Origin of the sequence: Metabacillus crassostreae, assembly GCF_016908395.1 — a bacterium.
Classification (GTDB): Bacteria; Bacillota; Bacilli; order Bacillales; family Bacillaceae; genus Metabacillus; species Metabacillus crassostreae.
In genome coordinates, this window is sequence record NZ_JAFBDU010000008.1 from 173,015 (window position 1) to 220,171 (window position 47,157).

A 47,157-nucleotide genomic window follows, 5' to 3' on the forward strand; every position below is an offset into this window, starting at 1 on the left:
ATAATTGAATCTAGTCTAAAATCTGTTAAAGGACCATTTGGAATAGTTGCTTTAATGGCAGGACCATGCCAAGCAGAACCTGTACCATAACCAGAAGCAACAAAACGAACGCCATCTGTCACCATTGTTCCTGCAACTATTCCACCATCTACAGCTGAAGCATTTGACCAACCTACTAAACTATTGCATTGATCCCACAGTAACATTTCTTCTTGGACAAATGGCACTTCATTTTCTAAATCTACTGACTCCCCAATTCGCATGTATGCCTCATCTGTGACAATATCCATAAAAGTAATTGGATTCTTTACAGTTGCTCGAAAAATAGGAAAAGTTTCCTTTGTCCCCTTCGCATTAACGGTAGCCACTTCCGACTCAAATACGCCTTTGTAGAGTGGACCGTATTTAAAAGGATCGGTACAGATAAAGCTAATAATACCAGTACCTATCGTCACAATTTCTTCTGCGTCAAATGAACCTGTTACTTCTGCATAATAAACCCGGTCGGGTTCATCATCGAATACCAAGGGCTTAGGATCATCAGTTATTAGCCATGCTGCAAGGTCCTCTTTGAGTTTTTGCAAATCTGAAATATCCGCACCTTTAATAACTACAGGGACATTGATTCTTCTTACTTTTATTCTCTTGCTTTTCTTATAAGCACCAGGGCGACCAGGTACTTCAATTAATTCATGTTCAATAGGAGCCCATGCAGGTCTTTCTCTCCCTTTAAGCACTTTGAGGTAAGATTGCCTTTGCCCATTAAAACTCATTCCAGACAAGTGAATTACCTCCCTCTACCTTTGTTTCTACTTTGTATCTCTGTTATATGTGGTTCGATGATCTTACCGATTGGTCTACCATCCATTTCAATAATATGACCTGATGAAATAGCTTGTAATTGTTCTATTTGAATACCAATTAGGTCTTTTACTAATAAGGTTAACTCTTCAACTTTGTTCCATATGAAATGATTATTATCTGGGGTACCACTAGGCAATTGATTCGGGCGTTTATTGCCTTGTATTTCTTTCCCAGCCAAGGCTAATAGTTTCATAGCATCCGATCGTTTGCTTGGATCTGTAGGAATAACATATTCAGACCATCCCCCCTCAGCTAATTCATACAATCCTTTAGTGTTTATGAGACCACCTGTAGCAAAACCTTCAAACATTTCTCCTGTAGGGATATCCCACTTCTTTAATAGGTTCAGACTATCCTTATTAGGAATAACCTTTGATCCTTTTGGCAAGTGGAGTAACTCAGGTCCTTCTTCTCCAACCCAAGAAAGACCACCAGGAGCATTCCTAGTTCCCTTTGCGAATCCTGGAATATTTATGTTTAATGCTGACTCAATAGCATTTATCGAACTCTTAAATCCTTTTGAGATAATTCCACTAATAGTAATCGTCTTACTTGCATTTTCTGAAGCTTTCTTATGAAGTGAGTTTGTTTTACCATGATCATCAACATTGATATATTTACGACCACTTTTTTCCACATTTTTTTGAAGCCTGTTCGCTCCGCCTTTATCATCAACATTCACATTCTTAGTTACATTTTTACTAAGTTCATTAGTTAGACCTTTAGCTTTTCCTGTTCCTTGGTCAATCCGTTGATTAACAGATTCTTGTTGAGATTTCATTTTTCCTATTTCATTTTTCGCTTGACCATATTTACTAATAGCTGAATCAAGCTTACCCAGTTCTTCTTGTTGTTTTTCATTTAGACCATTTTGAGCATCGCTTATTCTTAATAATTCTGCTTTACGATTAATGTTTTTTTGTATTGCTTGATCTAACTGAGCAATACCCTTATCTCCTTTTTCATTAATGCCAACTTGGGCTAATTGGAGATTAATCATTTCACTAAAAAGCTCTTGAGTTTTTGCGATTTCTTTTTCAGTTTCTGCTACGGCTTTTTGTTTTTCAGATACTTCTTTTGCTTTAGTAGAAACCTGTTGATTTTGGATATGCAATTCCATTTCTAGCCTTGTTATATCTTCAAGTGTTTTTTGGGCAAATAAATCTTTTCCTTCATTTAATTCTTTTTGGTACCTTAACCTTAATTCCGAAATTTCTTTTTCTTTTTCAGCACTCTTACTTTGTGCCTCATCACGTTCTTTAATTTTTTGGTTCCATTCATCAAGTGCATTTAAGTAATTCCGTATATTTTCATCAAGATTTGCATCGTTCTTGATCTGTTGATTTTCTAGTTCAAGCTTAATACTTTCTCTTAATTTATTATTGACCTCATTAAGAGCATCTTTATTGCCTATAATAGAATTTCCTCTATCAGAAAAAGACTGCTTTACTTCTGGAGTCTTTTTAATGATTTCATCATTAAGACCCATCATCTCAATGAATTCTTTATTTGTAAGTCCAGATTCTTTTTTGAGATTCTCGGCTTCATCTTTCAACTTCTTAATTTCTTCAACAGATTCAGCCGTTTTCAATTCACTTTGAATATCCTTAAAACGCAGTAATTCATCATTAGATAGTTTGTTTTTTTCTCGCAAGGACATATACCTTGTAGATAGATCGTCCATAGATTTCTGTTGCTCAATTAATGATTTCACATGATCTAAGTTTACCTCTTTAGCTTTTTCAGTAGCAGCACTTAATCCTTTGACAACAACTGTTCCAACTCCTAATGCAGTAAAGGCTACACCAACAGGACCAGGTATTCTCGACAAGATCCCTGTTAACCCTTTACCGCCACCAAGAGAACCTAATAATGGTCCTACTGCCTTTGTTAAAGCACCAACACCTTGAGAGATACCTCCAATTACCATTAAAGCAGGTCCAGCAGCTGTTGCGATTCCACCAACAGTTATTGCAGTTTTCTGAGCTTCTGGAGATAGGTCTCCGAAGGCTTCGGTTATATCACTGAGACCTTCAACCAAATCAGGTATGATATTCTCTGCAATATCAAGAAGAGTACTCCCTACAGGTTCCATATCCTCAACTAAGTCACGCCATATTTTTGTAGCTCTAGTCCCAAGGTTATCTCTTAATGCATCACTAGCTTTTTTTGTAGCACCTTCTACATCTTTTAAGCCGTTTGTTGCTTCCAACATTGCATCAAAAGCTTTCTCTCCAAGGTCTTCAAATTGGGTACCAAATAATCCAACAGACACTGTATTTCTAGCCGTTTCATCATCGGTTTTTTTTAGTGCCTTAACCACAGTATCAAAAGCCTTCTTTGCTGTGTCTCCACCTTTATTGAATTGTTTAGTCATATCAGTGGCATTTAAGCCTAGTGCTTTAAAAGCTTCTTCACTTGTTTTAGAACCATCTTTAGCTCTAAGAGAAAACTCTTTCATTGCATCTCCAACTTTATCTAATTGGAAAGCACCATTCTCAGCACCAGCTTTAAATTTGGAGAACATATCATCAGCCGTTAAGCCAAACTCAGAGAAATAAGTACTGTATTCAGAAACAGAGTCTAGAAATTCTCCACTAAAATTAAGGTTTTCCTGGAAACCTTTCGTTAACCAGTCCATTGCCTCAGATGCTGACATCCCGAATTGTTCCATTAATACTTTTATAGATCTTAAGCTTTCTTGTTGATCAGCCCAACCTCTATTTTCAAAAAGATCAAGTCCTTTAGTCACATATGAAAGATCAACTTTACTTAAGTCTCCAAGACTCCTTGTAACTCCTGCGACTTTAGCAGATACAGTTTCAATGCTGTCACCAAAACCTTCTTTCCATAAATCCTGTGCCGTTTGATTTAATTCTTTAGCTTTCTTTTCCGATATACCTAATTCAGCCTGAATCTGACCAGAGGATTTATCAAAGTCTAATGCAGTTTTAGTAGCTGCTATGCCAAATCCAATTAAAGGAGCCATTAAAAACATAGACATACCTTGACCAGCAGTCTGCATCTTAGATCCTATACCTGTTAAAGAGTCACCTGTCTTATCGATAGATTGTCTAAAATCACTGAATCCTGCTTCGGTTCTACCTTGTTGTTTCTTCAATTCCTCTAGTTCATCAGTTGTACGATTGATATTTCTCTGTAAGCTATTTAATGTTGAAGATTGATTGTTATAATCTCTTGCTGCCTTTTCGGCTTCTTTCGATCCCTCACCATGTTCTTTTACCATTTTTTGATAGGATACCAAAGCCTTATCAGTAATTGCTTTTTGCACTTCAAGCTTTTTATTAAGTCCATTCAAGGTAGTTTGATACTTATCAATTGATTTATCGCCACGGTCAAATGCAGAAAGGTTAGCTTTCATTTCACTATTTACTAACCGCATTTTAGATCGCAAATCAGTTAAACCACTATTGAGGTTAAGTGTATCTAAGTCTAGCCCTATGGACAGACCTTCGATTTTCTCTGTCATCATTCACCCTCCCTTCTTTATCCACCAAATGCAGCTATAAGTGATTTAGATTCTTTAGGTTTATTACGTTCTCTTAGTAGTTCAATGACAAAATGATAAGGCATCTTAAGTACTTCATTAATGTCCTTACCATCTTTCATTAAACTTAGAATAAGGCTATCTAAATACTCTTTCTGTTTCTCGGCTGTAAAATCGGCATCACTCAATTCTTGTTCGCCAAGTACTTTTTTGTTTCATCACTTTGATAACCTTGAGTAATGAATAAAATCTGTTCTCTCAAAATAACAACAGCCTCAGGACCATGTAATCCCATCTCTAACTCTTCTTTTGTGAACTGACCTTTGTAAATGTAGTTCGTTACAAAATCAATTAGTTTTTCGAGCATTTCTTTTTCACTTTTATTTGTCCCTTTTTCCATTTCGCTAACCAGGTCCAACGCCTGGTAAACTACTGATAAAGGAATGAATACTGGAGTTAAAAATTTCTTAGTTACTAACTCACCTTCTTTAACTTCAACAACAAGCTCTAACATGTTTCTTTTTAAATTAGCCATTTTCTCATTCCTCCTTTAACCAATCATGGTTAATCATTGCTTTAGCAGCTTCTAAAACTCCTAATGCTTCAAAAGTAGTAAACTCATTTTCTTTTATTTCTAATTCTTTAGTGATGGGATTATATATAATTAATAATTTCTGATTCATCAAATCACTCTCCAAGAAACAAAAAGAGTAGGTAATTTACCTACTCAGATAATGTTTTATACTGTTGGTGTAGCATCAGGATGCGCAACACCAAAGACTGCTTGGAATAATGCATCTCGTTGTGTTGTTGTTCCTTTAGGATCAAAACCAAAAACAACAGATTTTTCTTTTGTAAAACCTGCTACTTCTCTATCCATAAATTCAGCAGCAATTTGTTCTGACTGGAATTGAGTTTCACCTTGTTTTGATTGTCCATTAATAGCTTGACGTAAGAAAATACCTTTAGTGAGACCAACCCATTCTTTACTTCCATCTTCATGAGTCTTAGCAAATACACAAGCCACGTAAGGTGGATTATCTTCACTACCATAAGAATGAAGTCCTGCAGTTGTTGATTCTAGTCCAAGTACTGCTTTTTTATCTTCAATTGGTAATGTATGAAATCCACCATTAACTGTAATGTTCCCTGCAGCAACTGCAATCTCAGCTGTTTTATTATCTCCATATGCACGAACTGCAGATTGAGGCATTTCAACAGTGATATTCTGTAAAAATTTTACTCTTTCGATATCTCCAACAATGATTGCTGCTTGTGTTTCATCTAAAACACCGTAATAAAATTCATCTACACCTGTGGATGCTTTATAATTTTTTTCCAATGTTCTTCCCCCTCTTATTCAAAAATAAAAAGGACGCTTTAGGCATCCTCATAAACTTTCCCTCGGTATCTTCTAGCATCACGATATATACCAAAATCTTTATCGTACTCATCAATACCGCTACCTTGACTAAAATTCAAATTCCACATGATCTTCCTTATTTGTTTAGCGATCTCTAGTGTATCTGCTAAATTTAAGGACCACACTTCAATTTGAAATAAAAAATCTTCTGTTAGCCACTTGTTATCAGCATAATCAGAAGGAATTGGAACATCTAATGGATCTATAATTATATGTGTACTTGTCACATCGCCTGATGCAGGATATTCATAGAACTTTATTTTCGTACCGACCTTTTCTATAATAACTGGATCTTCTAAGAGAGCGTTGTATATTTTGTATATCATTACAACCCTCTCCTTATAGCTTCTTTAATTGTATTTCGATAGGCATTTTCTGCATTACGTAAAGCTCTAGCAATGGCACCTTTACCAGGTGGATTAGGATTTTTCACAGTCCCGAACTCATTCAAGTGGATAATACGATATCTTTCTTTTGGTCCTCTCCAATGTATCTTTACAGTTCGAGCTTCACCAATCCACATCGGATCAGAAATTGTTATCTCTTCAATAGATGCTCCAGTATCTTTAAAAGACTCAAACTGACTTTTTAGTTCTTTTACAAATACTTTCGCACCTTCTTTTAAGGCATAATCACTTATGGTTCTAACCTTCGATTTTCCAAAACGTTTTTCTAATTCCTTTTCTAACTTTTGCAAGCCACTGATTTTCACACTCATAACGAAAGACCAGCCACAATAGTTATGAAGCGTCTATCTTGCAAGTTAGGTTGAACATGTATAATGTTATACCGTTTGCTTATATATTCTGGAGAATCAATTGATAAGTAATGTCCATTTGTTGGTATGAATTCACCTTGTGGATCACGTAGAGTGATCGTAATATCGGACAAGGTACCATTCGATTTAGCAATTTCTAAATCTTTTAGCCATACCTCGTCAATTTTTGCCCAGGAACTAAATAAGACCTTCTTCTCTTTCTCTCCTGGTAGTGGTCCATCGTTAGGTTCATGTTCATAAAAACTAATCGGTGTACGTAGGTCACCTGTATGAACACGTGGAGATTTGTATTTAAATTCCCTCAAATCTATATACCTCCCATTAAGCTCCGCTTAAGTGGTCGTTGTTGTGGTAGTCGTTGTCGTTTCATCGTCTAGCACAATTTCTTCAAGTGCTTTATCAATGGCTAAGCTATTGATCTCACTCAAAAAATTATCGTTAAAAAACTCTAAAGCGTCATTATATGCATATCTTGATCGTTCAAATACAAGCTCTTTAAATGATTCATTTGTGTTCATATCATAATCGCCACAGGATCTTTTTAAATTAGCTACAGATGCAGATAGGATGCGTTTCAGGTTAGCATCTTCAGCATTACCTAAACGCATCTTTTCTTTGAATTCCTTTAAAATCACATCTGAAATGTCCACTTAATTTCCCCCTATTCTTTAGGAGTAGTTTGATTCTCTTGTAACTGGATGATCAGAGCAATGCGTTCATCCTCATTTTTCAATCCGTTAATGTCACCGTTTAGATCCGTTATTAACTTTTCTTGCTCAGTTTTATTCATCTTTTTAAGTTCAGCCTGAGTGATAACTAGCTCTAGATTATCTTCTTGATTTCCTGTTTGATCTTCTTCCGAACCTTCTATAAAGATACGTTTGTGTTTTGAATGAATCTCTGAAAGTTCTTTAATACGTTCCTCAGATGGCTCATAGCCATCTCTTGGATATTCATCATCTATCTTATATAGATGGTTATTATCTTCTGTATCTCTAAATCTATTTACAACTTTATACTTCATAATTAAACATCCTTTCTAATTCAATATTGTTATTAAACTGTTGGTGTTGTTTCAGCTGGTGTGAAATTAATATCTAGATCGTAAACTAAAGCTGCTTTGTTATCTTTTGGTTTACCGTTTGCGAATTGTTTAATCGTATATAGTGTTGCGTCTTCAATCGCTAATGTTTGATCAAATTTTCTTAATTTGTATCCACCAGCAATAGCAGCAAGGTATTTTCCTTTAACAAAGAAGATCGCTTTCCCTACAGGCACTTCCTCAGATTCTACTAAATTAATGTTATAAGGAATTGCAGTAATAAACTGTCCGTTAGGTGTTTGAATAGTATTGCGAGCTTGTACACCAATTGCATCAATTGGATTAACTACCATTGTGATTTTATTTAGTACTTTACGTGTCTTTCCTTTTGCATCAGTAGAAAGTTCTTTTACAACACCATATAATTCTCCAATCACAATTTCTCCTCTCTCTGAAGGAGCAAAAGTTAATGTTCCAGAAGAAGCTTTATCTGTTACTGCGCCTGTGCCAGGATCAACATCTTTCATCAATCCAATTGGTTCTGATGAAGTTGTTCCTCTTCCGTTTACAAATCCAAATTCTAAACCAACTGAATAACATTCAACTAGAATAGTACGTACATAACGTTCAATCCATACTGGACCTAGTTCTTGCATATCATTTGGAATAGCAGCAAATGCAGTTAGCTTTAATTGACCAATCTCTTCATCGCTGAACGCAGCATTAATTTGTCCAGCAATGCCATTAAATAAATTACCCCATACATAAGCTTTAGTTGGATCAGAGTCGATAAAACGAGTTACTGCTCCTAAATCTTGTAATCCTATTGCTTCAAGTAAAGGGTGCTCAGAAACTAAATCTTCAAATACACGCTCTTGAGTCGTAACAGGTAAAATTGAATCATCTTTAAATCCACCATCAAGTACTGCAGCATTGAAGAATCGTGTTTCTTCTGATGTTAAGACATTTTGTCCACGTTGTTGAAGGATTGAACGATCTAACATTTCATCATTTACTTGACTGCGAATAGCTGTAGCAACTGAATTTTGTAATGCACCCATATAATTCTGAAGTGCTTCTGCTTGTTCTTCTGTTGTACTATCTGCATTTAAAGCAACTTTTTTCCAAGCTTCTTGTGCATTTAAAAATTCATCTGATTTATTAAATTTAATTGTCATATTCTTTTTCCTCCAATTTTTATAAACTAAAAAAGAACTTACTTAGATTCTGTTTCTGCTTAACAGATTCTGGAGTAGGTTCTTTTTCTTGATTCTTATATTGATTCAATTCATTTTGCATTTTTTGCATTTGAGCCTTTAATTGAGCAAGGTCCTCAGAAGTGTTGTTTTCTTCAGTAATTGCAGTTGAAGTGGCAAACCCTATTTCGACTGCTTCATTTGCACTAAACCAAGTTTCTTCATTTACCATATTACGAATTTCTTCACGCTCAACAGTTGCACGAGTCATATAGATATCAATGATGCCATCTTCTAATTTTTCAAGCATATCCGCTTCTTTACGCATAAGCGTTTTACTGCCCCATACAATCGTTGAAGCTTCGTGGATCATCAACATTGAACCAGCACCCATTATTAACTCATCTGCTGCCATAGCAATAATTGAAGCAGCTGAGCAAGCCCATCCATCTACATGAATTGTTACTTTTCCCTTGTGAGCCTTTAAACGATTATAAATCGCAATTCCATCAAAGGCGCTTCCTCCAGGAGAGTTAAGGTGGATAATTAAATCATTACTTCCTGCAGATTTAAGAGCATTGTCAACATCTGTTGCAGAAGTTGTTTCCCACCACCACGATTCACCAATGTCACCATAGATGGTCAATTCACTAACACCATTTTCTTCATCGTGTACTACAGCAAAATTATGTGGAATGTTTGCTAATTGCTCATTATATTTTTGATTTTTAAATCCAAATTTACGTTTCATCTTCATCATTTTCACCTCCTTTTAGAGCCTCAGTACTTTCTACATAGTTTTTCGTAATAAAGTATTTGTCCATAAATGGATCATCTACCTCTTCAGCTCCAACTTCACTTCTTAGTTCATTACCGCTAAATAGCCCACTAGCTCTTAACTTATCAATAGAATTTGCAAGATCGAATATATTCTGGTAAGAAATACTTCTAATATCAATGCTATTTCCTTCTAAGTATTCATTCTTAGTAAAAAATTTCACATTACCTTCGTCCTTTATTTTTTTAAGTAAAGGACTTACCGTAAACATCATGTAATTTTTTGTTTGCTTCTCTACATCTGCCATATCACCATGAAGTAAACTTACTGGTATACCTATTGCCATTGCGACTTGATCTAAAAAGCCATTTGTCACTTTATTGATTTCATCTACACTTGGACCACTAGCAGATCCATTGTAATGCTCCTTATATTGAATTCCTTTTTGTTGAGGAACTATAGCAATATCCTTTTTACTTACAGACTTATACATATTGTCAATAAACTCTTGAAGTTTAGTTATTTGCTCAGCTGTTTTTGCACTGATCATATCCATGTCAACACTACCACGAATCTGATTCTTTCTTTTTTGTGCGTTTATTATTTTTCCGAATAATTCACCGTAATCTTGAAACAATCCATCAATTAAAGGGGATAAACTTTCATTTTTATATCTCAAATGAATAACTTCATTTTGTTTAAAACCACGCTTGAATTGGTAACCTTTGATTATTACATTAGTGAATGTATCTTCCATAACTGCATATTCATTATGAATATAATCATCTGCAATTAATAGATCACCATCATCTGCTTGTACTATCAGACATTCATTGTCATAAACTAACTTATGAATAAATGTTTCCCAAAAGGTGCTTGCTGTCATATTCTTATTGGGACGTACATTCAAATGATAATACAGATCGTCCTTCACAAAAGATTTACCGTTCTTTACTCTAAACTCTGATTGTCCAATAGTCCTACCTAAGAAAGATACACAAATATCAATAGCAAGTTTTTTCATGTGAATTCGAAGTGTCGTATCTTGGTACATTTCAACGTCAAACATAAAGCCTAATTCACTATTTCTCTTAAATATCAAATCTAAGAAACCCAAGTTTTTCACCCCCCTCTAAAAAGATATATCCATTAAGTAAAAATCAGCATCGTCTTCAATTAAATCATCACGATATAGAGCATGAATGAAAGCCTGGAAACCATCAGTTTTCCTTCTGACTTCATCTTTTTTTCCATATGTTCTATTTCCTTTTGCATCTGTTATTACTTTGACATTATGTGTGTACCAACGCATTAAAGGATTATCACCGTAAACGACTCTTCTTTCTGCAAATATTGTTTCTACTCTTGGTGCTAGAAGTGCTTCTATACCTTTTGTTCTCACATACATAATTTCAAAACCTTCAGCTTCAAGTGCGGTTTTAACCAAATCTAACCTAAATGTATCTGCAACAATTGTTGTTAAACCGTATATTTCACGCATCTTAACGAACCAATTCACAACATGTTTTATATTTATAACAGGCTCATCTACTATCGTTAATAAACCCTCTTTTTCCCAATCTTCAATTGGTGCTTTCATATCCACAGCATTTAAGAAACCTCTTCTTACGAACGAATGACTTAACCAGATATAGTCGTCACCATTTTTAAAAAGTAACCCTACTGCCACAAAGTCTCTAACAGAAGCGAAATCCAACCCACCTACACAACTTCGATGTGATAAGTCAATGATCTCTCTACTGGTTGCTTCTATTTCTTCCCATGTTGCAACAGATGTTTCTAAATCAGTAGCTGGGAAGTTCATACGTTTTGTCATGAAGCGAATTCTTGCAGAAGGCTTTGAGTTACCAAGTGTTATATATTGAGTTTTTACTTTTCTAAATAAACTCTTTGCGTAATCACTCATTGGTTCATGGAACATTGGATTCGCCTTCTGCCAATTTGAAGGATCATCCATTTCTGTATCTGCATCCAAAGTAGCCATGAATACAAATAATGGATCGTCCAATGATTCACCATTCAAAACACGAATAGCACGTTCTTTCAGATCATCTAAATAACCACCACGAACAAAACCATCTGTTGTGATAAAGAATTCTCTGGAATTTTTGACTTTACCTAAACCAGATGAAAAAACATCAACTATTGTAGAATCTTCAAACTCATGAACTTCATCATAAATTACACAACCATCACGTAAACTATCTTTCGTTTTAGCATTAGATGTATGAAACTTAATCCTACTTCCGTTTGTACGACTAACAATTTCCGAACGTTTAGCATGAAATAATGATTCCAGAACTTTCTTATTTTCAGATGTCTTGATGACGTTGTAAATTTCGTTAAAAGAGGTCATTGCTTGTTCTTCACTGTTTGCCACAATAGATACATTGTAGTTATCAATACCATGTAGATCACTAATAAAGAAATTAACTAAAGAAGAGATTAATCCGTTTTTTCCTGCCCCTCTAGCTTTGTATAAGAAAAACTGTTCGTAGAAGGGAAAACCATCGTCTTTGTAATATAAGAAAACAAATGCTGTTATAAATTTCTGAAACGGCATTAATGGGAAGTAGTTCTTTTCAGTAAACGCAATATATCTTTCGTGTTGCTCAACATCAAAATAAATATCTTCACGATTAAGAACATGTTTTTTTAAATATAAAAATAAAAAGACCAAATACTTACTGACTTTAATTAAGCCACTGTCGTATTGGTCCATATAGTATTTAACGTGTTTATTAATTTTCATCTATATCAAATCATTTGCAGTGAATTTCGGTTTCCCATCGTTATCATCAATAAAATTAAAAGTTTTTTCTATGCTCATAATCGATGAATTTACTTTATTCATTTCGTTTAATAGTGGATGGGACTTAACGAATGATTGACTCGCATTTTTTATACTGACAGAAACGCCTTCTTTTTTTACAGTTCGTTCCATACGCCTGTATATTTCAATATGCTTTAAGTACCTACCAACTTTTTCTACTTCCACAGGACTAGTTGTGTCAATCCTAGACATTAAATAATCCTTGATTTTATCTATTCCAACGTCAATTCTAAATGCGTCTTTCAATGCACCCACCCCCCTATACGCGAATTTTTGAAAAAAATCTGGACAGTCGAGCCCCCTATCCGTTCCCCAGAGTTTTAAAAATGCCCAAAACCTTTGACCGGGGGGTAAGATGAACGTTGTAAAGCTTCAGTTGCACCTAAATGTTCAACGATTGTTAAATTATTTCTTACAACTAATTGAGCTTGCGGTGACGGATCATTGATTATCTTATTAATCTTATGAGACACTTTTAATTTGATTTGAGCCAATAGCTCTTCTAACTTCCCCCCGTTATGATTATCAGCACTCATCAGTACTTGTTTGTTTGCCATAAGAGTTACCACCTTTCATCATCCCACTTATTCTTTTTAAATCTAAAACGATTATGTTTTTTGTTATGGCATCTAATGCAAAGTGTTTCTAAGTTATCTAATTCAAGAGCAAGTTCAGGATATGTATAGATCTCTTTAATATGATCAACATCTAACCGTTTGTGTTTATCTGGATCATGTTTATCCGTGTAAACTTTTCCTAGTCGTTTGCATTCCTGACACTCGTAGTTGTCACGTCTTATAGCTTGCTCACGTAAACCATTCACACCTGACCATTGTTTGGATTTATAGAACTTACGCTTTTGTAGTTTAGTTTTATACTCTTTCAATATTGGTAACTTCCTATATTTATGACATAAAAAGACACTATCCACAAATGGATAGTGTCACTATAACTTTATTATTGCGCATGAATATATATATTATTAGATTCAACTCCGTCTATATCTCTACCATTTTGCGATAATTCTACACTAACATATCCATAACCACTGGAAGCCCAAGTAGAACTATTTAAAGCAAATGATTTTGTTGGTGTTCTATTACTAAAGTAACCTGTTTGATATATATATTTATAACTCCAATATCCATCAAGAGGTACTAATGTTGCCTTATAATCTAGTTTACCACAGGTTCCTTTACTTTCAGCATACCAATCTACAGTGGTGGCACCTTTATAATACGTTGGAGCATCTGTCCATACTCGTACATAGCATCCTTTTTTACCGTAGAGTTCCTGATAAGAAGACATTGCTGCTTCTGCTTTACCAGTTGATACAAAAGTTGCAAGTATTAACGGTAAAATCAATATAATACTAAACTTAAATAATTTCATCTTTATTCCTCCAGTACCTTTTATTTACAACAGTTTACAATATACTATCATATATAACTAATTTCAACAAATTTTACCAAAATAGTAAAATATAACTATATTGTATAAATAATCAATAAAGATCTTATATAAGATTTGTTATACTCTCCTTGAAATAAATTAAATCTATATAAAAAAGCACCCTTGAAAGGATGCTTTATTCACTCATGAACCCCATATATTTGATGTAATAATAAAACTAGCAAATGTAACTAAACCAAGACCTACCATAATTCCTATCCCTGTTATATCTCTTAATAAACCTTTTCTCATAATCCCTATGATAATTAAAGAAACGATTATATATAAAAATATAACTATTGCAGTTATCATTGCTGGTCCTGCTGATTCCCATATCATATCAAAAGTTAAAAGTTCTATTTCTGGCAATACATTTCAACTCCTATAATTACTTTAGAAAATTGTACTACCTTGTAAATTACATTTGCAAGTATATTTCTTTTTATTTTTCTTTAAGCTTTTCTTTAGCATTTTTGTATATAATGAAGAAAAATTTCTATTGTACTACAGTTTCAGTACATTAATCGCTGTACTGAAAATCTAGCACTATATCTAAATAGATAACTCATTATTTAGAGACTTTGTCTTCATTTTTAAACTTAGTCATAAAATCCTTCATCCTTGTTATAACCTTAGTTGGAACATTAGGTGTTTCTTCATGAGAAAATCTTTTTAGTTGATTTGCATATTCATTTAGTTCTTTATTCACTATCTTAATTTCATCAACCATCTCTCCATAATATTTGTATTTCCTTTGAAGTTCTTGAGGAGTTAGATGTTGGTTTTCTTCCTTCTGTACTTCTATTTCATACCACTTTCTATACTTGCCTTGCCATTTGGTTAAGTGTGGTCTCATACCTTTGTTTAATACATCCAAAGATAGCCTAACTATTTCTTGGGCATTCTCATTACCCTGAATTTCACTAGCAGGTAGTTCAATTAGATATTCCCTTGTTGACTTAAATAACTCATACCATGAATCGTATACTTCAGTGATAATGTCATTTTCTTCATCTATTGGAATTGCAGCCTTCCTTGTTGTTAATTGAACATATAACTTCCAAGAAATATCTAGCTCTTTTTCAGTCAATTTAGCTTTTTCAAATTGATAGTTTCCTAAATTAAAAGGAGCATTAATTGTTAACGTTCCAGGATTATAAGCTTGGAATGCGTATACTAAGAAAAGGACCAAGCTAATTAAAAGAGTAGCAATTGCTCCTAACAACAATTTTCTGTTCCTCCTTTGTTTCTTCTGCCTTCTAACCATTAACTATTCCTCGTTCTCCTAACTCTTGAATTTCTCACAAGAAAATCGTAGCTCTTATTTTCAAAAGCTTCTTCTATTTTTGATTCTAATTGCCATGAGATATTTCCCCACTTCATTGTAACCGCATAACCTGAATCAATGTTGTCTTGCAATCTTGCAGGTGTTACACCAGCTGTTGGTAAATAAATTCCCAATAAACCATTTCTACTTCTTCCTGCATATGGTCTGAGCGATGCGTAAATCTCCCAATCAACCCATTTCCTTTTAGCCGTATCACTACCTATTAACACAATAGTTACCGTTGATGTTTTAAGGTGGTGAGTTCTGATCTGACTTAAAATATAATCATTACTAGCACTGTCGTAAGCATCAGATAAAGATCTATCTATTAAAGTTTTATTTGAACCATATGTATCCCTTAAATGATTAGCTTTTAATTGATCGCTATAATGATGATAACTTACAAATACGTTGCGACTCATTGTACCCCTCCTGTTTTTGTATTTACTTTATACTATTATTCTACAAAAACAGGTAAATCCCTACATCTTTTTAATCAATATAGATATTTTTAACTACTTACATATTACAACAGTTGAACCCTCATGATCTGCCATTCTTCTGCCAAATATCTGCCGTATATCTGACAATTATTTCGGCCAATGGTTATCTTTTAAAGATTGTATAGCCTCGACTAGTCTATTAGGTGAAATACCGTTTGACATATTAACCCTAACCAATAAATTTATATATAAAGAAGCAATTAAAGTACTTAGTTTAGGACTATGGAAAGCCTCCATACCTTTGTGTATATTCATTATATTAAATGGCAATTTATCTATGATTTTATCAACTTCATGCTCAGTTATCTCTTTGTCTAAATTATGAGCGATATCATTTCGCACAATATTAAACTTTTTATAGCACTCTTTTTCGTCTTTTCTTATAACACCAAGTGAAATACATAAGTCTATTTTCGTCGAAAAATTCATTCTGTTTATATTAATTGCCTCAGGGAATGGCAGCATGAATTCAATTAAATTTATCATTTTCGATTCAATAAAAAGATGCCCCCTAATTATTTTATACAAATCAGTGTCATTATTAATTTCATCTATAAAAGCATAAGATTCTTTAATATTCATACGTTATCCCCCATAATAAAAGCACCCTTACGGATGCTCTTCACTCTTATTAAACTCAATAAATAGATTATTCAAACCTACTTAGTTCCAATTTTAAATCGGATAAAGAATCATTGTTCCGAGAAATATAATTATCTAACATAATCTCTAAATACATCAAGCCGTTTACTGCATCCTCAAAATACCCATGTTTCACAAGCCTGTATGTACTATACGGTTTCCTTTCCTTATTATCATGTAAATAGACTTTTTCAATTCTTTTCTTTTCTACATTAAGAACAATTACCTCATTTTCATTCTCATCATATCCTAAAATAGGACCACTACCAGATTTTAGCTTCAAATTAGGATGTGTAAACATATATTCCTTTTTTGAATACCACTCATATACTGGCTGTAATTCAATAATTAATTTATCTAAGTAATCATTTTGTTTTTTAACAAGGTCGTCAATTTCCTCACTTGTTGATTGGTGTACTTTATGTTGTTCCTCAAGTTTCACTAACAATTCGTCTGTTTTTAAATTCATCATATCCCTCCTCCTCTACTTCATTTGACAAAATTCGGCATAATCCTTTTTTAAAAACAATAATTTTGTAAAAAACTTGATTCAAAGATTGAACAGCCTTTTAATGATGCTTTTCACTCTTATAGACTTTCATTCTAAAAATTAAAACAAGCTTATAAAATATTCTCGCTTTTAATCGATAATACCTTCTTCACACTTAAAGCAATTCCTTGCTTTAGGCATTCCTGGCATGCGTAGTTATCACACTCTAATACAGACAACCTTATTGATAACCCACCATCTAACTTATAGAAAACTTTCTTCTGTTCTTTTGTCTTGCACTCAAGCAAATAATCACTTCCTCCTCATCGCTCCGCCTTTACCACGTTTTAGAGTTTGCATATTTATATTCATAATCTCAGACCAATTAACATTTTCCTTTTCTCTTGACTCAGATTTATTTTTATATTGTTTTTTGTCTTTGTTATTTGATATCCTGCTGATCCTCATCAAATCACCTTCTAATTTTAGGCATAAAAAAACGCCTCCCCATTTAGAAAGACGTCTTTTGAAAATTTAACTTATTACTATTTTAACATGAATATCACCTAATACTTTGCCATTAATCTGCCATTAATCTGCCAGAAACCTAAATATACAGTTTTTACAAAACTGATATTAATCTCATATATTGAGTTTCATTCATTACATTTTGGAGATTATTATTAGGAGTTTTTAGTAAATATGTTAAAACTTGTTGAAGTTTTACATCTGCAACCCTAGGTATGAATTTTTCTATGATTTTTTTAAATCTATTAGAACATAAAGAAAATTGTAGCCTAGATTTAACATCGCTATCACTTACAAGCTTTACAAATTCAATTATTTGAGGTTCATTAAATCGGTTTAAAAGATCCTCATAATAAACCAATGCTACGTCAGATACCCCAAAACCATTCCCTATTGAGCACATAGTTAATACCTTTACATATTTCTCTATAACAGCTTCTGGAATATCACCTGTTTGAGGGACATATGCTGTAATTAATTTAGCATGTGGTGGTTCATTGTGAAAGTTATTGTAACCATTATGAACCATAAATAGATTATCTAACGCAAGATCCATATCAATTGCGACTTGTTCCTCTGGTAAATAAGATAGTCCCTGTACAAATTGTAAGAATTCGTGAGCAAATCCTTTTCTAGATAAATCTGCGTTAGCTGAATAAACTGCATACTTTAACCCTAAATTTTTCTTAGATTCAACTGAACAATTTTTCCATAATGAAGGAGCAACTAGCTTTAAATTATTTCTTATTTGAACATCTAATTGAGGGTCTGTATACATTCCAAAGACTGCTCTGATAGTTGAATCAACTAATTCAACAGGCAACATTTCTATATTGGAAATAATGGGTGGTAAATCTGCGTTTGAGAGTATATTAGTTCTCAAGTTATTCAATAACCTTTTAATCTCCAAAACCGGTCCTTCTGGCTCTTTTGCTAATACCTCCTTAATACAAGTTTGTAACCAACTCGTTAGTTGTAATCCGTCTAAGTCATTATGATTAGGATGAGCTGCACTAGCATGATTTCTCATATCACGTATATAATCAAGATGTTTATAACCTATATCAGTTATTATGCCAGTATCCTTACACCCTTTAATTAATTCCCATTCGTCAAGTTTTTTTAAATCTTCTTCTGATCTAAATGTAGCTCGGCGTTTTGAATCAGTTATAATACTATTTAAAAAATACTCCATATCAAACCTAGTGACTTTGTTACGTAAATTAATCACAGTTTCATTCCAAAGGAAGTTTAATGCTGCGTCAAATAACCCTGCCCCACATGCAGCAATAAATTTAGATATGTATAATGAATTACTTTTTAATTCTGGGGTTAATCTATTTACTACTCTTGGGAGGTTTTCTAAAACATCCATTCTCTCCTCCGGATGAACTAGTACATTCTGCGACGGTAAATTCAACTGTTCTAGATATTGCTGAAGCCCTGCTGAAAAAGCATCGACAGAAGGGCCAACTTCATTGCTAGTATTCATGTTAATTATTTCGTTTTTCTTTGTTTCCATGACTTGTCTCCTATCATAATTTTGATTAAATTTAAAATTTCCCAATAACATAGGATGTGTCCCTATTTATATCCCTACAAATATCCCTATATATTAATTTGACATTTGTACTTCTTTTCCCTTTAATTACCCATATCTTATATTGTGTGTAATTCGCCCAAAGGCTGAAAGCCTTCTTTTATATACTCTCAAGACATATCATGAAAATGAGTTACACATGCGCTTAATATAGATAACTAATGTGAAAACAACGGAATATCATTCTAAAACACAGTATTAACACCTCTGGATACAATTGTTATAGGTACTTTTCCATCCAAATTAAACTAAATACTAATAAAAAGTATAAAAAGGAGCTGTCTAATCAACAACTCCTTGTTCAGCAAACGCGTCTTTTCTTGAATAAAGATTACCTTCTATAGCCTGTTTGTGGAAAATAGAGATATGTTTGAATATGTTGTTTCATCCCTTAAGACGTGTTAATAACACATTATGGTTAGTTCATAGTACATAAAAAACAGGGTTGCCACTGCAACCCTTTAATTTTAATAATTCACCTTATTTTTCATTTTTCATTGCTATTATTGATTAGAAGATAGCGTTAAAATTGCCCCATCCATTTCCAATCTGTTTACTATCCTTAAATCCTCCAATACCATTACCGGAGTATAAATACAGGTTACCATCTCTTCTAGAGATTAGATCATTTTTTCCATCTCCGTCCCAATCTCCTGGTGTCAAAATTGTGTCATGGGCTCCCCAACCTGTACCGATTATTACATTATCTTCTTTAAATCCTCCAATACCATTACCAGAGTATAAATATAGGTTACCATCCTTTCTTGAGATCAGATCGTTATTTCCATCTCCATCCCAATCTCCTGGTGTTAAAATTGTGTCATGGGCTCCCCATCCTGCACCAATCTGTTTACTACCTTTAAATCCTCCAATACCGTTACCGGAGTACAAATATATGTTACCATCTTTTCTTGAGATTAGATCGTTATTTCCGTCTCCATCCCAATCTCCTGGTGTGACAATTTTGTCATGTGCTCCCCAACCTGTACCGATCAGTTTACTACCCTTAAATCCTCCCGAACCATTTCCTGAGTATAAATACAGGTCGTCATCTTTTCTTGCGATTAGGTCGGTAATTCCATCTCCATCCCAATCTCTGGTTACAACAATCGAGTCCATATTACTCCATCCAGTACCGATTATTACACCTTCTACTTTAAACCCTCCAAGCCCATTACCGGAATACAGATACAGATTGCCATCGTTTCTTGCGATTATATCGTTTTTCCCATCTCCATCCCAGTCATGAAGAGGATCATCATTAATCGGCAGTTTAATTGTTCCATTCAGGACATTTCTCGGATTTTCTGTATTCGTTTTACTAGTCCATGATCCATAATGAAATTCAAAATGCAAATGAATGCCAGTTCCTAAGCCCGTATTCCCCATAATTCCAATTGCTTGACCTTGTGTAACACGTTGACCATTAGACACTGAGTAACTTGCAAGATGTGCATAAAATGTTTCATTACCATCAGCATGGCGAATTCCTATTGAATTCCCATAACCATTTACCCATCCTCTATGTACAACAGTTCCACTTGCTGAAGCAACAACAGGGACATTGGACTTACCACCAGAAGCAATATCAATACCATAATGCATTCTGTAATCTTGATAAATAGGATGGAGCCTCATTCCGTATTCAGATGATACTGGTCCATTTGCTGGCCAAATATATGATTCAGCAGCAGAAACACCCATTGAATTTATATTGAAAGAGAAAACTAGTGTAAATATAACTAGGATATAAACTACCAACTTACTAAACTTTTTACCCATTTCTTCACTCCTAAAAATTCATTAATACTCCAACCGGTTATTGTATACCTGGTAATAATATCATATTCCAAATCTTACAATCTACACTATTTTACATAATTGTATATATAAACCTATAAAACTATCAGTTATCCCAAAGTTTGCACATAAAATAAGGCGTCCCAATCGTGTAACTACACTTGATGAGCTTTCTTTTTATAAACGTAAAGTGGTAAGCAAACAGCCTATCTAGTGCTCCTAGTTGTTCCAGTAAGCTTTCTTTTTTTGAATATAATATATCGTAAAGTGACTACTTTCCGTTTTGTTAAGTAATTATTTGTTTTCCAAATCCTTCACAAACCATATATTTATTAGAGCATACACGTTAAGGAGCTACTTAATTATAATTAGATGACCTATATTTTAAACTGTTTTATTGCCTTATTCATTGCATCTTGATCGATACCAATATATCTAAGTGTGAATGCTGGATCCGAGTGATTAAGTATCTTCTGTAATAATGCCACATCTCCTGTTTGCTTATAGAGATGATATCCAAATGTCTTTCGAAGTGTATGTGTGCCAATATCATCTAATCCCACATACTCTGCAGCACCTCGTAAAATCTTATAAGCCATGCTTCTGCCAATAGGTTTGTTAATACCTTCTCTACTTTTAAACAAGTATTCATGGTCTTCTTTATCTTCAATATATTTCTTGAATTCGCGTTGCAGCTGAGGTGTCATATCAATTCGCTTTTTCTTCCCAGTTTTTATTTCAACAATACTAAAATATGAACTCTTAGCATCTTTCACTCTTAATGGAAGAATATCAGAGATTCGAAGCCCTGAATTAATCCCTGTTACGAATAACATATAATTTCGTTCATTCTGCTCATTTAAATAACGTTTGATTTCAAAGATCATGTCTGGATCTCGAATTGGTTGAACAAATTGCATTAGCAACACACCTCATGTTCTTCATAGACCTCAATCTTTAAAGCGACAGCAAGCCTAACAAATGCCTTCCCTTTCACACGATAGTACTTCCTTTCGCTTAGATGAAGATCCGAATAAACATTATAGTCAAACACCTCTTCATCTTCCATATATCTTTTTACTAGAATTGCTCTCTCAAGATGTCCTAAGCGATTAACTGCTCTTTGTACTTTTCGTAAAAAGTCTTTGCTATATCGTTCATGATCTACCTTCTTAATGGCAATATCTTCTGTTTGTGAATGATTTTGATTTGTCTGAGATGGAGGTAAAAAAGAAAATGATTGTGTTAGTCTTGGTAACTGTTCTTCTGGTACGTGCAACTTAAAAATTCTATACTTCTCAAGTACTGCTTCAACAGCTTTCTTTGTTTCTTCTCGATTGATTTCAGGTAATAATCGATCCATGACAATTCCTCCTTAAATTCATTAAAAAAAGACACCAATCATTAGAGCATCTAAATGCTAGAACGATTAGTGCCCTCGGTTTTTCCGTTAGGCATATATAGGAAATTTAATCTTACTTCAAACCTTCTTCTTTACAGTAGTCTCTAATCTGTCTACCTTTCCACCAAGAGTAATGATCAGTGTTTCACCATATTCGGGAAGATCATGTTCTATTAAAATTCCATCCTTAACAACATACATTTTCTGATTATTCATTAAGCTAATTTCTGCTCTCATTTTTTCTATATTAGCATTCACCGAGATCACTCCCATGGTATAATTAATTTAGGTGTTGTCGAGAGAGATCTCGGCTTTTTTTATGCGCTCATTCTGTTGTTATGAATATATAACTTCACAATAGTTCTAATGTTTGTTAATACAGGATAGATATCGTATGGTAGAGATTTTGATTGCTCCCAATTTATGATAGTCCTAGGAGTAACATCTAATGCTAAAGCGAATGATCTTTTTGTTAATCCAATTGATGTACGCATGAAGTAAACGAATTCAGCAAATTCCTCTATAGTAACCTGTTCTTTCACTAGCTAGTCCTCCCCTTATTAAAGGATTTAACATACTCTCGTCTTAAATTAAAAGTACAACCACACGTACAAGAAAATCTATATACACCCTCCGTTGATTTTGACTTAGTATAAATTGTGTATTTACAGGACGGGCAATACGCTTTAACAAACATATGATTACCTCCTTAAATTCCTATTAATTTATGATGAAATCTTTTTAAGCAATAATTGAAACGATTGTTCTTAGTAGTTTATTTTGAAAAAGAAGTTCCATCATTGATCCTCTCTCAATTTTTATATTATTTGTAAAAATATTGTAAAATAGTGTAAAAATACCACACACTCACTACCAATGTTACAGATAATAATTCATAATATGAGTATATTAAAATACTTTCATTTAAAAGGAGTTAAGATGACTAATCCTATTACTGAAAAGATGTTAGACAAAGAATGGGAAGAACTTATATCACTTGCTCTAAATGCAGGAATAACTGTTGAGGAAATACGTGCATTCTTTGAGCAATATTCATGACCTTTTATAGTTCATTTTTTATTCTAGATTTCCTTGAACTACGAACACAATAATTAAAGACCTCTTAAAACGATAAAAAACAATAAGCAAATTTTATAAAACGTATATTGGTAGATTAGACAGACTTTTCATGTTAGAACTTCCTAACTTTACGTAAACGAAAGTATTAAACCATAGACATAGTTTATTTATGGCAATTTAATATTGGAGGTGTTAATATTCTTTACGTTCATTTAGACAACATAATTGGTACTTTGATTTCTATCTTTGTTTTTTTCGAATTATCCAAACGAATTTGGCGTTAATCAATTCCTTTCATTATTCTCCACCTAAAGCCACTTTGTAAAAGTGGCTTTTCTTTTTGTGAGTTCATGTCGAAATTTATGCGAAGTGCGACATGAAGATAGGTTTTTTTGAAAATTCAACAACATATATTATCCAAATATTGTATAATCATTTAAGGAAGGAGTTTTGAACAATTGAAAAAGATAAAAATTGTATTACATAGTATTCTTATTCTTCTTTTAACAACCTCCTGTCAAAAAGAATATACTGGTGAATATGTTAGGTGGGGAGAAAAAACCAATAGTAATGCAGCTGACCTATTAGAACAAAATGGAATACCATATAAAATCAAAGATGGTATCATCTATATTCCAGAAGATGCATTTGATAAATCAATATGGTGTTGTTCTTAAAATGGCTGTTGCCTAAACAGTCCTTTTTTTATGTCGCAATTTACTTCTAATACTCACTTAGAAAAATTTCTTAAGAGTTCTATTTGTGATGCGTTTGTGAAGAGTTCCTTTTTTTGCAGCATTTACATCCCCTATCAATCTAGCAACCCTATATAAAAAATGTGAAAACTTAGTCAAATTCATTTCTTCTCCTCCAATTTATGAACAGGAATAGCCTTCCTTAATTCGTGATCTTCTGATTTTTCGTAAATATACGTTAGTGCTGTTATTTGAGACCTTGTTTTAAGGTCGAGAGTTTCCATAGTAGCAACTTTCTGCCTAACTAATACTGGATTCTTTTTAATCTCATTGAGTAAAACCTTTTCTAGCAATTTCATATTCACACAACAACGACACGAGGTGTTCCAGTTTCACGATGAACTAAATGTAGTTTGTGATCGTGTTTTAAATTCTTTTCGATAAGCCAATTGTTTGGATTTAAACCAGACTTTACAAGCAACTTTTTTTGCTCTCTAGTTGGTCGTTTTCCTTGTTTCATGCCGATTCCTCCTCGAGTATGTGCCTAGATTTATCAAAGATATTTTGTAGTCGTGACAGTGGATAATCCTTCTCATTGACTTTAAATACTTCGATATTAGGTAATTCAAGATCTAACCGTATGATAATGTCGATTAAATCTCTTTCTTTTGTGATACTACCGGTATATCCAAGGATCTTTGATTTACTAAAATTTAAGTATTCAATACGGATCCAAAAAGGATATTGAATCATTATTCCTTTTTCTCCTTGTAATTTTTGATTCGATCGAACAATTTCTTCTTCTCTAACTCAAATGAATCTATGTCAATGGCAACTTCCTGCGATTCATTTTGTGGTGGGTCTTTATCCTGGTTGTTCATCCACTCAGGCACTATTTCTTTACGGCTACTGTTGTTATTAAATCTTTGTTGTTTAGACTTTCTATCTCTATAAGCCATTTGTGCTGCATGAACTTCTTGAACAGTTTTTAATTTTTTATTAGCCCAATCCTTAAGAACTGCAGAAACATATTTCCAGTTTCTACTTCCATTTTCTATAGCAATCTTCATTGCCTCGATTACCAACTCTTCCGATAGATCATCAACCCATAAATAAATATTTTCAGAGATATAAGGGCTAATAGTTCCAAATCCATTTTCTTCGAAAAATGTAATCGGTGAGTGAGCAATCGTGTGAGTAGCTTCTTCTTCTTTTTCTTTCTCTGTAGTAATCTCTGTAGTAATCTCTGGTAATGGTGTGCTCAAGTTGAGCTCTTCGACTGCTCTATCTGAGCAACTCGACTGCTCATTTTGAGCACATGGACTGCTCATACCCTCTAATCTTTCATAATCGATTCGATACCATTTTGTTTTATCAATTTTCATTTTATTAAAATTACCTGTAACCAAGATTCCTTCATTTTCAAGCTTTGTTATAATCCTACGAATTGTCGCTTTTGACCACCAAGAGAACTGTTCTACCCAATCGTCATAAGTGTTATAAATCCATTTATAGCCTTCGTATCGATGTTCACTAATTTGCAACCAGTAGTGGATTTGTTGAAGTACAATGCTTTCATTTAATCCAACCTGTTTAGCGAGTGAAGGTATTATTAACAATGGTTTTTCATCTAGTAATAACTTGCTAGACATGTTCGCCCTCCTCTCTTTACAAAAGTGGTCATTCTATGAAATAATTAATTCCTGAATAAAAAATTTAACGTTTAACAATTTTCTTTCCTGAGCAATTTCCGATGCTCTATCTTTACATTGATTAACAGTGTGGGCAAACACTAATGTAGAGTAGATCGTCTTGAAATTGTTTTTTACTTTGATTGAAAAATCCACTTCGTAAATCATGCTTTCCTCCTTCTAGAACTAAAAATCGAGCGCCACATGATGTATAAACTTCCACATAACAGAATCAGTAAATACCATGCTATAAAGTTCATTAGGTCCCTCCTTTTTTAAAGAAATAATGCATAACTTGTCCAACAACGGAATATGTATTAATAACAAGCTCGCATCGTCATAGCCAGGAGTGGAATGAACACACTCTTAAGGGGTTGGGGGAAGAGTACTCCTAGCTATGACGACAAGATCTTTTAAGTTCTTGTCGAATTTTAGTGAAAATGATAAGATAGTAGTATCGAAAACGTATATATATATCTGATTAAGCAGTTAGTGTACTAGCACTTGCTGCTTTTTTATTTTTTAATATTTCAGGTAAGTTTCTCATTTGAAATGCTTTTCTAACTTCTTCTAATTGATCCCCAAAATTTCTATATAAATGTGAAACTTCTTTTTTTCCTTCTTGAGCAAATTCTTTACTCTGGAACCTTAAAGATTGAGTGATATAAATCATTTCCATACCATCTAACTCAACTTGTTTATTCATTTTTCTCACTTTCTCAAATGCAACATCGAATAGTTTTTGACCCATACGATCTTTTGTATTACGAAAATTTCTCATTGCAACAATGACCATATCTTTTTGAAAGATTGATAATTTGATAGTTTCCTTCATGATATCCTCCTATATATTGACTAGTTTTCTTTCTTCATACCTTGGCATAGCGACTCTTGTGGATAATGATTTTCTTGTCCAATCATCTGATAGTGATTTAAGATCAATTCCAAATTCTCGATTCAATGCATAAAGTGTTGATCTCATACCAGGTCCCAAATCATAAATTTCTTTAAAGTCTTGCATAGGAACATCTGTAACCCTTCCAGGACGTAATTCAGATAACCAATTTTCAATGTTGTCAATTGACTCTAAAGCATGTTTAATTTGTTGTTTAAGGTTTAAAATTGATCTTCCTAAGTCTTCATTAAGCCTTGGATCAACAGGTGCAGCAGATAGTGGATGTAAATCAAATATGTAGTGCACTAGGTCAACGTGCTCGAATGCACCTAATGCAGTGAACCATTTAATAGCTAACTCTGGTGTTGGATCTACTAAACCATTTTCAAGTTCGCTGATCTGCTTTTGAGTTCGACCAATTACTTTTCCTAATGCCGATTGGCTGAAAGACATTTGTTCTCTAAGATCTCTCATTTCGTGATTAATAGTGTGTAAAGAATATGGTTTGTTTGACATATGTTCTCCTCCGATTTATTCAGTTATAGGATGTATTATTAAATTATTAGATAGCCTCTTTATTTGAGGAATTCTTTTGAATCCAGTTCATTAATCCATCGTATGGAATTCTAACCTTTCGACCATCTCGTATAGCTGGGAAATCGACTCTTTGAGTTAATTCATAAACTGAAGTTTTTCCCATTTTTAAGATTTTAGCAGCTTGTTCTACAGTAAGTATTTCCGGACTATCAACAGATGATCTTGATGATAGAAGTGCATCTTTTAACTCTTGAAGGAAGATTTTATTTTCTTCCCTCACAATTTGACGAATTGTTTCTTCTATATTCATATGTGGTTTCAACTCCTAAATCGAAATAATTTCTATTTTAGCAATTTCGTTATTAAAAAAATCTACTATTTTGCATTTCAGTGTTTTAGATAATAAAGGTAAATGTTCTGCTTTAAATGCATATGTCCCATTTTCATATTTCATATAAGTTGAAGCGTTTTTAAAACCCATACTATCAGCCATTTCTTGAAGGGTTAATTCTAATTCAATCCTTCTTTGCTTTATATAATCATTATTAAATGATTTCATATTTAGCCTCCTTATTAAAATTTCTGTTTTAGCAACTCCTTAGCTTTATAATAAATTTCTGTTTTAGAAATGTCAATACAATAATTTCTTTTTTAGCAATTTTTTTATTTCTGCATTAGAAACATGGTAAAATTTAATTGCTAATACGGAAAGATGGTGAAGAAATGGATATAGGTGAAAGAATTGTTTTGCTTAGAGAAAGAAAAGGTTGGAAGCAAAAGGATTTTGCCGATAAAGTCAAAATAAATGTTAGTGTAATGAACCGTATAGAAAAAGGGTCAAGACCTTTAACTGACGTTGAAATAATTAAAATAGCAGATGCTCTTGAAGTTACTACAGATCATCTACTGAAAGGTGAAAGTAATATATCAAAAGTTGAAAGAATCTTGGAGGATTCCAATACACAAATTGCAGCTAATGATGGTAATATTTCACGAGAAGATGCTCTAAAAGCCATAGAATGGTTATTAGAGACTGAAAAGGGTCGGAAACCTGGTGACAAACAATTTAAAAAATAAATATCGCCCTGTATATGGGCTTTTATTTTAACTTAAAACAGAACATACATTCGCAACGTGGCTGTTAGGGGGCAATTCTATGAAGTACCAAATGTCTCATTTAGAGGAAGATGTAAAAGGAATCTATAGAAAACTGAATATAAGTGAACCAATAAGTATTGATATGTGTCGTATTGCTGAAGAATTTGATGTGTGGATCCACCCGCACGAATATAAAAGTCAAATGATAGAACGAGATGGAATGTATAGCATTTTACTTGATAAAAGAATAACAAAGGAAGAACAATGGCAAGATTTCGGACATGAATTAGGTCATGTGATTAATCATGCGGGGAATCAGCATAAAATGAATAAACTATTCAGAGATTTACAAGAATACCAGGCTAATAATTTTATGTTTCATTTTTGTGTACCTACATTCATGTTGTTGAAAATGCAATTCCCGGATAGACGTGGACAAGCAGTCAAAATGATTGCTGAAAATTTTAATGTAACATGTGAATTTGCTGATAAAAGACTTAAACAATTTGAAAATAAAATTTCAGGTGCTCTTTTTCATAAGCAATATATAAAATTATTAACTTTATCTAATGATGAAAAGAATGAAATCTTGAAACAGGTGATAATATGAGGGGACATATACGCAAAAGAGGAAATAAATATTCTATTGTCGTAGATTTAGGTAGAGATCATAACGGTAAAAGAAAACAAAAATGGTTTTCTGGATATGATTCAAAAAGAAAAGCCGAAAAAGATTTGCCTCGTGTTCTTATGGAAGCAGAGAATAACGTATATGTTGAAACAACAGATATAACATTTGGGGAATACATGATAATGTGGCTTCAAAATAAAAAGGATAATATAGCCTACGGTACGTATCATCATTATGAATCTTATTCACGCAATCATATTATTCCTGGATTAGGAAAATGGAAAACCAAGAAGCTTTCAGAAAAGCATATTGAATCCTTTATGAATTCCTTAAAAGAAAAAGACTTAAGCAAAAGAACACAGAGACATATTTATAGAGTGCTTAGAAATGCAGTTAACTCTGGATCAAAGTATGGTATTCCTCAAAATATATTTAATGACATAGAAGCTCCTAAGGTACCTAAAAACAGAATTGAATATTGGAGTGAAGATGAAGTAAAAAAAATTATTAAGGTGTTGAAAGATGAAAAACACTTCCTTCCTATCTTTATAGCTATTACTACTGGTATGCGACAAGGGGAAGTACTCGGTTTGCGATGGGAAGATGTTGATTTGGAAAACAAAGTTATATCTGTTCAGCAACAATTGAAAAAGAAGGCGACAAGAGATGCAAATGGTCGATATGAATTATCTAATATCTTAAAGACTCCCACCAGTTATCGAACTATCTCTATAGATGATAGAACTGTTGAAGAACTAAAAAAACACAAAGCTAAAAAAAATCAAGAAAAAGGGATTGTTGGTGAAGCTTATAAGCAATACAATTTAGTTCATTCTACATCAACGGGAAACTTTATACTTCCCTCAAACCTAAATAGCGTCTATTGGAGAGCGATTGAAAAGGCTGAGGTAAAACGTATCAGCTTCCATTCTTTAAGGCACACACATGCCACTATATTGCTTAAACAAGGCGCTCATCCTAAAGTAGTTCAAGAACGGTTAGGGCATTCAAGTATAGAGATCACCCTTGATACCTATTCCCATGTGATACCTGGTTTGCAAAAAGCAGCTGCAGAAAAATTTGGAGAGTCAATTTATGAATAAAATCCACTTTAATTAAATAAAGGTTTGCAAAATGTTTGCAATTGCCTTTTTCACAAAAAAATAGCAAGGATTGAAATCAACTTCAACCCTTGCTATTCTTAACTTTCCTGACGCGCTCGGAGGGATTCGAACCCCCGGCAGACGTGGTACCGGAAACCACCGCTCTATCCGACTGAGCTACGAGCGCATGATAACTATCAATACCTGAAAATTATACGGCAACTTCCCTTTAATTTCAACTGTCTTTTTATCCCTCTCTATTCGGGTAGTGCAGTTCATTCAACGAGAAATTAACATTTCAATCAACTGTTTGAAATATAATAAATATGGGAATCATGTTTACATGTTATGCTTACAGAGTACATATACATACATAGAAAGATTGACTAAGTTAAAAAGATCAAAAGCAGCAGGCTTTTTGTTTGACCTTTATTGACCATAGTTGTATGATGGAAATACATAAGTAATACAAATCTATGTGCTGTTCTAATAAGATTAGAACAAATCTTTCTTATCATGAAGGAGGAATAATAATGAATTTAATCCCTACAGTTATTGAACAAACAAATCGTGGAGAGCGTGCGTATGACATTTACTCTCGTCTATTAAAGGATCGTATCATCATGCTTGGTAGCGGTATTGATGATAATGTAGCAAACTCAATTGTATCACAATTACTATTTCTTGAAGCAGAAGATCCTGAGAAGGACATCTCAATCTACATAAACAGTCCTGGTGGATCGATCACTGCTGGTATGGCAATTTATGATACAATGCAGTTCATTAAGCCAAGTGTATCAACAATCTGTATCGGTATGGCTGCATCTATGGGTGCATTCTTACTTGCAGCTGGAGACAAAGGTAAACGTTATGCACTTCCTAACAGTGAAGTAATGATTCACCAACCATTAGGTGGCGCACAAGGTCAAGCAACTGAAATTGAAATCGCAGCTAAGCGTATCCTTTTCTTGCGTGACAAATTAAACAAAATCCTTTCAGATCGCACTGGTCAACCACTAGATGTGATTGAAAAAGATACAGAACGCGATAACTTCATGACAGCAGAACGTGCTTTAGAGTACGGTTTAATTGATAAAGTATTAGATCGTAACACGTTAAGTAAATAATTAGTATGATGGAACGGAACCATTACCTGAGGTAATGGTTCCGTTTTTTAGTTTAAGCCGGACATTGATGGGGATGAGATTTTTGTCGAGAAATGTCTAATCGCTGATAAATTCGGAAAATCGCTGATAAATTTCCGGAATCGCTGATAAATCCGGAAAATCACTGATAAAATCAAAGAATCGCTGATAAAATTTCTGTACGCTCTTTTTGGTGGAGTAAAAGGTGTGATCAGCTAGCTTGTATACGGTTACAAAAGTGCCAGTTAGAACTTTTAAGACATCTTAAGTACTTTCAGCTCAATTATTTGGTGTAAATACAACCAATTGTGGTCAGAAATCATTCTCTCCCCTCCAATTCATTCGAAAACCCCAATCAATACCACCAAACCCAAATAAAAAAGGCCAATTCATTTAAGAATCAGCCCGTTTTCTTATCTTATCCCTCTTGTTGTACATAAGTAGCTAATGTATCAACAGCTTCTTGCTCGTCGTTACCATCTGCGATTAGTTTAATAACTGATCCAGAGCTAACAGCTAAGCTCATTAAGCCCATGATGCTTTTTGCATTAACCTTTTTTCCGTCTTTTTCTAAAAATACATCTGAGGTAAAACGGTTTGCCTCTTGTACAAATAATGCTGCTGGACGTGCTTGTAAGCCTGTTTTAAGTTTTACTTCTACTTGTTTTTCAACCATAATAATCTCTCCTCTTCCCTATCTCATTTTTATTTTAGTGACAATGGCTGTCCTGTTCTTATTTGTTCAGCTATTTGATCTAGTTTGCGTAATCGATGATTGATTCCTGATTTACTAATCGTACCGCTTGAGACCATTTCTCCTAGCTCTTTTAGTGTAACATCTTGGTATTCTACACGTAGCCTTGCGATTTCACGAAGTTTATCAGGTAATGCATCTAAACCAATTCGCTCATCAATAAAACGGATATTTTCTACCTGTCTTAGTGCAGCACCTATTGTTTTATTAAGATTGGCTGTTTCGCAGTTGACTAAGCGATTTACAGAGTTTCTCATATCACGAATGATGCGAACATCCTCAAAGCGAAGCAATGCTTGATGTGCTCCAATCACATTTAAAAGTTCTGTGATTTTTTCTGCTTCCTTTAGATAGGTGATAAAGCCTTTTTTGCGCTCTAGTGTTTTACTATTCAATTCAAAGGTATTCATTAGCTCGCAAAGTGAATCATTGTGTTCTTTGTAAAGGGAGAATATTTCAAGATGATAAGAAGATGTTTCAGGATTGTTAACAGAGCCACCTGCAAGGAAAGCCCCTCTTATATAAGAGCGTTTACAGCATTTCTTTTTAACAAGGTTTTCTGAAATACTTCTAAAAAAGGTAAAACCTTCATCTAAAATATCTAAGTCCTCTAGAGTAGTGCGTGCATTTTCAACTAGACGTACAATATAGACATTGTTCTTTTTCAATCTCATTTTTTTACGAACAAGAAGCTCAACCGAAACATCATATTGTCTCTTTAATAAAGTGTAGATTCTTCTTGCAATTGCAGCGTTTTCAGTTTGTATATCTAAGATGACCTTTCGATTTGAAAAGCTCAGTGAGCCATTCATTCGAATAAGTGCTGATAATTCTGCTTTTAAACAGCATGGCTTTATTTCTAAGTTGGTTAATTCTTTCTTTGTTTCAGATGCAAATGACAACTCTGCACCCCCATTCCTTTACAAACAGCTTTATGTTAATTCTTGTTGTAGAATTCCATACAATAGCTTTGCAACTTTATTTGTGTCATGCCTTATTACACTATTTTCATAGCAAACAATGTTATCTGTTATAACGTCAAGACCTAGAGAGGTTAATGTATCTACATCAAAGTGAACTGGCTTTGCAAGCTCTTCCTCATATAATGATTTAATATGGTCTGGAATTTCTTCCTCATTAACAAGAATAATATCCATAAAGGCCTCATTCATATGAGTATACAAAGCTCTCACATGATCACTTGCAGAAAAGTTTAACGTTTCTCCTGCTTGGGTCATTACATTACATATATACACCTTTTTAGCTTTTGCTTGACAAACAGCTTCCCCGATTTTTGGTACTAAAAGGTTAGGTAGAATACTTGTGTATAAGCTTCCAGGTCCAATGATAATTAAATCAGCTTCTCCAATAACCTCTAGTGTTTCAGGAAGTGGTTCAATATCATCAGGTGAAAGAAATACTTTCTTTATCTTCTTCCCAGAAAAGGGTATTTTCGATTCTCCAGAAACAATTGTACCATCTTCCATTTCTGCATTTAAAATAACACTTGTATTTGCAGCAGGTAATACTTTTCCACGAACATTTAACACCGTACTCATTTCCCTAATTGCATGAACAAAATCACCTGTTATATTTGTCATAGCAGCTAGAATCAAGTTTCCTAATGAATGTCCGATTAAATTATTTCCTTTATTAAATCGATGCTGAAAAAGCTCCTCAACAAGAGGCTCAACATCTGATAAAGCAGCTAATACATTGCGAATATCACCAGGAGGAGGAATATTGAGTTCAGTTCGGAGCCTGCCTGAGCTCCCGCCATCATCAGCAACAGTAACGATTGCGGTAATATCAACAGGGAATTTTTTTAATCCTCTTAATAATACCGACAAACCAGTACCACCGCCTAAAATAACAACTTTAGGCTGTTCTGACATTACTTAATGTTGCTTTCTTTTCTCAATATCTCTGTGAGAAACTTGAGTATGATAGTCGTTTTTATAATGCTTTGCAATGTATTCCGCCAGTGTAACTGAGCGATGTTGTCCTCCTGTACATCCAATCGCAACAACTAATTGACTTTTTCCTTCACGCTTATAATAAGGCAACATAAAGGAAAGTAAATCTAGGAGCTTTTCTAAAAACTTCTGTGTTTCACTCCACTTTAACACATATGAAGATACTTCTTCCTGCAAACCGGTTTTTGGTCTCATATGATCAATATAATGTGGATTTGGTAAAAATCTCACATCAAAAACCAGATCAGCATCAATTGGCACTCCATATTTAAAGCCAAAGGAAGTAACATTGACTGTAAAGGTGTGCTGAACACTTGATGAGAATTGCTTAAGAATTTTTTCTCGTAGCTCTCTTGGCTTTAAATCAGAGGTATCAAAAATCAGCTGTGCTCGACCCTTTAATTCCTCTAACAGCTCCCGTTCAAGCCCGATTCCTTCTAAAGGTAATCCTTTTGAAGCTAAAGGATGAGAACGGCGAGTTTCTTTATACCTTGTTACTAAAGCCGAATCCTTCGCATCAAGAAATAAGATATGAGGTGTTAACCACGCTTTTTCAGATAAATCATCTAGAGCCTGAAACAAGCTATCAAAAAACTCTCGTCCTCGAAGGTCCATAACAAGAGCAACTTTATTCATCTTAGATCCCGATTCTTTCATTAATTCTAAGAATTTGGGCAAAAGAGTTGGTGGTAAATTATCTACACAAAAATAACCTAAATCTTCAAAACTCTGAATGGCTACTGTTTTACCAGCACCTGACATACCAGTAATGATCACCATTTGTACTTCTTGTTGTGTATCAAGATTTTCAACAGTCATTTTTAAGCTCCTCCTCTCTTCAATTTACTTGAGCTATTTTCGAAAACGTTGTTGCTTTTAGTACTAGATGAAAGCGCTTTGTATATTGATAGCTTCTAGCTGATAACCAACATTCTTTCAGAAAAGAGCCTTTATTAAAGAAAGCGCAGGCTTAAAAGGTAAAAAAACCTTGTAGGTCGCTTTCTTTAACATATCATAATAAATAACTAGTTTTTATAAATAGGGAAGAAAATATCCCAACAGTAACATATTTAATTTTCATTACTGTGGATCTAAGCGGTAGGAAATTAGCTCAAAATCGGGTGTATATGTAAATGTACCATATAACATTCCATTTCCTTTGATGACAAAATCTAAGATGTGGTGATCACCTGGTGCCATTGGAAGCTTTTCTATTTCCTCAATGTCATGCCACCTTATTGTGCCTTCTTCAGATTCTAACACGTTTGTACCTTGATAATCTGTAGCAGAAAAGGTAAACATCATCCATTCAGAAACAACTTCTTTTCCTTCTTGAATAATAAAGGTGAAAATCCCCTTAAGTTGTGGGGTTTTTATATAAATTCCTGTTTCCTCACGGTACTCGCGAGTAACTGTATCTTTAATTGATTCTCCTAACTCCATTTTACCGCCTGGTGCAACCCACCAGCCTCTTCTAGGTTTTTGAAGGAGAAGAACTTTATTTCCTTCTACTAAGACGCAATTTGTTACTCTTTGCAAATATTCTTCACCTCATTCATAACATGATTCTCAAAATAGTTTTGCATATCGTTTTAAGAAAATCTGCATCGTATTTTACTTTCATTTATTATACTATTTTCAAGGAGTCTTAACAATGAACATGGCTGGCTATATTTGTAACAATTTTCCTGGGTGTTTTTCATGATGATATATGTATATACGAAGGGGAAAGGAAACTGTTTCATTTTTTTTGAAATTTTTTTGAACAGTTGAATAAAAAAAGGGGAGCATAGGAAAAGGGCACCCATGCTCCAAAATAAGTCTATTTATAAAAGGGGGTCAATTACTAACTATATAATAACCCATAATTGTTTCACTCATGTTACAGTAAAGTTAAAACAGAATTACGTTTTGGTAAAACATTCTTCGACATTACTTTACAGTTTTAAGCTTCTCTACTAGCTCTTCGATATAATGCTGTGCACTTTGCGCTGCAATACTACCGTCACCAGTTGCTGTAACGATTTGACGAAGCATTTTCTCACGAATATCTCCAGCAGCAAAAATACCTTCAACCTTTGTTTCCATTCGGTCATTTGTTTCAATATAACCACTTTCGTTTGTAATGCCTAGGCTTGCAAATGGTTTAGACAATGGAACCATACCGATGTAGATAAATACTCCATCTGTTTTAAATTCTTGTTCTTCACCATTTTCAGTGTTTACTAATGTCACTTTGCCTACTTTACCATCTTGATCATGAATTTCTTTTACTGTATGATTCCAAATAAAATCGATTTTTTCATTATCAAATGCACGTTGTTGAAGAATTTTCTGTGCTCTTAGCTCATCACGTCGATGAACTATTGTTACTTTTGAAGCGAAGCGAGTTAAATAGACACCCTCTTCAACAGCAGAATCTCCTCCACCAATTACGACTAATTCTTTTCCTTTAAAGAAAGCACCATCACATACCGCACAATATGATACACCACGTCCACCTAATTCTTTTTCACCCGGTACACCAATCTTTTTATATTCAGCACCTGTTGTAATAATAACAGCACGGGCTTTATATTCTTTTTTTCCAGCTTTGATTATTTTATATTCTTCACCATCGATCACTTCCTGAATATCTCCATAAGCATACTCAGCACCAAATTTTTTAGCATGCTCAAACATTTTTGTTGATAATTCAGGTCCTAAAATATGATCAAAGCCTGGATAGTTTTCCACCTCTTCTGTGTTAGCCATTTGACCACCAGGCACACCGCGTTCAATCATTAAAGTTGATAAATTTGCACGAGATGTATATACTGCCGCTGTCATCCCCGCAGGACCTGCACCAGCTATAATCACATCATAAATTTTTTCTTCTGACACGACGTTCACTCCTTATAAGTACCTTTACTTTAGTTATCTGCTAATACAAGAAGACACATACGTCTTCGCCTTCTTTATTTTGCCGTACCCCCATCGTATAAAATAAAGTCGAAACACGCTATTAATTTGCTCATATATAGAAAAGCGTAAGTGCCTTGTTCAGCCCCGACAAGCATAAGGCGAATTAGAATAGAAGGCGTTCTTTGCCTTCAATTCTAACTTGACTTATGACCTCGAGGGTCTAAGGCACTGCAGCTGGACAACTCGAAAAGCGTAAGTGCCTTGTTCAACCCCGACAAGCATAAGGCGAATTAGAATAGAAGGCGCTCTATGCCTTCAATTCTAACTTGACTTATGACCAAGGAAATAGGAATTTATTTTTCCTCGAGGGGCTACGCGCTGTAGCTGGACAAATTAGAAAAGCGTAAGTGCCTGTTAAAAGCACAAAACAAACTCATAAAAAACCCCAAGCACATAATACTTGGGATTTTAAGCTAAGATATTCTTGACCAATTTCACATATTTTCTCACAGACGAAATAGAAGTACCATATTTGGTAGCAACTGTATGTTGGCTAATCTCTTCATTTGAAGCATGCTGCTTCATCCATACATAATCTAAAGCAGCAGCCCAACCAGCATAATTTTTGAAGGAATACTCATTTTTATAAGCTTTTGCTAAGATTTTAAATGTAAAAAGAAATAATTCATCATGCTCAGATTGAACAAATAATGTTTTTGCCACTCTATAAAGAGAGTCCATTTTTTTCATATCATTATCACGGTCATTAGATAAAGCTAGCTTAATAAATTCTTTTTCTAATTGTGATTGAGGAACGGTTGAGAATTGATAATCCTTTATTTGTTCAAGATTATTCGTTTCAATCGATAAGAAAATGGCGTACAATCTTTCTTCCAGTGACATGCTGTTAGCTCTATTTTCTAATTTCTCAGCATTTACATTCCAAGGCTCTGATCCAACCTTTTCTTTATTCAGTTTTATTACTCGTTCCCACATTTGCTCTGCAATGTTAACGTGTCCTGTAAAGTAAGCAGAATAAGATAACCAGTAATAAAATACATCATCACCCTCATAGCCTTGCTTATGCAGTGATCTAAGCCATTTATAAGCTGCTGGATAATAGCCTACTAAAGCAAAGGTTGCACCTAGTTTATATCGATGCTCTACAAGAAGCGGATGTACATTTGATAGTGCTATAGCTAGTTCATCTACCTTATCATCCTGACGTTCATAATAATAAAAAACTAACAAATTGCAATATGCATGAAGGTTACCAGGATTACGCTCAAGAACAGTTGTTAAATATTCCTTTGCTTTCTCCACTTCCCCAACATAGAAATAAGCTAAAGATAAATTATTATGAGCAGACCAAAATTCAGGATATTCCTTTACAAGCTCTTCAAGTAATAAAATAGCTTCGTCAAACTTGCTATCTTCAAGAAGTGACTTTGCTGCATCCTGTTTTATGATGAGATCATCAGGATCTTTTAAGAATGGCTCTTCTTCATCATCTTCCATTGTTAAAAGGTCAATAAGATCTTCATTTTCTTCTATAAATTCACCATATGGTGCTTTTTCAGCATATTCTGTCGCACACTTGTAAGCTTCTTGAAATAATCCAAGATGTGCATAATTGTTTGCCATAAAGTAGTGACACTCTGACATACTTGTATCAACATCATCAAGAATACGTGAAAGTAACTCATTCGATTGACTATACTTCCCCATATCTGTATAAACTGTTGCAAGCTGCGAAAGTTTCATCGTGTCGTTTGGATCTAACTCCAATGCTTTCGTCAGGTATTTACTTGCCTTTTGAAAGTTTTGTTCACGATACGCCTTTAGGCCTTTATTATAATAATATTGTCCATCTTGGAGAAACGGGACAACCTGTGCTCTTTTTTGTTGTTTGCTCAATTGTTTTCCCACTGAAATCCTCCATTTCAATCAATTCACCGTAGGTAAGTATACCACAAGATAAGCCCTCAACAATAGTGGTTAAATTATAATCAATTCACTTAAGTAGGTTCTATTTCAGCTTGAAAAAGTAAATCCCAAAAAAATACAAATATAAACCGAAATCTTTGTAAATACTAACTTATATAAGGTAGGAGGGAGATTATGGACGGAAAACAAATGAAGGATCATCATATCGATTTAACATCTGCTGAAATAGCAGTACTTTGGTCTTCGTATATGACTGAAAGTGCAACATTACCTGTTCTAAAATATTTTAACAATATTGTTGAAGATCTAGAAATTAAGCAAGTAATAGAGCTAGCTTTAAGTAAATCATCAGAACATCTTAAAACTCTAACCGATTTATTTATAAAAGAAAAATACCCGATTCCTATTGGCTTTTCAGATGAAGATGTCAACCTCAATGCTCCCAGGCTTTTTTCTGATACATATATGTTATTCTTTCTTAGAAATTTAGGAAAAGCAGGAATTGCTGCAGATGGAATGGCGTTTTCGATGGCAGCTCGCAAAGACATTCGAGAGCTTTACCATCACTTTTTATTTGAAGCTACAGAAGTTGAGGATAAAGCGAAAGAACTAATGCTTTCAAAAGGAATATTTATTCGACCACCTTATATAAATAAACCGGAAAAAGCTGATTTTGTGGAAAAGCAAGGCTTTCTTCGTGGCTGGCTTGGTGAAAGACGAACACTAACAGCAGATGAAATTGCCCATATTTTTATGAATCATACAAATAATTCGAATGGTAAGGCACTTTTAATAGGTTTTTCTCAAACAGCAAGATCCGAGGAATTAAGAAATCACTTTATTAGAGGTGTTGAGCTAGCACGCTCAATTATTGGTACTCTAGGTACGATTTTAGAAGAAAGTACATTACCAGCTCCGATGACTTGGGACACTGAAGTAAACAATTCAACTATTGCACCTTTTTCCGACAAATTAATGTTGTTTCATGTTAGCGCACTTAACGCAATTGGCATGGGGAATATTGGTGGATCACTCGCTCTTTCACTTCGACGTGATGTAGCCACTAAATATCTTGGTATGATCAAGGATATTGGCCTTTATGCTGAAGATGGTGCAAATATTATGATCAAAAACGGTTGGTTTGAACGACCGCCACAAGCAATGGATCGTGAAAATTTATCTAAAGGTAAGAAATAGTCATATTAGTGTGTTTATATTGGTTTTTTAAGTCGTGGGTGGTTTCCTACGTCATTTCTCTTCGATTTTTCAGATTTATCGGCGATTTTATAAATTTATCGGCGATTCTGTGGATTTATCAGCGATTTTTGAAATTTATCAGCGATTCTGCGAATTTATCGGCGATTAGACAATTTCCGACACCCGCTAACCGCCATCAATTAAAAAAAGATATGAAATTAGGCATCCTACACCTATCTTCATATCTTTTTTAAAATCTTATTTAGAATGTCTTTCTTCAAGAACCTTTAACACTTCATCTAATGGTAGCTTTTGCTCTCTTAATAAAACCATCAAGTGGAAAAGTAGATCAGCTACTTCCCATTTCAGTTCTTCTGCATCGCGATTTTTTGATGCGATGATCACTTCACTTGCTTCTTCGCCGACCTTTTTCAGGATTTTATCAACACCCTCGTTAAAAAGATAGGTTGTATAAGATCCTTCTGGAAGCTCATTTTCACGCTCAGCAATTAACGCTTCAAGATTGTTTAAAATAGAGAAGCGATCTTGTGATGTGAAAACTTCTTGTTTATCAATTGTTTCGTTAAAGCAAGTGTATGCTCCAGTATGACAAGCTGGTCCTGCAGGTTGAACGAGTACTAAAATTGCATCTTGATCACAATCATATCTCAGTTCAACTACCTTTTGAATATTGCCAGATGTTCCACCTTTATGCCAAAGCTCTTGTCTTGATCTGCTGTAAAACCATGTTTCCTTTGTTTCGATTGTCTTTTTTAAAGACTCTTCATTCATATAAGCTAGCGTTAAAACTTCCTTGCTGGTTGCATCTTGGATAATCGCTGGAACTAATCCCTTTTCATCAAACTTCACATTTTCTATCATCGAACATTCACCCCCTGTTGATCTAAATACATTTTCACTTCTTTGACCGATGTTTCTTTATAGTGGAAAATTGATGCTGCTAATGCTGCATCTGCTTTTCCTTTCTGAAATGCATGTAAAAAGTGTTCGGCATTTCCTGCTCCACCTGAGGCAATAACAGGAACAGTAACATTTTCACTTACTGCTTTATTTAAAGCGAGGTTAAAGCCACTTTTTTCGCCATCACTGTCCATACTTGTTAGTAAAATTTCTCCAGCACCACGTTTAACAGCTTCTTGCGCCCATTTCACAACTTCCCAATTCGTTGCTTTTCTTCCACCATGTGTATAAACTCTCCAGCTGCCAAGCTCTTCGTCATATTTTGCATCAATCGCAACAACGATACATTGTGATCCAAAAAAACCTGATCCTTCTGTAATAAGCTCTGGATTTAGTACAGCTGCAGTGTTTAATGATACTTTATCTGCACCAGCACGGAGGATTTTTTTCATATCTTCAAGAGAGTTAATTCCCCCACCAACTGTAAACGGAATAGCTAGCTGTGCTGCCACTTGCTCGACAACATCAACCATTGTTTTGCGACCTTCATGTGAAGCAGAAATATCTAAAAAGACGAGCTCATCTGCGCCTTCTTGATCATAAAATTTAGCAAGCTCAACCGGATCTCCTGCATCACGTAATCCTAAAAACTGAATCCCTTTAACAACTCGTCCTTCTTTTACATCTAAGCACGGAATAATACGTTTTGTTATCATGATTTCTTCCCTACTTGTAACGCATCAGACAAACTGAATTGATTTGTATAAAGAGCTTTCCCGACAATTGCACCAGATACTCCAGTGCTTTCATATTCTGCTAGTGTTTCTAAATCTTTTAAAGAACTTACACCACCTGAAGCGATCACCTTTTTACCAGTTGCTTGAGCCATTTCAACAACAGCTTCAACATTTGGTCCTGATAGCATGCCATCTGTTGCAATATCAGTAAAAATAAACACCTCGGCACCAGCATTTGCAAGCTCTTTGCCAAGATCAGTTGCTTTAATAGTTGATGTATTTAACCAGCCTTCTGTTGAAACATAGCCATCTTTCGCATCAATACCTATTGCGATTTTTTCACCATATGTAGCAAGCATTTTTTTCACAAAATCCGGATTAGAAATAGCTGCACTTCCTAAAATAACACGATCTACACCCTTTGATAAATAAAAGTTCACATCATCTTCTGTTCGAATACCGCCACCAATTTGAATTTTCGCTGACAGCTTTTCAGCTGCATCAATAACATGCTGATGATTCACAAGCTTGCCTTCTTTAGCTCCATCAAGATCAACCATGTGAATCCAGCTTGCACCATTATCATCAAATTGCTTGGCCATATCAAAAGGAGAATCACCATATACCGTTTCTTTGTTATAATCTCCTTGAAGCAATCGTACACATTTACCGCCACGCATATCAATTGCAGGATAAATAATAAATTGGCTCATGTTATTCTCCCTCCACTATTTTAATATAATTTCGTAAAATGCTTAAACCAAGCTCACTGCTTTTTTCTGGGTGAAATTGTGTGCCATATACATTTCCACGACCAACAATGGCAGGTACTTCAATTCCGTAGTCAGCTGTTGCTAAAAGAGTATCTTTCTGATCTGTATGAACATAATAGGAATGAACAAAATACGCATAGCCACCAGAAATTCCTTCAAGTAAACGACTTTGATTTTTAATGATCAAATCATTCCAGCCCATATGTGGAACTTTTAATGGCGCTACCTCTGTACCTTCAGGAATTTTCACGATTTGACCTGGTAATAAAGATAAGCCATTTGAAAGTCCATTTTCAACACTTTCATCAAATAATAATTGCATGCCCAAGCATATCCCAAGTAGAGGCTTTCCTTCGGCTACCACTTTATGAATGAAGCTTGTTAATCCTGTTTCATTTAAAATTGACATCGCATCTTTAAAAGAGCCAACACCTGGTAGAATATAGCCATCCGCTTTATCTAATTCTTCTTGATCAGAAGTCAAAATATAATTCACATTCATTCGTTCTAGTGCTTTTCTAACGCTATATAAATTACCCATTCCGTAATCAATAATTGCGATCATGTTAGAGCATTCCCTTCGTAGAAGGAAGAACACCTTCAATACGTGGATCAACCATTGTTGCTTCATCTAAAGCTCTTGCTAATGCTTTGAAAATCCCTTCAATCATATGGTGTGTGTTGTGACCATAATGAACAATTACATGTAAATTCATGCGCGCCTCAAGAGCAAGCTTCCATAAAAATTCGTGAACATTTTCCGTATCAAAGGTGCCGACCTTTTGACTTGGAAATTCTGCTTTAAACTCAAAATGTGGTCTGTTACTTAAATCAACGACAACCTGAGCAAGTGCTTCATCCATTGGTACAAACGCATTTCCATAACGTTTGATACCTCGTTTATCACCTAAAGCTTCTCGAAGTGCCTGACCTAGGCAAATACCGATATCCTCTGTTGTATGATGATCATCAATTTCCACATCGCCATTTGCATTAACCGTTAAATCAAATTGACCATGCTTTGCAAACAAATCAAGCATATGATCCATGAATGGAACATCTGTTTTAAGTGCTGATTGACCTTTTCCATCGATCGTAAAATCTAAGGAAATTTGTGTTTCTTTTGTATTTCGTTCAATTGATGCTTTTCTTGTCATTGTTTTCGCCTCCTATTTAAGTCGTTCTTCCATTGCACGAGCATGTGCTTCTAGGCCTTCAAGTCTTGCTAGCTTAGCAACCTTACTGTAATTTTCTAAAAATGCTTTTTTACTATATGAAATAATACTGGATTTTTTCATAAAATCATCAACATTTAACGGACTTGAAAAACGTGCTGTACCGTTCGTTGGTAATACATGATTAGGTCCCGCGAAATAATCACCAACAGGCTCTGAGCTATATCTTCCAAGGAAAATCGCTCCAGCGTGCTTGATTTCGTTCAGGCTTGCTAAAGGATTTTCTGTTAAAACCTCCAAATGCTCTGGTGCTAATTCATTCACTACAGCAATTGCTGTTTCAAACGTATCTGTTACATAGATGTGTCCGTAAGCATCAATTGATGCCTTAGCAATTTCTTTACGCGGTAAAGTGGCTACTTGTTTTTCAACCTCAATTGCCACCTCTTCTGCTTGTTTCATAGATGTTGTCACAAGAATACTAGATGAATTTTTATCATGCTCTGCTTGTGAAAGTAAATCTGCTGCAATTTCATTTACTCGAGCTGTATGATCACTTAACACAACAATTTCACTTGGACCTGCAATCATATCAATATCAACAATCCCAAATACCTCACGCTTTGCAAGGGCAACAAAGATATTCCCCGGTCCCATGATTTTATCAACAGCAGCAATTGTTTCCGTTCCATAAGCAAGTGCCGCAATTGCCTGTGCACCACCAACTTTATAAATCTCAGTAATACCAAGCTCTTTTGCCGCAACTAACACACCTGCAGGCAATGTTCCTTGCTGATTAGGTGGTGATGTAATCACGATTCGCTTCACGCCAGCTACCTGAGCTGGAATTACATTCATTAACACTGAAGAAGGATATGCAGCCGTTCCACCTGGTACATAAACACCAACAGCATCTAAAGCTGTTATTTTCTGACCTAGCATTGTTCCATTTTCATCATAGCTTATCCACGTTTCACGTTTTTGCTTTTCATGAAACGCGCGAATATTAACCGCTGCTTCACGAATAATTGTTACTAGCTCTTCATCAAGAGATCTATATGCTGCAACAAATTCTTCTTCTGTTACTTTTAAATTTGATAATGTGACTTTATCGAATGTTTCAGTATATGAAAAAAGTGCTTTGTCACCTTGCTCTTGTACAGTTGAAATAATCGATTGAACAACCTTTCGCTGCTCTTCTGTACCTGTATCGATTGTTCTTCTTAATGATACTTTTTTATCAGTAATGCGAGTAATTTTCATAACCTAGCCTCCAATTACTTTCGATAACCGTTCTACTAATTCATCGATTGGTTCATCCTTCATTCTGTAGCTAACAGGATTCACAATTAAACGAGAGGTAATATCGCATATATGTTCAAGCTCAACTAAACCATTTTCCTTTAATGTTCGACCGGTTGAAACGATATCAACAATTCGTTCTGCTAAACCAATTAAAGGAGCTAATTCAATCGATCCGTTTAATTTAATAATCTCCACTTGTTCACCTTGCTCACGGAAATAGCTTGATGCAACATTAGGATATTTCGTTGCGATTTTCGGTGCAACATCTGTAATCTTCGCATTAGGTAAACCTGCTACAGCAAGATAGCATTCACTAATTTTCAGATCAAGAACTTCATAAACATCACGTTCTTCCTCTAGCATCACGTCTTTACCAGCAATACCAACATCTGCAACACCATGTTCAACATATGTGACAACATCCATTGGCTTCGCTAAAATAAAGCGGATATTTTCATTCGGTACATCTAAAATCAGCTTTCTTGATTCATCAAATTCTGGAGGAAGCTGATAACCTGCTTTACGAAGCATATCTGCTGCTTCTACAAATATTCTTCCTTTTGGCATGGCAATTGTTAATACATCCTTCACCTTACAGCTCCTCCTTTTTTGAACCAATAAAGTAGACAACTTCTTCAAATTGCTTTGTAAAAGCATCCACATCTTTTATCCCATTAATATCCTGCATCACAACTTTTTTTGCTGAAGCTCTAAGCTCGGTCGTATGTGCAATTGCCTCTTTACGACGCTCCTGGCTATAAATAACACAGTGAAATTTCTGTTCTTCTTCGATATTTAACGCTTCGATAATTCGGTCAATATGCAATCCAAAGCCTGTTGCAGGTGCAGCTCGATTAAACTTTTCAAATAAGTGGTCATATCTCCCACCATTGCCGATTAAAAAGCCAACATTATCTGCATACACTTCATATAAAATTCCTGTGTAATAGCTCATATGGCTAACAATATTTAAGTCTAGCTTAATATAATCTGTTACCTGGAAAGCTTCTAGAGCTGACCATAGCTGACTGATTTCCTGTAAAGAATTTTTCGCTTCTTGTGAAGAAACCATTTCTTGTGCATCTGTAACTTTCTCAATGTCTCCACGAAGCTTTAATAAATTTAATAACCTTTCTTTATCAATAGAGGATAAAGGTAAATTCTTTACATGCTCTCGATAACCAACATAATTTTTTTCGTATAAAAAGCGTCGTAATACATCTGCTCTTTCTTGATTACCCAGTACCTCTTTAAATAGGGCATTACCAAAGCCGATATGACCAATGGCAATTTTAAAATTATCAAGTCCAGCTTCTTTTAATGTTTCAATCATTAGCGCAATTGTTTCAGCATCAGCACTTGTTGTGCCATCACCTATTAATTCAACGCCAACTTGCTCAAATTCTGCCGGACGACCACCTTCACGCTGTTGAGCACGAAATACATTTGCAGAATATGCAAGACGTAAAGGATATGAGGTGTTATATAATTTAGATGCTGCTACACGTGCAATTGGTGCTGTCATGTCAGGTCTTAAAACAAGAGTATGTCCTTGTTGATCTAGCAGTTTGAAAAGCTGCTGATCTAGGATTGCTGATTGTACGCCAACTGTTTCGTAATATTCTAATGTGGGTGTTTCAATAAATTGAAAGCCCCATCGTTCGATTGCTGAAGTCATTGCTTGACGCGTTTTCTTTTTTACTTCATATAGATTAGGTAGTGTGTCTACCATTCCAAGCGGTTTCTCAAACATAAACATGTGTCTGTACCCCCGTTATTAAGTACTAAGTATAATTTTCTGAATGCTTTACTTCGCTAATATACTACCAAAGTGAAGGGTTTATTTCAAGAAGTTAGCAGAAAATAGTTTTGGTTATTGTTTTGGAATCGTTTATTTATTCAGTTAATTTGGTATAGGGTAGTGCTATTATTTCTTGGAATTCCTTATGTAACAGTGCTTGAGTGGTTTAAACAAACGTTTAATTAACTGCTTTCTTGTGAAGATACTGGCTATTATAGTTTGTTAGATAGTAATTAGTCCGTTTCATTTCGCTGCAGACATTTGCTTTCCGCGGGGAGGAAGTCAAGCCTCCTCGGCTTCGCCTGTGGGGTCTCGACCTTTCCTCTGCACCCGCAGGAGTCAAATGTCTTCCGCTCCATTCCACTATAGAATACTTTACAAAGATATAATCTTAAAAAACAACTATTAGTTAATTGTTTTCGCTATTTATAGTTATTGTTATATTAGGAAATAGACAACGTAAGACAAATAATTAATAATTTGTTAGGTAGTAACAAGTCCGTTTCATTCCGCTGCAGACATTTGCTTTCCGCGGGGAGGAAGTCAAGCCTCCTCGGCTTCGCCTGTGGGGTCTCGACCTTTCCTCTGCACCCGCAGGAGTCAAA

Annotated in this window: 62 protein-coding genes and 1 tRNA gene (1 of these 63 running past the window's edge); 7 read left to right on the top strand and 56 right to left on the bottom strand. The window is 34.6% G+C overall.

Annotated features, from left to right (window positions below):
- From JOC75_RS19545 to JOC75_RS19700, 32 genes are all read right to left on the bottom strand, one after another.
- Nucleotides 1–773 carry the 5' portion of a distal tail protein Dit gene (locus JOC75_RS19545; protein WP_239589589.1) on the bottom strand. 655 nt of this gene lie to the left of the window's left edge, so the window shows 773 of its 1,428 coding nt (coding positions 1–773); its start codon is at nucleotides 771–773; its stop codon lies beyond the left edge, outside the window.
- 14 nt (nucleotides 774–787) lie between these two features.
- A complete protein-coding gene (locus JOC75_RS19550; protein WP_204955666.1) occupies nucleotides 788–4,354 on the bottom strand; it encodes a phage tail tape measure protein in 3,567 nt (1,188 codons plus the stop codon).
- Between the two features lie 17 nt (nucleotides 4,355–4,371).
- Nucleotides 4,372–4,560 carry a phage tail assembly chaperone GT gene (gene gpGT / locus JOC75_RS19555; RefSeq protein ID WP_204955733.1) on the bottom strand — a complete coding sequence of 63 codons (189 nt, stop codon included), beginning with the start codon at nucleotides 4,558–4,560 and terminating at the stop codon, nucleotides 4,372–4,374.
- Nucleotides 4,557–4,907: a phage tail assembly chaperone G gene (gpG, locus tag JOC75_RS19560; RefSeq protein ID WP_204955667.1), complete on the bottom strand. Its 351-nt coding sequence runs from the start codon at nucleotides 4,905–4,907 to the stop codon at nucleotides 4,557–4,559. Before gpG ends, gpGT begins: the two co-directional genes overlap by 4 nt.
- A gap of 4 nt (nucleotides 4,908–4,911) precedes the next feature.
- Nucleotides 4,912–5,055 (bottom strand): hypothetical protein, encoded by a 144-nt coding sequence (locus tag JOC75_RS19565; protein ID WP_204955668.1) that lies wholly within the window; start codon nucleotides 5,053–5,055, stop codon nucleotides 4,912–4,914.
- A gap of 56 nt (nucleotides 5,056–5,111) precedes the next feature.
- Nucleotides 5,112–5,714: a major tail protein gene (locus JOC75_RS19570; RefSeq protein WP_204955669.1), complete on the bottom strand. Its 603-nt coding sequence runs from the start codon at nucleotides 5,712–5,714 to the stop codon at nucleotides 5,112–5,114.
- 38 nt (nucleotides 5,715–5,752) lie between these two features.
- On the bottom strand, nucleotides 5,753–6,121 hold the full coding sequence (locus tag JOC75_RS19575) for a hypothetical protein (protein WP_204955670.1): 369 nt from the start codon (nucleotides 6,119–6,121) through the stop codon (nucleotides 5,753–5,755).
- Nucleotides 6,121–6,513, bottom strand: coding sequence for an HK97-gp10 family putative phage morphogenesis protein (locus JOC75_RS19580; protein WP_204955671.1), 393 nt, complete (start codon nucleotides 6,511–6,513; stop codon nucleotides 6,121–6,123). The genes JOC75_RS19575 and JOC75_RS19580 overlap by 1 nt, the downstream gene beginning before the upstream one ends.
- Complete coding sequence (locus tag JOC75_RS19585) at nucleotides 6,510–6,878, bottom strand: head-tail adaptor protein (RefSeq protein WP_204955672.1); 369 nt, start codon at nucleotides 6,876–6,878, stop codon at nucleotides 6,510–6,512. Before JOC75_RS19585 ends, JOC75_RS19580 begins: the two co-directional genes overlap by 4 nt.
- A gap of 27 nt (nucleotides 6,879–6,905) precedes the next feature.
- Nucleotides 6,906–7,181: a hypothetical protein gene (locus tag JOC75_RS19590; RefSeq protein WP_204955729.1), complete on the bottom strand. Its 276-nt coding sequence runs from the start codon at nucleotides 7,179–7,181 to the stop codon at nucleotides 6,906–6,908.
- Nucleotides 7,182–7,234: 53 nt separating this feature from the next.
- Nucleotides 7,235–7,597, bottom strand: coding sequence for a hypothetical protein (locus tag JOC75_RS19595; RefSeq protein WP_204955673.1), 363 nt, complete (start codon nucleotides 7,595–7,597; stop codon nucleotides 7,235–7,237).
- A 32-nt stretch (nucleotides 7,598–7,629) separates the two neighbouring features.
- Nucleotides 7,630–8,793: a phage major capsid family protein gene (locus tag JOC75_RS19600; protein ID WP_204955674.1), complete on the bottom strand. Its 1,164-nt coding sequence runs from the start codon at nucleotides 8,791–8,793 to the stop codon at nucleotides 7,630–7,632.
- Between the two features lie 19 nt (nucleotides 8,794–8,812).
- The gene (locus JOC75_RS19605; protein ID WP_204955675.1) at nucleotides 8,813–9,571 is read right to left on the bottom strand and encodes a head maturation protease, ClpP-related; all 759 of its coding nucleotides are present in this window, start codon (nucleotides 9,569–9,571) and stop codon (nucleotides 8,813–8,815) included.
- Nucleotides 9,552–10,658: a phage portal protein gene (locus JOC75_RS19610; RefSeq protein ID WP_204955730.1), complete on the bottom strand. Its 1,107-nt coding sequence runs from the start codon at nucleotides 10,656–10,658 to the stop codon at nucleotides 9,552–9,554. Before JOC75_RS19610 ends, JOC75_RS19605 begins: the two co-directional genes overlap by 20 nt.
- Before the next feature lie 63 nt (nucleotides 10,659–10,721).
- Nucleotides 10,722–12,362, bottom strand: a complete 1,641-nt coding sequence (locus JOC75_RS19615; RefSeq protein WP_204955676.1) for a terminase TerL endonuclease subunit — start codon at nucleotides 12,360–12,362, stop codon at nucleotides 10,722–10,724.
- Nucleotides 12,363–12,689, bottom strand: a complete 327-nt coding sequence (locus tag JOC75_RS19620) for a P27 family phage terminase small subunit (protein ID WP_204955677.1) — start codon at nucleotides 12,687–12,689, stop codon at nucleotides 12,363–12,365. It abuts the gene before it with no gap.
- Nucleotides 12,690–12,763: 74 nt separating this feature from the next.
- On the bottom strand, nucleotides 12,764–13,000 hold the full coding sequence (locus JOC75_RS19625) for a hypothetical protein (protein WP_204955678.1): 237 nt from the start codon (nucleotides 12,998–13,000) through the stop codon (nucleotides 12,764–12,766).
- 5 nt (nucleotides 13,001–13,005) lie between these two features.
- Nucleotides 13,006–13,329 (bottom strand): HNH endonuclease, encoded by a 324-nt coding sequence (locus JOC75_RS19630; protein WP_204955679.1) that lies wholly within the window; start codon nucleotides 13,327–13,329, stop codon nucleotides 13,006–13,008.
- Nucleotides 13,330–13,400: 71 nt separating this feature from the next.
- The gene (locus JOC75_RS19635; protein ID WP_204955680.1) at nucleotides 13,401–13,835 is read right to left on the bottom strand and encodes a hypothetical protein; all 435 of its coding nucleotides are present in this window, start codon (nucleotides 13,833–13,835) and stop codon (nucleotides 13,401–13,403) included.
- Nucleotides 13,836–14,039: 204 nt separating this feature from the next.
- A complete protein-coding gene (locus tag JOC75_RS19640) occupies nucleotides 14,040–14,264 on the bottom strand; it encodes a hypothetical protein (RefSeq protein WP_204955681.1) in 225 nt (74 codons plus the stop codon).
- A 199-nt stretch (nucleotides 14,265–14,463) separates the two neighbouring features.
- Entirely contained in the window at nucleotides 14,464–15,123 is a 660-nt protein-coding gene (locus JOC75_RS19645; protein ID WP_204955682.1) for a hypothetical protein, read from the bottom strand.
- Between the two features lie 38 nt (nucleotides 15,124–15,161).
- Nucleotides 15,162–15,644, bottom strand: a complete 483-nt coding sequence (locus JOC75_RS19650) for a TIR domain-containing protein (protein ID WP_204955683.1) — start codon at nucleotides 15,642–15,644, stop codon at nucleotides 15,162–15,164.
- Nucleotides 15,645–15,812: 168 nt separating this feature from the next.
- Nucleotides 15,813–16,307 (bottom strand): hypothetical protein, encoded by a 495-nt coding sequence (locus JOC75_RS19655; protein WP_204955684.1) that lies wholly within the window; start codon nucleotides 16,305–16,307, stop codon nucleotides 15,813–15,815.
- Between the two features lie 67 nt (nucleotides 16,308–16,374).
- The gene (locus JOC75_RS19660; RefSeq protein WP_204955685.1) at nucleotides 16,375–16,839 is read right to left on the bottom strand and encodes a hypothetical protein; all 465 of its coding nucleotides are present in this window, start codon (nucleotides 16,837–16,839) and stop codon (nucleotides 16,375–16,377) included.
- Between the two features lie 149 nt (nucleotides 16,840–16,988).
- Nucleotides 16,989–17,165 (bottom strand): hypothetical protein, encoded by a 177-nt coding sequence (locus JOC75_RS19665; protein WP_204955686.1) that lies wholly within the window; start codon nucleotides 17,163–17,165, stop codon nucleotides 16,989–16,991.
- A gap of 4 nt (nucleotides 17,166–17,169) precedes the next feature.
- Nucleotides 17,170–17,325 (bottom strand): hypothetical protein, encoded by a 156-nt coding sequence (locus tag JOC75_RS19670; RefSeq protein WP_204955687.1) that lies wholly within the window; start codon nucleotides 17,323–17,325, stop codon nucleotides 17,170–17,172.
- Between the two features lie 154 nt (nucleotides 17,326–17,479).
- Entirely contained in the window at nucleotides 17,480–18,907 is a 1,428-nt protein-coding gene (locus tag JOC75_RS19675) for a hypothetical protein (protein ID WP_204955688.1), read from the bottom strand.
- 588 nt (nucleotides 18,908–19,495) lie between these two features.
- Entirely contained in the window at nucleotides 19,496–20,767 is a 1,272-nt protein-coding gene (locus JOC75_RS19680) for an FG-GAP-like repeat-containing protein (protein WP_204955689.1), read from the bottom strand.
- Between the two features lie 395 nt (nucleotides 20,768–21,162).
- Nucleotides 21,163–21,705 (bottom strand): site-specific integrase, encoded by a 543-nt coding sequence (locus JOC75_RS19685; protein WP_204955690.1) that lies wholly within the window; start codon nucleotides 21,703–21,705, stop codon nucleotides 21,163–21,165.
- Entirely contained in the window at nucleotides 21,705–22,148 is a 444-nt protein-coding gene (locus JOC75_RS19690) for an ArpU family phage packaging/lysis transcriptional regulator (protein WP_204955691.1), read from the bottom strand. The genes JOC75_RS19685 and JOC75_RS19690 overlap by 1 nt, the downstream gene beginning before the upstream one ends.
- 117 nt (nucleotides 22,149–22,265) lie before the next feature.
- Nucleotides 22,266–22,445 carry a DUF3954 domain-containing protein gene (locus tag JOC75_RS19695; RefSeq protein WP_204955692.1) on the bottom strand — a complete coding sequence of 60 codons (180 nt, stop codon included), beginning with the start codon at nucleotides 22,443–22,445 and terminating at the stop codon, nucleotides 22,266–22,268.
- Between the two features lie 59 nt (nucleotides 22,446–22,504).
- On the bottom strand, nucleotides 22,505–22,729 hold the full coding sequence (locus tag JOC75_RS19700; protein WP_204955693.1) for a helix-turn-helix domain-containing protein: 225 nt from the start codon (nucleotides 22,727–22,729) through the stop codon (nucleotides 22,505–22,507).
- Nucleotides 22,730–23,126: 397 nt separating this feature from the next.
- Here JOC75_RS19700 and JOC75_RS19705 point away from each other — a divergent pair, with 397 nt between their 5' ends.
- Nucleotides 23,127–23,246 carry an anti-repressor SinI family protein gene (locus JOC75_RS19705; protein WP_204955694.1) on the top strand — a complete coding sequence of 40 codons (120 nt, stop codon included), beginning with the start codon at nucleotides 23,127–23,129 and terminating at the stop codon, nucleotides 23,244–23,246.
- A 479-nt stretch (nucleotides 23,247–23,725) separates the two neighbouring features.
- The gene (locus JOC75_RS19710) at nucleotides 23,726–23,944 is read left to right on the top strand and encodes a hypothetical protein (RefSeq protein ID WP_204955695.1); all 219 of its coding nucleotides are present in this window, start codon (nucleotides 23,726–23,728) and stop codon (nucleotides 23,942–23,944) included.
- Nucleotides 23,945–24,323: 379 nt separating this feature from the next.
- On the opposite strand, the gene JOC75_RS19715 is transcribed toward JOC75_RS19710, so the two are convergent.
- The 8 genes from JOC75_RS19715 to JOC75_RS19750 all read right to left on the bottom strand — a co-directional run bounded on the left by JOC75_RS19715 (nucleotide 24,324) and on the right by JOC75_RS19750 (nucleotide 27,644).
- Complete coding sequence (locus JOC75_RS19715; protein WP_204955696.1) at nucleotides 24,324–24,482, bottom strand: DUF6906 family protein; 159 nt, start codon at nucleotides 24,480–24,482, stop codon at nucleotides 24,324–24,326.
- Nucleotides 24,479–24,715: a hypothetical protein gene (locus JOC75_RS19720; RefSeq protein ID WP_204955697.1), complete on the bottom strand. Its 237-nt coding sequence runs from the start codon at nucleotides 24,713–24,715 to the stop codon at nucleotides 24,479–24,481. The genes JOC75_RS19715 and JOC75_RS19720 overlap by 4 nt, the downstream gene beginning before the upstream one ends.
- The gene (locus JOC75_RS19725) at nucleotides 24,715–25,614 is read right to left on the bottom strand and encodes a DnaD domain-containing protein (protein WP_204955698.1); all 900 of its coding nucleotides are present in this window, start codon (nucleotides 25,612–25,614) and stop codon (nucleotides 24,715–24,717) included. Before JOC75_RS19725 ends, JOC75_RS19720 begins: the two co-directional genes overlap by 1 nt.
- Before the next feature lie 33 nt (nucleotides 25,615–25,647).
- A complete protein-coding gene (locus tag JOC75_RS19730) occupies nucleotides 25,648–25,821 on the bottom strand; it encodes a hypothetical protein (RefSeq protein WP_204955699.1) in 174 nt (57 codons plus the stop codon).
- Nucleotides 25,822–26,134: 313 nt separating this feature from the next.
- Entirely contained in the window at nucleotides 26,135–26,488 is a 354-nt protein-coding gene (locus tag JOC75_RS19735) for a hypothetical protein (RefSeq protein ID WP_204955700.1), read from the bottom strand.
- 9 nt (nucleotides 26,489–26,497) lie between these two features.
- The gene (locus JOC75_RS19740; protein ID WP_204955701.1) at nucleotides 26,498–27,064 is read right to left on the bottom strand and encodes a helix-turn-helix transcriptional regulator; all 567 of its coding nucleotides are present in this window, start codon (nucleotides 27,062–27,064) and stop codon (nucleotides 26,498–26,500) included.
- Between the two features lie 46 nt (nucleotides 27,065–27,110).
- On the bottom strand, nucleotides 27,111–27,395 hold the full coding sequence (locus tag JOC75_RS19745) for a helix-turn-helix domain-containing protein (RefSeq protein WP_204955702.1): 285 nt from the start codon (nucleotides 27,393–27,395) through the stop codon (nucleotides 27,111–27,113).
- Nucleotides 27,396–27,410: 15 nt separating this feature from the next.
- Nucleotides 27,411–27,644: a helix-turn-helix transcriptional regulator gene (locus JOC75_RS19750; RefSeq protein WP_204955703.1), complete on the bottom strand. Its 234-nt coding sequence runs from the start codon at nucleotides 27,642–27,644 to the stop codon at nucleotides 27,411–27,413.
- A gap of 164 nt (nucleotides 27,645–27,808) precedes the next feature.
- Here JOC75_RS19750 and JOC75_RS19755 point away from each other — a divergent pair, with 164 nt between their 5' ends.
- The 3 genes from JOC75_RS19755 to JOC75_RS19765 all read left to right on the top strand — a co-directional run bounded on the left by JOC75_RS19755 (nucleotide 27,809) and on the right by JOC75_RS19765 (nucleotide 29,917).
- Nucleotides 27,809–28,162: a helix-turn-helix domain-containing protein gene (locus JOC75_RS19755; protein ID WP_204955704.1), complete on the top strand. Its 354-nt coding sequence runs from the start codon at nucleotides 27,809–27,811 to the stop codon at nucleotides 28,160–28,162.
- Nucleotides 28,163–28,241: 79 nt separating this feature from the next.
- Nucleotides 28,242–28,793: an ImmA/IrrE family metallo-endopeptidase gene (locus JOC75_RS19760; RefSeq protein ID WP_204955705.1), complete on the top strand. Its 552-nt coding sequence runs from the start codon at nucleotides 28,242–28,244 to the stop codon at nucleotides 28,791–28,793.
- Complete coding sequence (locus tag JOC75_RS19765) at nucleotides 28,790–29,917, top strand: tyrosine-type recombinase/integrase (RefSeq protein ID WP_204955706.1); 1,128 nt, start codon at nucleotides 28,790–28,792, stop codon at nucleotides 29,915–29,917. Before JOC75_RS19760 ends, JOC75_RS19765 begins: the two co-directional genes overlap by 4 nt.
- A 111-nt stretch (nucleotides 29,918–30,028) precedes the next feature.
- Here the strand turns inward: JOC75_RS19765 and JOC75_RS19770 are convergent.
- Nucleotides 30,029–30,104, bottom strand: a tRNA-Arg gene (locus JOC75_RS19770).
- Nucleotides 30,105–30,450: 346 nt separating this feature from the next.
- On the opposite strand from JOC75_RS19770, the gene clpP reads away from it, so the two are divergent.
- Nucleotides 30,451–31,044, top strand: coding sequence for an ATP-dependent Clp endopeptidase proteolytic subunit ClpP (clpP, locus tag JOC75_RS19775; protein ID WP_204955707.1), 594 nt, complete (start codon nucleotides 30,451–30,453; stop codon nucleotides 31,042–31,044).
- A gap of 436 nt (nucleotides 31,045–31,480) precedes the next feature.
- Here clpP and JOC75_RS19780 read toward each other — a convergent pair whose 3' ends face one another.
- The 7 genes from JOC75_RS19780 to JOC75_RS19810 form a co-directional block, all read right to left on the bottom strand.
- Nucleotides 31,481–31,738: an HPr family phosphocarrier protein gene (locus JOC75_RS19780; protein ID WP_204955708.1), complete on the bottom strand. Its 258-nt coding sequence runs from the start codon at nucleotides 31,736–31,738 to the stop codon at nucleotides 31,481–31,483.
- A 29-nt stretch (nucleotides 31,739–31,767) separates the two neighbouring features.
- Nucleotides 31,768–32,718: a DNA-binding protein WhiA gene (gene whiA / locus JOC75_RS19785; RefSeq protein ID WP_204955709.1), complete on the bottom strand. Its 951-nt coding sequence runs from the start codon at nucleotides 32,716–32,718 to the stop codon at nucleotides 31,768–31,770.
- 30 nt (nucleotides 32,719–32,748) lie between these two features.
- Nucleotides 32,749–33,711, bottom strand: a complete 963-nt coding sequence (locus JOC75_RS19790) for a gluconeogenesis factor YvcK family protein (protein WP_204955710.1) — start codon at nucleotides 33,709–33,711, stop codon at nucleotides 32,749–32,751.
- A gap of 3 nt (nucleotides 33,712–33,714) precedes the next feature.
- On the bottom strand, nucleotides 33,715–34,611 hold the full coding sequence (gene rapZ / locus JOC75_RS19795; protein ID WP_204955711.1) for an RNase adapter RapZ: 897 nt from the start codon (nucleotides 34,609–34,611) through the stop codon (nucleotides 33,715–33,717).
- A 261-nt stretch (nucleotides 34,612–34,872) separates the two neighbouring features.
- A complete protein-coding gene (locus JOC75_RS19800; RefSeq protein WP_204955712.1) occupies nucleotides 34,873–35,331 on the bottom strand; it encodes an 8-oxo-dGTP diphosphatase in 459 nt (152 codons plus the stop codon).
- Nucleotides 35,332–35,724: 393 nt separating this feature from the next.
- The gene (gene trxB, locus JOC75_RS19805) at nucleotides 35,725–36,675 is read right to left on the bottom strand and encodes a thioredoxin-disulfide reductase (protein ID WP_204955713.1); all 951 of its coding nucleotides are present in this window, start codon (nucleotides 36,673–36,675) and stop codon (nucleotides 35,725–35,727) included.
- Nucleotides 36,676–37,164: 489 nt separating this feature from the next.
- Nucleotides 37,165–38,625: a tetratricopeptide repeat protein gene (locus tag JOC75_RS19810; RefSeq protein ID WP_204955714.1), complete on the bottom strand. Its 1,461-nt coding sequence runs from the start codon at nucleotides 38,623–38,625 to the stop codon at nucleotides 37,165–37,167.
- A gap of 192 nt (nucleotides 38,626–38,817) precedes the next feature.
- On the opposite strand from JOC75_RS19810, the gene JOC75_RS19815 reads away from it, so the two are divergent.
- Nucleotides 38,818–39,840, top strand: coding sequence for a DUF3231 family protein (locus JOC75_RS19815; protein ID WP_204955715.1), 1,023 nt, complete (start codon nucleotides 38,818–38,820; stop codon nucleotides 39,838–39,840).
- A gap of 258 nt (nucleotides 39,841–40,098) precedes the next feature.
- Here JOC75_RS19815 and hisIE read toward each other — a convergent pair whose 3' ends face one another.
- The 8 genes from hisIE to JOC75_RS19855 are packed head-to-tail and all read right to left on the bottom strand — an operon-like array spanning nucleotide 40,099 to nucleotide 46,510.
- Nucleotides 40,099–40,722 (bottom strand): bifunctional phosphoribosyl-AMP cyclohydrolase/phosphoribosyl-ATP diphosphatase HisIE, encoded by a 624-nt coding sequence (gene hisIE, locus JOC75_RS19820; RefSeq protein ID WP_204955716.1) that lies wholly within the window; start codon nucleotides 40,720–40,722, stop codon nucleotides 40,099–40,101.
- Nucleotides 40,719–41,477 carry an imidazole glycerol phosphate synthase subunit HisF gene (gene hisF / locus JOC75_RS19825; RefSeq protein ID WP_204955717.1) on the bottom strand — a complete coding sequence of 253 codons (759 nt, stop codon included), beginning with the start codon at nucleotides 41,475–41,477 and terminating at the stop codon, nucleotides 40,719–40,721. Before hisF ends, hisIE begins: the two co-directional genes overlap by 4 nt.
- A complete protein-coding gene (gene hisA, locus JOC75_RS19830; protein WP_204955718.1) occupies nucleotides 41,474–42,211 on the bottom strand; it encodes a 1-(5-phosphoribosyl)-5-[(5-phosphoribosylamino)methylideneamino]imidazole-4-carboxamide isomerase in 738 nt (245 codons plus the stop codon). Before hisA ends, hisF begins: the two co-directional genes overlap by 4 nt.
- A 1-nt stretch (nucleotide 42,212) precedes the next feature.
- Nucleotides 42,213–42,836, bottom strand: coding sequence for an imidazole glycerol phosphate synthase subunit HisH (gene hisH, locus JOC75_RS19835; RefSeq protein WP_204955719.1), 624 nt, complete (start codon nucleotides 42,834–42,836; stop codon nucleotides 42,213–42,215).
- A gap of 1 nt (nucleotide 42,837) precedes the next feature.
- Complete coding sequence (gene hisB, locus JOC75_RS19840) at nucleotides 42,838–43,428, bottom strand: imidazoleglycerol-phosphate dehydratase HisB (RefSeq protein WP_204955720.1); 591 nt, start codon at nucleotides 43,426–43,428, stop codon at nucleotides 42,838–42,840.
- A 12-nt stretch (nucleotides 43,429–43,440) separates the two neighbouring features.
- Nucleotides 43,441–44,709 (bottom strand): histidinol dehydrogenase, encoded by a 1,269-nt coding sequence (gene hisD / locus JOC75_RS19845; RefSeq protein ID WP_204955721.1) that lies wholly within the window; start codon nucleotides 44,707–44,709, stop codon nucleotides 43,441–43,443.
- 3 nt (nucleotides 44,710–44,712) lie between these two features.
- The gene (gene hisG / locus JOC75_RS19850) at nucleotides 44,713–45,318 is read right to left on the bottom strand and encodes an ATP phosphoribosyltransferase (RefSeq protein WP_239589593.1); all 606 of its coding nucleotides are present in this window, start codon (nucleotides 45,316–45,318) and stop codon (nucleotides 44,713–44,715) included.
- Between the two features lie 25 nt (nucleotides 45,319–45,343).
- Entirely contained in the window at nucleotides 45,344–46,510 is a 1,167-nt protein-coding gene (locus JOC75_RS19855; protein ID WP_204955722.1) for an ATP phosphoribosyltransferase regulatory subunit, read from the bottom strand.
- Nucleotides 46,511–47,157: the final 647 nt, after the last annotated feature.

Bases quoted from the DNA above. Each gene is read 5' to 3' on its own strand.
- JOC75_RS19550 (WP_204955666.1), bottom strand. From the start codon at position 4,354: ATGACAGAGAAAATCGAAGGTCTGTCCATAGGGCTAGACTTAGATACA.
- gpG (WP_204955667.1), bottom strand. From the start codon at position 4,907: ATGGCTAATTTAAAAAGAAACATGTTAGAGCTTGTTGTTGAAGTTAAA.
- JOC75_RS19565 (WP_204955668.1), bottom strand. From the start codon at position 5,055: ATGAATCAGAAATTATTAATTATATATAATCCCATCACTAAAGAATTA.
- JOC75_RS19575 (WP_204955670.1), bottom strand. From the start codon at position 6,121: ATGATATACAAAATATACAACGCTCTCTTAGAAGATCCAGTTATTATA.
- JOC75_RS19580 (WP_204955671.1), bottom strand. From the start codon at position 6,513: ATGAGTGTGAAAATCAGTGGCTTGCAAAAGTTAGAAAAGGAATTAGAA.
- JOC75_RS19590 (WP_204955729.1), bottom strand. From the start codon at position 7,181: ATGCGTTTAGGTAATGCTGAAGATGCTAACCTGAAACGCATCCTATCT.
- JOC75_RS19595 (WP_204955673.1), bottom strand. From the start codon at position 7,597: ATGAAGTATAAAGTTGTAAATAGATTTAGAGATACAGAAGATAATAAC.
- JOC75_RS19600 (WP_204955674.1), bottom strand. From the start codon at position 8,793: ATGACAATTAAATTTAATAAATCAGATGAATTTTTAAATGCACAAGAA.
- JOC75_RS19605 (WP_204955675.1), bottom strand. From the start codon at position 9,571: ATGATGAAGATGAAACGTAAATTTGGATTTAAAAATCAAAAATATAAT.
- JOC75_RS19610 (WP_204955730.1), bottom strand. From the start codon at position 10,658: ATGTTTGACGTTGAAATGTACCAAGATACGACACTTCGAATTCACATG.
- JOC75_RS19615 (WP_204955676.1), bottom strand. From the start codon at position 12,362: ATGAAAATTAATAAACACGTTAAATACTATATGGACCAATACGACAGT.
- JOC75_RS19625 (WP_204955678.1), bottom strand. From the start codon at position 13,000: ATGGCAAACAAACAAGTACTGATGAGTGCTGATAATCATAACGGGGGG.
- JOC75_RS19635 (WP_204955680.1), bottom strand. From the start codon at position 13,835: ATGAAATTATTTAAGTTTAGTATTATATTGATTTTACCGTTAATACTT.
- JOC75_RS19650 (WP_204955683.1), bottom strand. From the start codon at position 15,644: ATGAGTCGCAACGTATTTGTAAGTTATCATCATTATAGCGATCAATTA.
- JOC75_RS19655 (WP_204955684.1), bottom strand. From the start codon at position 16,307: ATGAATATTAAAGAATCTTATGCTTTTATAGATGAAATTAATAATGAC.
- JOC75_RS19660 (WP_204955685.1), bottom strand. From the start codon at position 16,839: ATGATGAATTTAAAAACAGACGAATTGTTAGTGAAACTTGAGGAACAA.
- JOC75_RS19670 (WP_204955687.1), bottom strand. From the start codon at position 17,325: ATGAGGATCAGCAGGATATCAAATAACAAAGACAAAAAACAATATAAA.
- JOC75_RS19675 (WP_204955688.1), bottom strand. From the start codon at position 18,907: ATGGAAACAAAGAAAAACGAAATAATTAACATGAATACTAGCAATGAA.
- JOC75_RS19680 (WP_204955689.1), bottom strand. From the start codon at position 20,767: ATGGGTAAAAAGTTTAGTAAGTTGGTAGTTTATATCCTAGTTATATTT.
- JOC75_RS19685 (WP_204955690.1), bottom strand. From the start codon at position 21,705: ATGCAATTTGTTCAACCAATTCGAGATCCAGACATGATCTTTGAAATC.
- JOC75_RS19690 (WP_204955691.1), bottom strand. From the start codon at position 22,148: ATGGATCGATTATTACCTGAAATCAATCGAGAAGAAACAAAGAAAGCT.
- JOC75_RS19705 (WP_204955694.1), top strand. From the start codon at position 23,127: ATGACTAATCCTATTACTGAAAAGATGTTAGACAAAGAATGGGAAGAA.
- JOC75_RS19715 (WP_204955696.1), bottom strand. From the start codon at position 24,482: ATGAAACAAGGAAAACGACCAACTAGAGAGCAAAAAAAGTTGCTTGTA.
- JOC75_RS19720 (WP_204955697.1), bottom strand. From the start codon at position 24,715: ATGATTCAATATCCTTTTTGGATCCGTATTGAATACTTAAATTTTAGT.
- JOC75_RS19725 (WP_204955698.1), bottom strand. From the start codon at position 25,614: ATGTCTAGCAAGTTATTACTAGATGAAAAACCATTGTTAATAATACCT.
- JOC75_RS19730 (WP_204955699.1), bottom strand. From the start codon at position 25,821: ATGATTTACGAAGTGGATTTTTCAATCAAAGTAAAAAACAATTTCAAG.
- JOC75_RS19735 (WP_204955700.1), bottom strand. From the start codon at position 26,488: ATGAAGGAAACTATCAAATTATCAATCTTTCAAAAAGATATGGTCATT.
- JOC75_RS19740 (WP_204955701.1), bottom strand. From the start codon at position 27,064: ATGTCAAACAAACCATATTCTTTACACACTATTAATCACGAAATGAGA.
- JOC75_RS19745 (WP_204955702.1), bottom strand. From the start codon at position 27,395: ATGAATATAGAAGAAACAATTCGTCAAATTGTGAGGGAAGAAAATAAA.
- JOC75_RS19750 (WP_204955703.1), bottom strand. From the start codon at position 27,644: ATGAAATCATTTAATAATGATTATATAAAGCAAAGAAGGATTGAATTA.
- JOC75_RS19755 (WP_204955704.1), top strand. From the start codon at position 27,809: ATGGATATAGGTGAAAGAATTGTTTTGCTTAGAGAAAGAAAAGGTTGG.
- JOC75_RS19760 (WP_204955705.1), top strand. From the start codon at position 28,242: ATGAAGTACCAAATGTCTCATTTAGAGGAAGATGTAAAAGGAATCTAT.
- JOC75_RS19765 (WP_204955706.1), top strand. From the start codon at position 28,790: ATGAGGGGACATATACGCAAAAGAGGAAATAAATATTCTATTGTCGTA.
- clpP (WP_204955707.1), top strand. From the start codon at position 30,451: ATGAATTTAATCCCTACAGTTATTGAACAAACAAATCGTGGAGAGCGT.
- JOC75_RS19780 (WP_204955708.1), bottom strand. From the start codon at position 31,738: ATGGTTGAAAAACAAGTAGAAGTAAAACTTAAAACAGGCTTACAAGCA.
- JOC75_RS19790 (WP_204955710.1), bottom strand. From the start codon at position 33,711: ATGTCAGAACAGCCTAAAGTTGTTATTTTAGGCGGTGGTACTGGTTTG.
- rapZ (WP_204955711.1), bottom strand. From the start codon at position 34,611: ATGACTGTTGAAAATCTTGATACACAACAAGAAGTACAAATGGTGATC.
- JOC75_RS19815 (WP_204955715.1), top strand. From the start codon at position 38,818: ATGGACGGAAAACAAATGAAGGATCATCATATCGATTTAACATCTGCT.
- hisIE (WP_204955716.1), bottom strand. From the start codon at position 40,722: ATGATAGAAAATGTGAAGTTTGATGAAAAGGGATTAGTTCCAGCGATT.
- hisF (WP_204955717.1), bottom strand. From the start codon at position 41,477: ATGATAACAAAACGTATTATTCCGTGCTTAGATGTAAAAGAAGGACGA.
- hisA (WP_204955718.1), bottom strand. From the start codon at position 42,211: ATGAGCCAATTTATTATTTATCCTGCAATTGATATGCGTGGCGGTAAA.
- hisH (WP_204955719.1), bottom strand. From the start codon at position 42,836: ATGATCGCAATTATTGATTACGGAATGGGTAATTTATATAGCGTTAGA.
- hisB (WP_204955720.1), bottom strand. From the start codon at position 43,428: ATGACAAGAAAAGCATCAATTGAACGAAATACAAAAGAAACACAAATT.
- hisD (WP_204955721.1), bottom strand. From the start codon at position 44,709: ATGAAAATTACTCGCATTACTGATAAAAAAGTATCATTAAGAAGAACA.
- hisG (WP_239589593.1), bottom strand. From the start codon at position 45,318: ATGCCAAAAGGAAGAATATTTGTAGAAGCAGCAGATATGCTTCGTAAA.
- JOC75_RS19855 (WP_204955722.1), bottom strand. From the start codon at position 46,510: ATGTTTATGTTTGAGAAACCGCTTGGAATGGTAGACACACTACCTAAT.